The 56,060-nt window shown below is 72.7% G+C and carries 46 protein-coding genes and 6 pseudogenes (1 of these 52 only partly in view); 24 read left to right on the top strand and 28 right to left on the bottom strand.

What is annotated here, in order from left to right; genetic code table 11:
- Positions 1-271: 271 nt before the first annotated feature.
- A complete protein-coding gene (locus QQM72_RS07970; protein ID WP_199875952.1) occupies positions 272-652 on the top strand; it encodes a hypothetical protein in 381 nt (126 codons plus the stop codon).
- A 149-nt stretch (positions 653-801) separates the two neighbouring features.
- Complete coding sequence (locus QQM72_RS07965; RefSeq protein WP_314220156.1) at positions 802-3,135, top strand: SpoIIE family protein phosphatase; 2,334 nt, start codon at positions 802-804, stop codon at positions 3,133-3,135.
- A gap of 216 nt (positions 3,136-3,351) precedes the next feature.
- Here the strand turns inward: QQM72_RS07965 and QQM72_RS07960 are convergent, their stop codons facing one another.
- Positions 3,352-4,179 (bottom strand): peptidoglycan-binding domain-containing protein, encoded by an 828-nt coding sequence (locus QQM72_RS07960; RefSeq protein WP_314220061.1) that lies wholly within the window; start codon positions 4,177-4,179, stop codon positions 3,352-3,354.
- Positions 4,180-4,236: 57 nt separating this feature from the next.
- Positions 4,237-5,064, bottom strand: coding sequence for an ATP-grasp domain-containing protein (locus tag QQM72_RS07955; protein ID WP_314220060.1), 828 nt, complete (start codon positions 5,062-5,064; stop codon positions 4,237-4,239).
- A gap of 185 nt (positions 5,065-5,249) precedes the next feature.
- Here QQM72_RS07955 and QQM72_RS07950 point away from each other — a divergent pair, with 185 nt between their 5' ends.
- The 4 genes and pseudogenes from QQM72_RS07950 to QQM72_RS07935 form a co-directional block, all read left to right on the top strand.
- Complete coding sequence (locus QQM72_RS07950; protein WP_314220059.1) at positions 5,250-6,098, top strand: bifunctional methylenetetrahydrofolate dehydrogenase/methenyltetrahydrofolate cyclohydrolase; 849 nt, start codon at positions 5,250-5,252, stop codon at positions 6,096-6,098.
- A gap of 121 nt (positions 6,099-6,219) precedes the next feature.
- A complete protein-coding gene (locus QQM72_RS07945; protein ID WP_314220155.1) occupies positions 6,220-6,933 on the top strand; it encodes a TetR family transcriptional regulator in 714 nt (237 codons plus the stop codon).
- A gap of 245 nt (positions 6,934-7,178) precedes the next feature.
- Positions 7,179-7,592, top strand: a complete 414-nt coding sequence (locus QQM72_RS07940) for a Zn-ribbon domain-containing OB-fold protein (RefSeq protein WP_020129036.1) — start codon at positions 7,179-7,181, stop codon at positions 7,590-7,592.
- 45 nt (positions 7,593-7,637) lie between these two features.
- Positions 7,638-7,976: pseudogene (locus QQM72_RS07935) on the top strand (IS5 family transposase); the annotation flags it as partial.
- A 105-nt stretch (positions 7,977-8,081) separates the two neighbouring features.
- Here QQM72_RS07935 and QQM72_RS07930 read toward each other — a convergent pair.
- The 3 genes and pseudogenes from QQM72_RS07930 to QQM72_RS07920 all read right to left on the bottom strand — a co-directional run.
- The gene (locus tag QQM72_RS07930) at positions 8,082-8,633 is read right to left on the bottom strand and encodes a hypothetical protein (RefSeq protein WP_314220058.1); all 552 of its coding nucleotides are present in this window, start codon (positions 8,631-8,633) and stop codon (positions 8,082-8,084) included.
- 63 nt (positions 8,634-8,696) lie between these two features.
- Positions 8,697-9,809 (bottom strand): hypothetical protein, encoded by a 1,113-nt coding sequence (locus QQM72_RS07925; protein WP_314220057.1) that lies wholly within the window; start codon positions 9,807-9,809, stop codon positions 8,697-8,699.
- 726 nt (positions 9,810-10,535) lie between these two features.
- Positions 10,536-10,849: pseudogene (locus QQM72_RS07920) on the bottom strand (hypothetical protein); the annotation flags it as partial.
- A 215-nt stretch (positions 10,850-11,064) separates the two neighbouring features.
- On the opposite strand from QQM72_RS07920, the gene QQM72_RS07915 reads away from it, so the two are divergent.
- Entirely contained in the window at positions 11,065-13,872 is a 2,808-nt protein-coding gene (locus tag QQM72_RS07915) for an alpha/beta hydrolase (protein ID WP_314220056.1), read from the top strand.
- A gap of 66 nt (positions 13,873-13,938) precedes the next feature.
- On the opposite strand, the gene QQM72_RS07910 is transcribed toward QQM72_RS07915, so the two are convergent.
- Together QQM72_RS07910 and QQM72_RS07905 are read right to left on the bottom strand one after the other, a co-directional pair.
- Positions 13,939-14,319, bottom strand: coding sequence for a PPOX class F420-dependent oxidoreductase (locus tag QQM72_RS07910; RefSeq protein WP_314220055.1), 381 nt, complete (start codon positions 14,317-14,319; stop codon positions 13,939-13,941).
- Between the two features lie 221 nt (positions 14,320-14,540).
- Positions 14,541-15,719 carry a MalY/PatB family protein gene (locus QQM72_RS07905; protein WP_314220054.1) on the bottom strand — a complete coding sequence of 393 codons (1,179 nt, stop codon included), beginning with the start codon at positions 15,717-15,719 and terminating at the stop codon, positions 14,541-14,543.
- A 25-nt stretch (positions 15,720-15,744) separates the two neighbouring features.
- Between QQM72_RS07905 and QQM72_RS07900 the strand changes: the two genes are divergently transcribed.
- From QQM72_RS07900 to QQM72_RS07890, 3 genes and pseudogenes are all read left to right on the top strand, one after another.
- Positions 15,745-16,779, top strand: a complete 1,035-nt coding sequence (locus QQM72_RS07900; protein ID WP_314220053.1) for a hypothetical protein — start codon at positions 15,745-15,747, stop codon at positions 16,777-16,779.
- 8 nt (positions 16,780-16,787) lie between these two features.
- Positions 16,788-16,943, top strand: a pseudogene (locus QQM72_RS07895) (SAM-dependent methyltransferase); the annotation flags it as partial.
- A 119-nt stretch (positions 16,944-17,062) separates the two neighbouring features.
- Positions 17,063-18,454, top strand: coding sequence for a S1 family peptidase (locus tag QQM72_RS07890; RefSeq protein ID WP_314220052.1), 1,392 nt, complete (start codon positions 17,063-17,065; stop codon positions 18,452-18,454).
- A gap of 61 nt (positions 18,455-18,515) precedes the next feature.
- Here QQM72_RS07890 and QQM72_RS07885 read toward each other — a convergent pair whose 3' ends face one another.
- Together QQM72_RS07885 and QQM72_RS07880 are read right to left on the bottom strand one after the other, a co-directional pair.
- Complete coding sequence (locus QQM72_RS07885) at positions 18,516-18,683, bottom strand: hypothetical protein (protein WP_314220051.1); 168 nt, start codon at positions 18,681-18,683, stop codon at positions 18,516-18,518.
- A gap of 181 nt (positions 18,684-18,864) precedes the next feature.
- Positions 18,865-19,008: pseudogene (locus QQM72_RS07880) on the bottom strand (MarR family transcriptional regulator); the annotation flags it as partial.
- Between QQM72_RS07880 and QQM72_RS07875 the strand changes: the two are divergent.
- Positions 19,009-19,158, top strand: a pseudogene (locus QQM72_RS07875) (gfo/Idh/MocA family oxidoreductase); the annotation flags it as partial.
- 49 nt (positions 19,159-19,207) lie between these two features.
- On the opposite strand, the gene QQM72_RS07870 reads toward QQM72_RS07875, so the two are convergent.
- Positions 19,208-19,903, bottom strand: coding sequence for a L,D-transpeptidase family protein (locus QQM72_RS07870; protein ID WP_314220050.1), 696 nt, complete (start codon positions 19,901-19,903; stop codon positions 19,208-19,210).
- Between the two features lie 218 nt (positions 19,904-20,121).
- Complete coding sequence (locus tag QQM72_RS07865) at positions 20,122-21,402, bottom strand: MFS transporter (protein WP_314220049.1); 1,281 nt, start codon at positions 21,400-21,402, stop codon at positions 20,122-20,124.
- 100 nt (positions 21,403-21,502) lie between these two features.
- Between QQM72_RS07865 and QQM72_RS07860 the strand changes: the two genes are divergently transcribed.
- Positions 21,503-22,039: a hypothetical protein gene (locus QQM72_RS07860; RefSeq protein WP_314220048.1), complete on the top strand. Its 537-nt coding sequence runs from the start codon at positions 21,503-21,505 to the stop codon at positions 22,037-22,039.
- 4 nt (positions 22,040-22,043) lie between these two features.
- On the opposite strand, the gene QQM72_RS07855 is transcribed toward QQM72_RS07860, so the two are convergent.
- From QQM72_RS07855 to QQM72_RS07845, 3 genes are all read right to left on the bottom strand, one after another.
- On the bottom strand, positions 22,044-22,958 hold the full coding sequence (locus tag QQM72_RS07855) for an SDR family oxidoreductase (protein WP_314220047.1): 915 nt from the start codon (positions 22,956-22,958) through the stop codon (positions 22,044-22,046).
- A gap of 137 nt (positions 22,959-23,095) precedes the next feature.
- Positions 23,096-23,725: an MBL fold metallo-hydrolase gene (locus QQM72_RS07850; RefSeq protein ID WP_314220046.1), complete on the bottom strand. Its 630-nt coding sequence runs from the start codon at positions 23,723-23,725 to the stop codon at positions 23,096-23,098.
- Positions 23,725-24,810 (bottom strand): S-(hydroxymethyl)mycothiol dehydrogenase, encoded by a 1,086-nt coding sequence (locus tag QQM72_RS07845; RefSeq protein WP_142267472.1) that lies wholly within the window; start codon positions 24,808-24,810, stop codon positions 23,725-23,727. The genes QQM72_RS07850 and QQM72_RS07845 overlap by 1 nt, the downstream gene beginning before the upstream one ends.
- A 171-nt stretch (positions 24,811-24,981) precedes the next feature.
- Between QQM72_RS07845 and QQM72_RS07840 the strand changes: the two genes are divergently transcribed.
- Positions 24,982-26,736 carry an ABC transporter ATP-binding protein gene (locus tag QQM72_RS07840; RefSeq protein WP_314220045.1) on the top strand — a complete coding sequence of 585 codons (1,755 nt, stop codon included), beginning with the start codon at positions 24,982-24,984 and terminating at the stop codon, positions 26,734-26,736.
- A 67-nt stretch (positions 26,737-26,803) separates the two neighbouring features.
- Here the strand turns inward: QQM72_RS07840 and QQM72_RS07835 are convergent, their stop codons facing one another.
- On the bottom strand, positions 26,804-27,100 hold the full coding sequence (locus QQM72_RS07835) for a hypothetical protein (protein ID WP_314220044.1): 297 nt from the start codon (positions 27,098-27,100) through the stop codon (positions 26,804-26,806).
- A gap of 171 nt (positions 27,101-27,271) precedes the next feature.
- On the opposite strand from QQM72_RS07835, the gene QQM72_RS07830 reads away from it, so the two are divergent.
- On the top strand, positions 27,272-27,637 hold the full coding sequence (locus QQM72_RS07830) for a nuclear transport factor 2 family protein (protein ID WP_314220043.1): 366 nt from the start codon (positions 27,272-27,274) through the stop codon (positions 27,635-27,637).
- A gap of 106 nt (positions 27,638-27,743) precedes the next feature.
- On the opposite strand, the gene QQM72_RS07825 is transcribed toward QQM72_RS07830, so the two are convergent.
- Entirely contained in the window at positions 27,744-28,526 is a 783-nt protein-coding gene (locus tag QQM72_RS07825; RefSeq protein WP_314220042.1) for a hypothetical protein, read from the bottom strand.
- A 144-nt stretch (positions 28,527-28,670) separates the two neighbouring features.
- The gene (locus QQM72_RS07820; RefSeq protein WP_314220041.1) at positions 28,671-30,629 is read right to left on the bottom strand and encodes a ricin-type beta-trefoil lectin domain protein; all 1,959 of its coding nucleotides are present in this window, start codon (positions 30,627-30,629) and stop codon (positions 28,671-28,673) included.
- A 208-nt stretch (positions 30,630-30,837) separates the two neighbouring features.
- Here QQM72_RS07820 and QQM72_RS07815 point away from each other — a divergent pair, with 208 nt between their 5' ends.
- Complete coding sequence (locus QQM72_RS07815; RefSeq protein ID WP_314220154.1) at positions 30,838-32,106, top strand: glycosyltransferase; 1,269 nt, start codon at positions 30,838-30,840, stop codon at positions 32,104-32,106.
- 80 nt (positions 32,107-32,186) lie between these two features.
- On the opposite strand, the gene QQM72_RS07810 is transcribed toward QQM72_RS07815, so the two are convergent.
- Positions 32,187-32,849 carry a TetR/AcrR family transcriptional regulator gene (locus tag QQM72_RS07810; protein WP_314220040.1) on the bottom strand — a complete coding sequence of 221 codons (663 nt, stop codon included), beginning with the start codon at positions 32,847-32,849 and terminating at the stop codon, positions 32,187-32,189.
- A gap of 180 nt (positions 32,850-33,029) precedes the next feature.
- Between QQM72_RS07810 and QQM72_RS07805 the strand changes: the two genes are divergently transcribed.
- A complete protein-coding gene (locus QQM72_RS07805) occupies positions 33,030-34,289 on the top strand; it encodes a YncE family protein (protein WP_314220039.1) in 1,260 nt (419 codons plus the stop codon).
- Positions 34,290-34,374: 85 nt separating this feature from the next.
- Here the strand turns inward: QQM72_RS07805 and QQM72_RS07800 are convergent, their stop codons facing one another.
- Positions 34,375-36,237: a glycoside hydrolase family 5 protein gene (locus QQM72_RS07800; RefSeq protein WP_314220038.1), complete on the bottom strand. Its 1,863-nt coding sequence runs from the start codon at positions 36,235-36,237 to the stop codon at positions 34,375-34,377.
- Positions 36,238-36,440: 203 nt separating this feature from the next.
- Here QQM72_RS07800 and QQM72_RS07795 point away from each other — a divergent pair, with 203 nt between their 5' ends.
- Positions 36,441-37,541 (top strand): XdhC/CoxI family protein, encoded by a 1,101-nt coding sequence (locus QQM72_RS07795; protein WP_314220037.1) that lies wholly within the window; start codon positions 36,441-36,443, stop codon positions 37,539-37,541.
- A 197-nt stretch (positions 37,542-37,738) separates the two neighbouring features.
- On the opposite strand, the gene QQM72_RS07790 is transcribed toward QQM72_RS07795, so the two are convergent.
- Positions 37,739-38,242, bottom strand: coding sequence for a metallophosphoesterase family protein (locus tag QQM72_RS07790; protein WP_314220036.1), 504 nt, complete (start codon positions 38,240-38,242; stop codon positions 37,739-37,741).
- A 134-nt stretch (positions 38,243-38,376) separates the two neighbouring features.
- On the opposite strand from QQM72_RS07790, the gene QQM72_RS07785 reads away from it, so the two are divergent.
- Together QQM72_RS07785 and rfbC are read left to right on the top strand one after the other, a co-directional pair.
- Positions 38,377-40,308: a glycosyltransferase family 2 protein gene (locus tag QQM72_RS07785; protein WP_314220035.1), complete on the top strand. Its 1,932-nt coding sequence runs from the start codon at positions 38,377-38,379 to the stop codon at positions 40,306-40,308.
- Between the two features lie 4 nt (positions 40,309-40,312).
- On the top strand, positions 40,313-40,912 hold the full coding sequence (gene rfbC, locus QQM72_RS07780) for a dTDP-4-dehydrorhamnose 3,5-epimerase (protein WP_314220034.1): 600 nt from the start codon (positions 40,313-40,315) through the stop codon (positions 40,910-40,912).
- 17 nt (positions 40,913-40,929) lie between these two features.
- Here rfbC and QQM72_RS07775 read toward each other — a convergent pair whose 3' ends face one another.
- The 7 genes from QQM72_RS07775 to QQM72_RS07745 form a co-directional block, all read right to left on the bottom strand.
- Positions 40,930-41,733 carry a class I SAM-dependent methyltransferase gene (locus QQM72_RS07775; RefSeq protein WP_314220033.1) on the bottom strand — a complete coding sequence of 268 codons (804 nt, stop codon included), beginning with the start codon at positions 41,731-41,733 and terminating at the stop codon, positions 40,930-40,932.
- The gene (gene rfbD / locus QQM72_RS07770; RefSeq protein WP_314220032.1) at positions 41,720-42,628 is read right to left on the bottom strand and encodes a dTDP-4-dehydrorhamnose reductase; all 909 of its coding nucleotides are present in this window, start codon (positions 42,626-42,628) and stop codon (positions 41,720-41,722) included. The genes QQM72_RS07775 and rfbD overlap by 14 nt, the downstream gene beginning before the upstream one ends.
- Positions 42,625-43,593, bottom strand: a complete 969-nt coding sequence (rfbB, locus tag QQM72_RS07765) for a dTDP-glucose 4,6-dehydratase (protein ID WP_314220031.1) — start codon at positions 43,591-43,593, stop codon at positions 42,625-42,627. The genes rfbD and rfbB overlap by 4 nt, the downstream gene beginning before the upstream one ends.
- Entirely contained in the window at positions 43,590-44,657 is a 1,068-nt protein-coding gene (locus QQM72_RS07760; RefSeq protein WP_314220030.1) for a glucose-1-phosphate thymidylyltransferase, read from the bottom strand. The genes rfbB and QQM72_RS07760 overlap by 4 nt, the downstream gene beginning before the upstream one ends.
- A gap of 67 nt (positions 44,658-44,724) precedes the next feature.
- The gene (locus QQM72_RS07755) at positions 44,725-44,907 is read right to left on the bottom strand and encodes a hypothetical protein (protein ID WP_314220029.1); all 183 of its coding nucleotides are present in this window, start codon (positions 44,905-44,907) and stop codon (positions 44,725-44,727) included.
- A gap of 76 nt (positions 44,908-44,983) precedes the next feature.
- On the bottom strand, positions 44,984-45,358 hold the full coding sequence (locus tag QQM72_RS07750) for a DUF6479 family protein (RefSeq protein ID WP_314220028.1): 375 nt from the start codon (positions 45,356-45,358) through the stop codon (positions 44,984-44,986).
- Between the two features lie 100 nt (positions 45,359-45,458).
- A complete protein-coding gene (locus QQM72_RS07745) occupies positions 45,459-47,909 on the bottom strand; it encodes a SpoIIE family protein phosphatase (RefSeq protein WP_314220027.1) in 2,451 nt (816 codons plus the stop codon).
- Positions 47,910-48,119: 210 nt separating this feature from the next.
- On the opposite strand from QQM72_RS07745, the gene lanKC reads away from it, so the two are divergent.
- From lanKC to QQM72_RS07725, 4 genes are all read left to right on the top strand, one after another.
- The gene (lanKC, locus tag QQM72_RS07740) at positions 48,120-50,771 is read left to right on the top strand and encodes a class III lanthionine synthetase LanKC (protein ID WP_314220026.1); all 2,652 of its coding nucleotides are present in this window, start codon (positions 48,120-48,122) and stop codon (positions 50,769-50,771) included.
- An 88-nt stretch (positions 50,772-50,859) separates the two neighbouring features.
- On the top strand, positions 50,860-50,976 hold the full coding sequence (locus tag QQM72_RS07735) for a SapB/AmfS family lanthipeptide (RefSeq protein WP_020128989.1): 117 nt from the start codon (positions 50,860-50,862) through the stop codon (positions 50,974-50,976).
- Between the two features lie 111 nt (positions 50,977-51,087).
- Positions 51,088-52,878: an ABC transporter ATP-binding protein gene (locus tag QQM72_RS07730; RefSeq protein WP_314220025.1), complete on the top strand. Its 1,791-nt coding sequence runs from the start codon at positions 51,088-51,090 to the stop codon at positions 52,876-52,878.
- Positions 52,879-52,883: 5 nt separating this feature from the next.
- A complete protein-coding gene (locus tag QQM72_RS07725) occupies positions 52,884-55,127 on the top strand; it encodes an ATP-binding cassette domain-containing protein (protein WP_399076325.1) in 2,244 nt (747 codons plus the stop codon).
- Here QQM72_RS07725 and QQM72_RS07720 read toward each other — a convergent pair.
- Positions 55,050-55,667, bottom strand: a pseudogene (locus tag QQM72_RS07720) (LuxR C-terminal-related transcriptional regulator); the annotation flags it as partial. The gene QQM72_RS07725 and the pseudogene QQM72_RS07720 overlap by 78 nt on opposite strands.
- A 224-nt stretch (positions 55,668-55,891) precedes the next feature.
- Here QQM72_RS07720 and QQM72_RS07715 point away from each other — a divergent pair.
- On the top strand, positions 55,892-56,060 hold the 5' end (the start) of the coding sequence (locus tag QQM72_RS07715; RefSeq protein WP_314220152.1) for a SpoIIE family protein phosphatase. Its footprint extends 1,991 nt past the window's final position; only the first 169 of its 2,160 coding nucleotides appear in the window; it begins with the start codon at positions 55,892-55,894; its stop codon lies beyond the right edge, outside the window.

Raw genomic sequence — 56,060 nt, 5'->3', positions numbered from 1 at the left:
CACTGCACAGAGGGATCATTGCGGGCATTTCGCGCATGAATGTTTTCATACGTCTTGCAAAGCGGTCGGCATATATAAATACTGCTCACGGCCGCATCCGCCCGCCAAGGGCTCATGTACGGGCACCCGAAGCCGCCGTCCCCTACCCGCGTCGGCGCCCAGGGTGTTCGGGGCATCGCTTGCGCGAGCGCCCGTGGTGGCCCCGGTCTTCCCCTGGGCCGGGGCCACCCCCAACCGTCGGACCACCCTCACGACGCCAACACCGGAAGCGATGATCATGACCCTGACGACGACGCGCATCAGCTCGGACTGGCCGTGCCAGGTCAAGACTCCCGGCAGCTACGACTGGGAGCGCTCGGCGGCCAAGTGGCTTCGCGAGCTGGTGCCCGCGCGCTACGCGAGCTACCCGGCGCTGCTGCGCCACCCGGTGCTGCTCGCCCGCCATGCGCAGATCCAGGTCCAGAACGAGGTCCGGGTGGCCCGCACCGCCCTGCAGACCGCCCGCGCCGACCTGCCCCGGCTGGGCCTGCCCGAGTCCGTCATCGAGCACACGATCAAGATGTACGCGGCCGAGGTCATGCAGTTGCAGCACATCGCCCGCAGCGTCCGAGCGGTCACCCAGGCCTTGGCCGAGCAGACCCCCGGACGCTGAACGGGAGGATCCGTTCGCCTCTCCCGGACGGCCGTCACGCCTGGCGGGAGCGTCGCCGCGAGACCACGATCGAAGTCACCCCGATGTGCCATGCTCGAGGCGTGACCAGCGAACCCGCCCTGCCCGCAGCGTCCGGCGACGTGCCCGACATGGCGGCACTGACCCGGGTCGTGGCGCGCCAGCGGGCGGAGCTGGACCGGCTGCAGGACCTGGCCGCCACCGCGGCCGTGCTGGAGCGCGCCAAGGGCGCGGTGATGGCACAGCTCGGCTGCTCGCCGGACGCCGCTCAGGAGGAGCTCCAGCAGCGGGCCAAGGCCAGGGAGCGGACGCTGCTCGAGGAGTGCTGGATCAGCCTCGGCACGCTCTGCGCCCAGCCGCACGACGCCGCCGAGCCGGCTCCGGCCGAACCCCCCGCGGCGAGGACCACGGCCGGTCCGGCCCCCGACGAGATCGACGCCACGGCCCTCGGCCGCCTGAGCCGGGCCCTCGTCCGGGTCGGCACCCCGCACGATCTCGCCCGGTGTCTGCTGGACCGGCTCACCTCGGACGTGGGCGCAGGGGCGGTGATGATCTTCGCTCGGCGGCCGGGCGGCGGGCTGGAGCTCACCGGGCACGCCGGCATCGACAGGACGCTGGCCGAACAGTGGAGCCGGGTGCCGCCGGTCAGCGGGATCGCCGCGCTGGACGCTCTCACCGCCGGGCAGCCCCGCTGGCTGGAGGACCTGCGGGAGGACGGCGAGCGGTACCAGCTGATCGGGAACCCTCCCGAGCAGTGGCCGTCCCGGGCCTGGCTGCCGGTGGTGACCGGCGAGTCGGCCGACGTCGCGCTCGGGATCCTGCGCCGGCGCGGGGGCGCGTTCCCGCCCCCGGTGCGCGAACACCTGCTGGCCGTCGCCCAGTTGTGCGCGGGTCCGCTGCGCGCGTTCGGCACCCGGCCTGCCCCCGCCGCCGGCGAGGCCGCGGACGCCGTGCAGACGGTGCTCGACCGGCTGCCCGTCGCGGCCGTGCGCCTCGCCCCGCTGCGCTCCGCGTCGGGGGAAGTCGAGGACTTCCGCATCGACGCCGCGACCAGCGTGACGTCCGACGCCGTGGGCCGCAGCGGGCGCGAGCTGGTCGGCCTGCGCTTCCTGGAGTGCTGGCCGGAGGTCGCCCGCGATCCGCTGTGGGAGGGGTGCCTGCGGGTGCTGGCCGACGAACGGCCCTACGAGAGCGAGCCGTTCGCCCGGCAGCAGATGGTGTCCGGGGTCAGCGAGCTGGCCACCTACTCGGCGCGGGTGATGCCGTTGGGCGACGGGCTGGTCGTCAGCTGGGTCCGGCACGATCCGTCCGACCGGCAGGAGCAGCGGCTGGCGGACGTGCAGCGGCTGGGCAACCTCGGCTGGGTCACCTGGAACCTGGACACGGGCGAGGGGAACTGGTCCTCCCAGGTCTTCAGCATCTTCGAGCGCGATGCCGCACAGGGTGTCGTCCCGCTCTCCGGGCTGCCGCGCCTCGCCTGCCCCGAGGACCTGCCGACGCTCGCCCGCGCGGTCGGCGAGCTGGTGCGGCACGGACGGCCGTGCGACGTGCCGTTCCGGATCGCCACCCGGGCCGGCGTCCGGCATCTGCGAGTGGTCGCCGAGGCCGTCCCGGACGCCCACGGCACGCCCGTCGAGGTGCACGGCTTCGTGCAGGACCTCACCGCGCAGCGCAGCGCCGAACTCGCCCTCGTCGCGAGCGAGCGGGCGATGCTCACCCAGCTCGGAGTGCTCGAGGCGGAGCGCCTGGTGGCCGCCCGGCTGCAGGACGCGCTGCTGCCCCTGCCGAAGGAGCCCGCCCGGCTGGCCGGGCTGCGGGTGGACATCGCCTACCTGCCCGCGCAGTCGGGTCTCAGCGTCGGCGGCGACTGGTTCAGCGCCATCGAACTGCCCGACGGGGACGCCCTGTTCGTGGTGGGTGACGTGGCCGGGCACGGCATGGGCGCCGTGGCCTCGATGGCCCTGCTGCGGTTCACCGCCAAGGGCATGGTCATCACGGGTTCGACGCTGACCGGAGCCCTCAGCCGCCTCAACGCCCTGCTGCTGCACTCCCGCGACCCGCACGGCTCGGCCACCATGGTGCTGGCCCGCTACAGCCCGCGCGAACGGCGGCTGGAATGGGCGCAGGCCGGCCACCCGCCGCCGTTGCTGGTTCGCGCCGGTGAGGCGCACTACCTCGAGCGTCCCTTCGGGATGCTGCTCGGCGCCACCGACGCGCCCCGCTACGAGGCGGCGGAGATCCGCCTCGAGCCCGGCGACCAGATCCTGCTCTACACCGACGGTCTGGTGGAGCGGCCCTCGGAGAGCATCGACCGCGGCCTGGAACGACTGGCGAGGGCCGCCGCCCCCCGGTCCGGCGCCGCACCCGCCACGCTGGACCAGTTGCTCGGCACGACGCTGGAACCCGAGGGGCGGGACGACGTGTGCGTGCTCGACATCCGGGTGCCCGCGGACGCCGAGCGGTAGGACGGCTCAGTCGTCGCGGTGCCGCCAGTACCACAGGGCTCCGACGACGACGGCCAGCAGGAACACGACGGGCAGCACCAGACCCGGGATGCGGGACACGCTCATGCGGACGGCTTTCGGCTCGACGGGCCGGGGTGCCGAACGCGCGCCGACCGCCGTCCATGGTGACACGCGGCACACCGCCCGGCCGTGGCCCGTTCCCGAGGCTTTACCCGGTCATCCGCCGGCCGAGGCGGTACGGGCCTCCAGATCACGGCGGGTGTCGTCGCCGTAGACGCCGCTCTCGTCGCCGCGGATGCCGTACCAGAGCTGGAAGCGCGCCACGGCTTCGGTGAGAACGGTGCCATAACGGCCGTCGGTGGGGCCGTCGGCGTACACGTCCGGGATGCGCAGCAGGCGCTGCTGGAGGTCGGTCACCTCGGCCCCGCTGTCCCCCTCCCGCAGGGTGCCGGCCCCGTCCGGGTCGGCGGACTCGGTCGCGGTGGCGGCCGGGGAAGGCGTGGCCGCCGCCTGCGGGGGCGTCTGCGCGGCGGCCTCGCCGCCCCGGCCAGGCAGCAGCAGCGCGCAGGCGAAGCCGACGAGGGCTGCCGCGCACACCCCGACCGTGATGGCGCCGCGTCGCACACCCGCGCCGGACCCGGTGCGGGCCCGCGCACCGTCCGCCGCCGGCGCGGCCCGCGATCCGCTCCGCTCCCGCGCACCTCCGCGGCCGCCGGGGCCGTCGCCGCCGGGCAGGGGCCGGGGACCGCCGTGCTCACTCGCCCAGTCCCGGCCGCCGCGTGGCGTCGGTGTCGCCCTCCGCGCGGTCGTGGCCGTGGTCGCCGTGCGGAGAGGGTCCAGCGGCGGGAGCTCCTCCGTCTGCGCGTCGTCCCCGGCCGCCTGGGGCCGCAGGGGTATCGCGTCGTAGGCGTCCGGGTCCTGGGTCAGTTCGGCCATCTCGCGGAACAGCTCCGCGAGGGCGTCGGTGTTGCGCGGTCGCAGGACCCGGATGGGTTCCAGGACCGGGCGTTCGTGCGGCTTTCCGGGTTCGTCCGGTGTCGGCACGCTCGTCTCCCTCCCGTGGGTCCCCCGGGAGAGATACGGGCGGACGGGCGGACGGGTTCAGCCGGCGAGGAAACGGTGCAGGGAACGCTTCGTCGCGGCGACGAAGGAGTCCTGTCCGGCCTCGTCCAGGACGTCGAGGGAGAGGTACGGGTTGAGGTCCTCCAGCTCGACCAGCAGCAGTTCGCCGTCGGGGGCACGGCAGGCGTCGACGCGCTGGATGCCGTGCGCGAGGCCGTTCCAGTCGATGAAGCGCCGGGCGAACTCCAGGTCCCGCACGGTGGGCCGGTAGGGCTCCAGCTGCCAGCGGCGGTCGGGATGCGGTGCGTACAGGGCGTACTGGAAGTCGTGGTCGATGTAGGTGAAGGAGACCTCGTAGGCGAAGTCGACGCACGGCTGGACCAGCACCGAGCCGTCGGCCAGGGCGGGCAGCGCGTCGGGCGGGAGGATCCGCAGGCCTATGGAGTCGGCGCCGAGCTTGGGCTTGACGACGTACCGCTCGGCCTCGGGCAGCCGGTGCAGATCCTCGGGGCGGTCGACGGTGGGGATGACGGGGTGGCCCGCGGCGCTCAGGTCGAGGAGGTACTGCTTGCCGGCCATGTCGGCGCGGCCGGTGAGCGGGTTGTAGACGCGTACGCCGTCGTGGAGCGCGCGCTCCCGGAAGGCTTCGTACTCCTTCCGATAGCCGAGGACCGGGCCGCTGTTGCGGACGACGACGCCGTCGAAGGAGTGCATCAGGGCGGCCGCGTCCAGCGGGTGGCACAGGGCCAGGTCGAACTCCGCGCGCAGCCGGGAGGTGAGGAAGACGTCCTCGTCGCAGTACCGGCGCCCGCGCGCCTGGTAGGCCAGGTCCGTGACGTAGAGGAGACGGGGGCGGGCGGCGGACATGCGGTCTCCTGATGACGGTCGAACGGTGCGGAAAGGTTACGTCAGACGGCGTGCGGGCGGTCCGGGGCGGGACCGCCGCGGCCGGGGGAACGGCCGCGCCCCCCGGGACTCCCGGGGGACGGGGGGTGCGCGGGTCGTACGATGACAGGACCGTCGTTTTTCTCCCGAAGGGCTCGTCGACTCCCGTGACCACCGCAACACTGCTCGACGGCAAGGCCGCCGCGGCCGACATCAAGAACGAACTCGCCCTCCGCGTCCAGGCGTTGAAGGAGCGCGGCATCCATCCGGGGCTGGGCACGATCCTCGTCGGCGACGACGCGGGCAGCCGTTCCTACGTCGGCGGCAAGCACCGCGACTGCGCCCAGGTCGGCATCGCCTCGATCCGCGTGGAACTCCCCGCCGACGCCTCCCAGGCCGACGTCGAGGCCGCCGTGCTGCGGCTCAACGCCGATCCGACGTGCACCGGCTTCATCGTGCAGCTCCCGCTCCCGGCCCATATCGACACCCACGCCGTGCTGGAGCTGATCGACCCGGTCAAGGACGCCGACGGGCTCCACCCGACCAACCTCGGCCGACTGGTGCTGGGCATCCCGGCCCCGCTGCCCTGCACCCCGCGCGGCATCATCGACCTGCTGCGGCGCAACCGGGTGGAGATCACGGGCCAGCAGTTCTGCGTCATCGGCTGCGGTGTCACGGTGGGCAGGCCGCTGGGTCTGATGCTGACCCGCAGCACCGAGCACGCCACCGTGACCCTGTGCCACGAGGCCACCCAGGACACCGCCGCGCACGCCCGGGAGGCGGACGTGGTGGTGGCCGCGGCCGGAGTGGCCCACCTGGTCAGGCCCGACTGGATCAAGCCGGGCGCGACGGTGCTGTCCGTAGGCCTGACGCGCACGGTCGAGGGCATCCTCGGCGACGTCCACCCCGACGTGAGCGATGTCGCCGGGTCCTTCTCGCCGCCGGTCGGCGGGGTCGGGCCGATGACACGGGCGATGCTGCTGACCAACGTGGTCGAGGCCGCCGAGCGGATGTGACACCGGCACCCGACGCCGGGCACTCGGTTCCCCGACGGAGGGAACTGAGTGCCATCGGTGCCGATCAGGTGTTACGTTCGCGTCCATGAGCGCCACTCGCAAGGCGGAGGCCAAACCGCCCATGCGCGACGCCCTGGTCGCGGCGGCCTTCCGGCTGTTCCTGGAGCGGGGCTACGAGCAGACCACCGTCGACGACATCGTCGCCCTGGCGGGCGTCGGCCGACGGTCCTTCTTCCGCTACTTCCCCTCCAAGGAGGACGTGGTCTTCCCCGACCACGAGCGGTGCCTCGCCGACATGACGGCCTTCCTCGCCGCGAGCGGCAAGGAGCACGAGCCGGTGCGCCGCGTCTGTGACGCCGCCCGGCTCGTCCTGCTGATGTACGCCGAGAACCCCTCCTTCTCCGTCCAGCGCTACCGGCTCACCAAGCAGGTTCCCGGGCTGCGGGCGTACGAGCTGTCGGTCGTCTGGCGTTACGAGCGCGCCCTCGCCGAGTACCTCCGGGGCCGCTTCACCGGCCGGCCCGACGGCAACCTGCACGCCGACGTGATCGCGGCCGCCGTGGTCGCCGCGCACAACAACGCCCTGCGCTCCTGGCTGCGTTCGGCCGGACAGGGCGACGCGAGCACGACCGTGGACCACGCGCTGGGGTACGTGCAGTCCGCGTTCGGCGCACCCCCGGCCGCCCCGCCATCCACGGCACGCCCCGTGTTCCCGTCGCTCCCGATGCCGCCGGCCGACGAACTGCCGGACGACGTCGTCGTGGTGGTCTCCCGGCGCGGGGCACCGCTGTGGCGTGTGGTGCAGGAGATCGAGACGACCCTCGGACGGGACTGAACCCCTCCTCACAGCACCCTCGCCGGACCCCGGCAGCACCCCCGCCGAACCCTGGCCGGACCCTCGCCGGACCCCCGTCGGACCCTCGCCGAATCCCCCGCAATATTGTGGGTACGCAGTGCCTTTACGAGTGGCACTGAGTGCCATACGCTGTGGGCGTGCACGGTGGCACGACTGACCGGGCACGTGCGTGCACGGGTCGGCCGGGCACGTGGATTCCGGCCGAGTGCAGGGAGTTGACCCGCGTGTACCACTACTCAGGAAACGCCGTTCAGCAGGCCGCCGGCTCCGCGGCGGGCGTCCTCGACCGCGCGAGCACCGACGGCGACACGATCCTCTTCCAGCGCTGCACCTGGTGCGGCACCGCCATGTACCACCGGCTGCTGTGCCCGGTGTGTCAGGGCAGCGACCTGCGCACGGAGCGCAGCGAGGGCGCCGGTACCGTCCGCCACGCCACGGTGGTCAACCGCAACACCCCCGCCGCCCGCAATGTGTCCCTGGTCGAGATGGCCGAGGGGTTCGTCGTACGCGGCCGGGTCATGGGTCCGCTCATCGGCATCCACAGCGGCGACCGCGTCCGGCTGTCCACGGTCAAGGACCCGGTACGCGGCGAGCCGGTCTTCCAGCTCCTCGACGAGCCGTACCGGGCCTGGCACTAGGCCGTGTATCGAAACTCGATCTTGGGCTGTGAATGATCACGGTTCATGGGGCGGGGAGATCTCACGGACGAGCAGTGGGCGGTGCTGGAGCCGTTGTTGCCGAAGGGTGCCAGGGCGGGACGGCCGCCCGTCTGGCCTCGGCGGCAGTTGATCGACGGCATACGGTTCCGGGTCCGTACCGGTGTTCCGTGGCGGGACATGCCCGTCGAGTACGGGCCGTGGGGCCGGGTCTACGACCTGTTCCGCCGATGGCAGCGGAACGGCACTTGGCACCGGATCCTCACCCGGCTGCAGTCTCTGGCCGACGCGAAGGGCGAGATCACGTGGGACCTGAACGTCGACTCCACGGTCTGCCGCGCCCATCAGCATGCGGCCGGGGCCCGCAACCAGGGCGATCTGAGGATGCCGACGGGCTGATCGTCGAGCGGCGGTGACGTCGGGCGGCCCGTGAGCGTAACCGGACGCCCTATGACGGTGAGCTACCGTCGCTCAGCTCTCGCATCCTGTGATGTCGTCTGTGCAGTCCTGTACGTCCTCGGCTCCGATGGTGTTGAGCCGCCAGCTGATGATCCCCTCAGCCTGTCCGCCCGCGGGAGTGGTCCGAGCGGTGAAGGGGGTGCCGGCCGGGATGTTGAACTGGTCCGCTTCGCGGTCGCCGCACTCCACGTCCCACTCGTTCGCCGCGTCGCCCCGCATCAGGGTCAGCGTGAGAGTGTGCGCTGAGGGAGTCTGGCAGGAGATGTCGAAGGTATAGGGCTTCTGGCTCTGCGTCTTGAAGGTCCTGCTCAGTCCCTTGGCCAAGGTTGTCGTGCCCGAGTCCTCCCGGAAAGCGCTCTCGGATTCGACTGTGTTCAGAGCACGTGCCGCGCGCTGCATCGCCTCTTCCACATCTTCTTTGCCGTCCCATGTGAGAGGTGGAGATGTGGACTTGCTTCTTCCGTTTCCGGGCTGGTCCGGTTCCCGCCCCTGCTCCGCGCAGGCTCCTGTCAGTGCTGCAACGGAGAGGAGGAGGATGAAGATGAGGGGACGGCGTGCGCGCATGAGGCTCCAGTCGAGCAGGGCGAGGGTGGTGCCGCCCGAGGCGGCACCACCCGTAGAGGGACGCTAGCGGGTACTGCGTCGGTACAGTTCGGGACCGCAGACCCGGGCGCAGGGGTCGTCCGAGCGGGTCCTCGGGGCGGCGAAGCCAGCCGGCGGCGGGACAAGCCGGTACTCGCGGCCAAGTGCGTCGGCCTGCGTATTGCCGTACATGGACACTTCGCCGTCGGACCAGCGCACGAAGAGGTCGTCCTCCCAGTCGTTGGCACCGAACTCGCCGGCTGCGACCACGCGGGCATGGGTCCAGGTGCTGTTCGCTGCGAGTACCGTGGACCCGCTGTTCAGTCCTTGAGTGCCGACGTCCTGGTAGACCGTCAGTTTACCATCGGCCCACTTCACGAAGAGATCATAGTTCGGGTTGGCGTCACTGGTATCCCCATCGAAGTCGCCTCCGGTGATGAGATCGGCGCTGTCCGCCCACAGACTGTTCTTCGGCATGAGCTGCGTCTCTGCGTGGAATCCGTTGCCGTCGACGTTGGTGCACTTGGTTACCTCACCGTCAATCCAGCGCACGACCAGATCGTCGGACCACTTGTTGCCCCCGTACTTTCCCGTGGCGATACCCTTCGCATTCTTCCAGATTGATTTGGCTGGGGCCACCTTGATCTCATTTGCCGGATGCTGGTCCAGCGATGTGGGCAGTTTCGCCTTTTGATCGATGTCCTTATAGATGGTCACCTCCCCGTCCACCCATTTAACCATCAGATCGTAGGCATTTGATCCGGTACAGTCGCCGGCGGTGATAATATCGGCGTATTCGCTCCATAGATCATTGGGCTCAGCCAGTTGCACCTCGCAGGGCTGTCCGGCTTTGCAACCGGTGTAGAAACCCTGGTTCTGGTCACCCGGGTAGAGGAGGAATACGCCAGCGGTAGCCACGCCTTTCTTGTCGAAGGCGGAAGGTGCCCGCAGCGTCTTGCCAGGCGAAGCATCGCCACCCGCGACTGCGCTGCCATCTCCCGCTCCGTCCGCCGCCTTGCCTGACTCCACCGGGACGGCCTCGGCGATGCGCTCGGGCGTCCAGTAGGATTCCGCAGCCCTGGCCTCGGCGATCTCCTCAGGCGTCGCCTTCAATTCGTCGCCCGACGGTGGCAGTGGAGGATTCGTTGGCTTGGTCACCGAGGCCGGACCTGAAGGCGACGGGGTATCGCGAGTGGGCGTTGTAGGTTCCGTATCTTCGAAACCAGGCGGCAGCGGAGAAGGCAGAGGTGTGCTGGTGCCGGTCGACACAGGCGACTGAGTCACAGAGGGCGTGGGCGATGCTGCCGCCGCAGGCGCGGCTATCAGGATCGCAGCGGCTGCCAGAGCCGGTGCACCTACTCTCCACCGCGGGCGTAATGCGAACTTACTCAGGTTTCCCGCCAATCAGGTCGGGCCGTCAAGGGATGGCGCAGCGTCAAGGCACACTGCCGTCGCTACGCGGGTAGATCATCTGCACACTATGAGAAAACTGTGAATCGATCGATCACTAATCTCTACGATCCGGCATAAACGGCCAGAACCCGCCACCCCCGGAATTTACGATTCCGCCCTCGCTGCTTCCCTCGCGGACCCGCCCCCCGGCACGCAGGTCAATTCCATCACCTGGGTACCGCCCTTTAATCGCAGGAAGTGACACCCCCGGAAATCGGACTCTCCGGATATTCCCGACCCCTGCTGGCGGCGCGCGAACGCCGCTCTGGTCACGTTCTCGAGCCCAGGAGCCTTCACCGAATCTTGGCGACTATCAGCCCTCAGTAAAGGGCCGTGAACTGGCTCGTCCGTGCAGCAGATGAGACGAGCGATTGGTGACCCCACCCGACCGATGTGGACCCAAGCCGGAGGGCGGCCCGGCCGTCAGGTGTTCCCGGTGGACTGGTTGCTGACCTCGCTCACGGTCCACCGGTCTGCCTCGCGCATGAAGCTGATCTCGCCGGCACTCAGAACCATGTCTCCGCCGGCACAGGCCACGTGCTCACTTCGCCGTGGGGCCAGCCGAAGCACACCCTCCAATCGATCACGAAGGTGAACGGTTCGGTCAGTTCCGCCGCCGATTGCTCCACGATCCAGCCACCGAAGTCAGCCGCCGAGCCGATCCGACGGCCGCCGTCACCGGGCCGCACCGCAGCCTTCAGCTCAACCGGTCCGACATATCGGTAACTCCGCCCCCGCGCGTTCACGTCAGCCAACCTGGAGCACTTCCGACACACGCCCTGGAACCTTCGCGGCACCGGGCCGAGTCCGGACAGCGGGTCCCCGCTGTCCGGATCTTTGCGTTCCGCCGACCTGATTCCCGGTCACAGGCAACCCACAGAGGCGCTTTCGCTTCCTTCGGGGCGCGAGGGGCTCCCGATACGGACGGTGCCCCCGCGCTCCGAGTGTTGAGGAGTGGACCTTGATCCGTGCCCGGCGAATAGGTGTCACCGCCGTGGCCGCGCTCGCGGCCCTGGCGGGAACACCGGGACTGGCACAAGCCCGACAGCCTTCCGAGACAAGACCATCGACCACGACCACCGACCGCGCGCTGCCGCAGGGCTGGCAGGTCGACGGGGAGGGCACCGCGCGGGCGCTGGTCTGGCGCTCGCCCACGCCCGTGCCCTTCGGCGACGCCCGCGTGGAGTTCCGCTCCGGCGAGCGACTGCTCGGCGTGCCGAAGACGGAGAAGGACGGCCGCACGTTCCGGCTCTCCCTCGCCGACGCGGGGGACGCCCCCTTGAAGGACCTGCGGGTCCTGGCCGGCGGGCGCCGGCTGGACACCGCCGCCGGCAACTCCGCCCCAGGTGAACGGCGTTCCCTCGCCCCCGAGCAGCCCCCGGCCCAGGCCCCTGTTCCCGCTCCGGCTCCGGCTCCGGCTCCGGCGAACTCCGTCGACCCCGGCAAGCCGGGCGCGTACCGCACGGCCGGCGGCGAGTACGACCTCGCCCCGGTCAAGTTGCCGGGATTCGCCCAGCCGGTGGAGATGAAAGCCGTCGTGGTGGCGCCGAAGGGGGCCACCGGCAAGCGGCCCCTCGCGCTGTTCCTGCACGGCCGGCACACCACCTGCTACCAGCCGGGCAGCGACGACTTCGACATCTCCTGGCCCTGCCCGGCCGGCAAGAAGTCGATCCCGAGCCACCGGGGCTATCTCGAGGACCAGAAGCTCCTCGCCTCGCAGGGCTACGTCACGGTGTCGATCTCCGCGAACGGCATCAACGGCCAGGACGGCGAGGCCGAGGACGGCGGTGCGCAGGCGCGCTCCTCGCTGGTGCGCCGGCACCTCGCCACGTGGGCCGACTGGGCCGCGCACCCGGACCACGCCCCGGCGTCGGTGCCCGACGCGACGAAGGCAGACCTCTCCCGTGTCCTGCTCGTCGGCCACTCGCGCGGCGGCGAGGGCGTCAACCGCGCCGCCCTGGACAGCCTGTACCCGCCGCCCGCCGCGCAGGACGGCTACCGGGGCCCGGTCCGCTGGAAGATCCGCGGGACCGTGCTCATAGGACCGACGATCTTCGGCCAGAATCCGGTCGCCGATGTCCCCTCGGCGACCGTCCTGCCCGGCTGCGACGGCGACGTCGCCGATCTCGAGGGCGAGACGTACCTCGACGGGACGCGCGGCATCAGCAACGGCAAGGCCCTGCACAGCGCGGTCTACATGGTCGGCGCCAACCACAACTTCTTCAACACCGAGTGGACGCCGGGCAAGGCCGTGGCGCCCTCCTTCGACGACTTCTGGGAGGACCCGGACGCGCAGCAGCCCGACCCGGTCTGCTCCACCGGCGCCCCCACCCGGCTGACCGCCGACCAGCAGCACCGGGCCGGCTCGACCTACATCGCCGCCGCGGCCCGGCTGTTCGTCGCCGGTGACGACCGGGTGCGCCCGCTGCTCGACGGCACCGGCAAGCGCGCGCCCTCCGCCGACCCGGCCCGCGTCCTCACCCACGCGGTCGGCGCCCGCCGCACGGGCGGCTTCGTGCCCGACGGCGGCGTCGAGGTGACCGGCGGCCGGGTGTGCCAGGCGGATCCCGACCCGGCCGGGGCATGCCTGGACGCCGACGCCACGGGGAGGTCCCCGCACTTCGGCTGGTGGGATCTGGAGAAGGACTCCGGCAAGAGCGCGGTCGCGCTGAAGTGGTCCGCCCCGGGCACACCGACGACGATCCGTTCCCTCGCTCCCGTCTCCCTCTCCGGTGCGAAGAGCCTGGCGCTGCGGGTCTTCGTGCCGCCGAACACCACCGGTACCGAGCTGGACGTGTCCGTCACCGACACGGCCGGCCGCCGCGCCTCGCTCGGCCGGGTCACGGTCGACGGCCTGCCGGGCTCCGACCGCACCGCCTCGTACTGGGCCCGCGAGCTGCGGGTCCCGCTGACCGCCGCCACCCGCGCGGGCCTCGACCTCAGACACGTGAAGTCCCTTGCGCTGACTCCGCGTTCGGGGTCCGGACAGGCCTGGTTCATGGACGCCTGGGGCTGGGCCCCCGGCACGCCGGCGGTCCGGGCGGCGGCGCTGCCGAGGGTCGACATCGGCCGGCTCACGGCCAAGGAGGGCGACTCCGGCACCCGCACCTATCACGTCCCGGTCCAGGTGTCCGGGCACGGCAGCGGCCGGGTCCGCTTCTACGTCGTCGACCCGGAGACCCTCGAGGCCACGGAGAAGGTGGTCACGGTCCGGCCCGGCAGCACGCCGATCGACGTGCCGATCGAGGTGAAGGGCGACACCCGCTTCGCCTACGACGTGACACAGGACCTCCTGGTGAAGGCCGTGCGCGGCGCGGTCGTCGGTTCCTACCGGGGCGGGGTCACGGTGCGGAACGACGACCCTGCGCCGGAGGTGACCCTGGCTCCGGTCGCCGACAAGGTGGCCGAGGGCGAGTCGCTGAGCTGGCGGATCACCCTCTCCGAGACCGCCGACGTGGACTTCTGGCAGCCGGTCCGGGTGCTGCCGGTCACCGAGGGCGCCGAGCTGTCCACCAAGGACGTGGACCCGCAGTGGCTCCTCGACCACTCCGGTGACGTGCCCGACCCGGAGCGTCCCCTGTCGGACGCGAACCTGTGGGTCTGGCTGAACATCCGGGCCGGGACCACCGCGGTCGACTTCACCGTGCCCACGGTGAAGGACCAGGTGGCCGAGCCGACCGAGTCGATGCGCCTCGCGCTGACCGACGACGACGCCGAGCCGCTGCCGGACCGGCCGGTGCTGACGGGGACGGTCGTGGACGCGCCGTAGTACGGACGCGCAGACCGAAGGGGGCCCGGACCACGCGGTCCGGGCCCCCTTTCTCCGTTTCCGTGCTCACAGCGTGACGCGGATCCCGACGGTTCCGTCCGGACCCCTGCGCAGTCGGCTGCCGAGCAGGGTGAGGCGGCCCACCACGCCGTACTTGCGGGCGAGCAGGGTGCGATAGCGGGCGGTGGTCGGCGCGTCGCAGATCTCGGCGGTGGCCGGGATCTGCTCGCCGGTGGGGTTGCCGCGGATGTCACAGGGACCCACGAGGACCTCGCCGCGGGCCCGGATCCGCTTCACCTTCCAGGCGTCCGCGGCCGACCAGGCCCCGAGCGTGTCCCCGTCCCGCACCACCCACACGGGTGTGGCGACCCCGGTGCCGTTCTTGCGATAGCTGGTGATCAGCAGGTACTTGCCCGCTGCCAGCCGGTCGAGCGCGTCGTCAGCCATGCCCGCAGTCTAGGCATCCGTACGCCTCACCACCCCGGGGGCATCGGCTCGTGGTGGTGGGTGAGGAGTACCTGGATCGCTCTGCCCGACGGCCGGCCCGAGGTGTTCCCAGGCGATGACACCCGTGAGGGCGGCGAGCGGCAGCGGCGAGTCCCGCGCGGCCGCCGCCATGCCCTCGATGGTCGCGGTCGGTCCTCCAGGTACTCCGGTACGCCGTCGGGTCAGCGAAGAGCGGCCGCCATCCGCCCCACCCCTTCGGTGAGGATCTCCGGCGAAGTGGCGATGTTCAGCCGGACATGCCCGGCCCCGCCCGTGCCGAAGTCGGGCCCGCGGCTGAGGGCGACCCGCCCCCGCTCCAGGAAGACCGCGGCCGGATCGTCTCCGAGGCCCAGCGCCCGGCAGTCGAGCCAGGCGAGATAGGTGGCGTCCCCCGGCCGGTACCCGACGCCGGGCAGCTGCTCGGCCAGCAGCGCGGTGAGCAGGCGCCGGTTGTCGTCGAGGCCGGCCAGCAGGGCGTCCAGCCATGCCGTGCCCTCGAGCAGGGCCGCGGTGTGCGCCAGCACACCGACGTGGCTCGGTCCGTGGGACACCTCCTCCGGCAGCAGGGCCAGGTCGGCCGCCGCCTCGGGGCCCGCCACGGCCAGGGCCGCCTTGAGCCCGGCCAGATTCCACCCCTTGGATGCCGACATCAGCGACAGGCCGTTCTCCGCGCCGGGGACGGCGAGGTACGGCACGAAGTCGGCCCCCGGGGCGGTCAGCGGCGCGTGGATCTCGTCGGCGACCACCCGCACGCCGTACCGCCGGGCGAGCGCGGCCACGGCGGCGAGTTCCCGCGCGGTGTGCACGGTGCCGGTCGGGTTGTGCGGACTGCACAGCAGGTGCGCGGCGCGGCCACCGCCGGCGACGGCGCGCCGGTAGGCGTCCTCCAGCACGCCGAGGTCGAGCCGGCCGTCCGCGCCGAGGGGCGCCTCGGCGATCCGCCGGTCCATGTGCGCGACGAACTGGAAGAACGGCGGGTAGACCGGCGGATTGACGACCACCGGATCGCCGGGCCCCGTCACCAGCTTCAGCATCTCGACGACGCCCAGCATCACATCGGGCACGATCGCCGTCCGCTCGACCGCCAGACCGTCCCAGGCCCACCGCTTCGCGGCGAACAGGGCCAGCGCCTCGGCGTAGGCGGTGCCCGCCGGGTAGCCGGTGTCACCGAGCTCCAGGGCCCGCGTCACCGCGCCGACGACCGGCTCGGCGAGGGGCACGTCCATCTCCGCCACCCACAGCGGAAGGACGTCCGCCGGATGGGTACGCCACTTCATGCTCGTACGACATCGGAGCCGGTCGAGCGTGAGGGCCTGTAAAGGGTTCGGTTCACCGGGCGTCTCGTGCGGGATGCTGGTCATGGGGCACAAGATAGGGGGCTGTGGTGTGACCTGGGATCACCTGAACGGGACAGCTGTGGCGGACGCCGGCGGCATTCCGGAGATCGCCTGCGACGAGTCGGGTTCGGACGGCGAGAACCTCACCGGCGGGAACACGGACGTGTTCGCCCATGCGAGTGTGCTGCTGTCGGCCGATTCCGCCGCCGGACATGTACAGGAGATCCGGAACCGTATCCGTTCACCCGCCGAGGAGTACAAGGCGAACCATCTGCTCCGGGAGAAACACCGGGCGGTTCTGGAATGGCTGCTCTCGGCATCGGGCCCGCTGTACGGGCACGCCCACGTACACCTCGTCGAGAAGTCCTTCTTCGTCGTGGACCGGGCCGCCGACCTGCTGCTCGGCGACCCCGGCGCGGCCGTCCCGCTGTTCCGGCACGGGCGGCGGACGTTCACCGAGGCGGAATGGAAACAATTCCTGGAGGCGGCCAACCGATTGCTGTGGGTGCGCCACGAGGACGCGTCGGACGCGCCCGTCGGGCATTTCTTCCGCACGCTCGAAGAACTGCGGCAGCGGTATCCGGGGACCGCGGTGGCCGAGACGCTCTCGCGGCTCGCGGAGGAACGCTCCCGTGCGCTGGCCTACCGGGCCGGAATTCAGGACGGACCGTTCGTGCTGACCCCGGTCCTCAATCCCCTGCTGCCCTCGATCCTGCACACGGCCGCCCACTGGAGCGCCGGCGGGCGCCCGGTCCGGCTCGCGCACGACCGGCAGAACATGCTCACCCCGGAGCGGATCGCCTGGATCGAGGGGGCGGCCCGGGTGCGGGGCATCCGCCTGGCCGGACTCCGGCTCGTCGTCTCGCGGCTCGACGCGCGGGTGCAGCTCGCCGACTTCCTGGCCGGCATCGCCCGCCGGATCGCCTCCGACGAACTGGGCGGCCGCGGCGACCCGGCGCTGACCGCGCTGCTGCGCCCCTACACCGGCGCGGCGGCCGTGTGGGGCGACGAGCGGAGCTGGGCGCGGCTCGGGCCCGCGGCGGAATCAGGAGGACGCTCCGCGCCGCTCGACTCGCCCGTCTAGATCGCTGCCAGCGCACCCCGAAGGACGTGGCCCGTTTCTTCGACGGCCTGGAGCTGCTGGAGCCGGGCGTGGTGTCCTGCTCGCGCTGGCGTCCAAAGGACATCGCGGGCGGGGCCGAACCGGACGAGGTCGCGATGTTCAGCGGGGTGGCCCGCAGACCCTGAGGTGATCACCTCCGCACTGAACGCTGCGGGGTCCTCGCGCGTATGAAGGTGAGGGCACTCAACGACCGGAGCGCCCCGCGGTGTTGAGGCCGTGCGTTCGGGGTTTCGGGAGCCATGACATGAGGCATGTACGACGACGGACCGTCCGGCGAGTGACACGGCTGGCGGCCGTCGGCGGACTCCTCCTGGGAGGAGCCATGGTCACGCAGGCGGCCATGGCGAGCGAGCCGGGCGGCACGGCCGCGGCGCCGCGCAGTGCGGCGGAGTCCGTCGTCACGAATCCGGGGGCGACCCTCGTCAAGAAGCTCGGCACCTCGCGCACGGCGGGCACCTGGATCGGCGCCGACGGGCGCCCGGTCGTCGCCGTCACCGACGAGGAGACGGCCGAAACGGTCCGGGCGGCGGGCGCCGAGGCCAAGGTCGTCCCGCACAGCATGAACGAGCTCAAGTCGGCCACGGCCACCCTGCGTTCGGCGCCCAAGGTGCCCGGCACCGCATGGGTGCTGGACTACCGCACGAACCAGGTCGTCGTGCAGGCCGACAGCACCGTGTCGGCCGGCGACTGGTCACAGCTGACGCAGACGGCCGGCGGCATCGGCAGCTTCGTCCGCATGGAGCGCACCACCGGCGAGTTCACCACCCGGATCAACGGCGCCCAGCCGATCCTGTCGACCGGCGGACGCTGTTCGGCCGGCTTCAACGTGACCAACGGCACGAACGACTTCATCCTCACCGCCGGGCACTGCGGGCCCACCGGCTCCACCTGGTTCGCGGACAACCAGGCCAAGCAGCAGGTGGGCCGGACGGTGAACTCCAACTTCCCCGGCGGCGACTTCTCCCTGGTGCAGTACGCGAGCGGCAAGGCCGGCGCGGGCGCCGACGTGGTGGCCATCGGCAACGGCAACGGGGTGCGGATCACGGGCACCGGCGACGCGGCCGTCGGCCAGCGGGTCTTCCGCAGCGGCAGCACCAGCGGACTGCGTGACGGCGAGGTCACCGGTCTGGACGCGACGGTGAACTACCCGGAGGGCACGGTCAGCGGGCTCATCGAGACGAGCGTGTGCGCCGAACCGGGCGACAGCGGTGGTCCGATGTTCTCCGACGGCGTCGCCCTCGGTATCACCTCGGGCGGCAGCGGCGACTGCACCACCGGGGGGACGACGTTCTTCCAGCCGGTGACCAGGGCGCTGGCACAGCTCGGCGTACAGCTGATCGTGGCCGCTCCCTCCGACAACACCGGCGCGTCCACGTCGTCCGCCGATCCCGCGCCGTCGGCCTCCTCCACCCAGGCGGGGCTCTCCCCGGGCGCGGCGTCGCCGGGCACGACCACTCCCGTCACGGAGAGCGGAGTCAGCGAGACCCTGGCCGCCCGGCTGACCGACCCCAGGAACATCGGCCCGGGTCTGCTGGTCATCGCGGGCAGTATGGTCGCCCTTGTCGCGACCCGGTACTTCCGCGCCGAGCAGGACCGCAAGGCCTACCAGCGGTACTACTCGGCGACGTGGGGGTGACGGCTGGGGGGGTGCCCGGTGCGGGGCGCCGCTGTCGGGCGGCCCCGCGGCCGGGTGGTTGTCAGGCCGCTTCGACGGAGGACGGAGCGGCGGCCCACTCCAGGACGAGCCGCTGGTATTCCGCACGCTGCTCGACGCTCAGTGTCCCGCCCGACCGGAGCCACAGGGCCCGGATCTCCTCGTTGACCTCTGCGGCCGATCGCTCGGAGAGGGATTCAACAGTGGACATGGCGTGAAGCTTACGGCTTCGGAAGTGAAGACCACGTGAGTCATCACGAACGAACCGGACATAACGGACGTGTTACTGATCACGTCCATCTGTCAACCCCCAGCGCGCCGTTCACCCCTCCGCCGCCCCGAGGACCAGCACCTGAACGGCCGGCACGGCGGCCCCACGCCCAGTCGTGGGCGGCCAGGGCCAGGGCCAGGATCTCCTCGTACGTGTGCGCACGGCCGGTGGCGGCCCGGACCTGGTAGCGGATGCCGGGGACGGTCGGCAGCGAGACGGCGCCGCCGCGTTCCCCGTCGGGGGTGAGCGGGCCGCCGGGGTCGACGTGACCGCGGCCGGCACCCGTACGCTGCCGTCCGTCAACGCCTGGGGCGCGGCCCGCTACACCCTGCCGGGCATCGTCGCGCACGAGTCCGCGCGGCAGGGCGGGGCCAGGCTCGAGATCCCGGACTTCGGGGACGCGCCCGGGGCGTGACGCCCGGGACGGCCGGGCGCCCGCGCCGCCTCAGCGACGACAAGCGGACTCAGGTGCCCGGCTTGCGGCCGTACACGAAGACGTCGTCGCCGTTCTTCAGCAGGGACCAGTACTTCTTGGCGGTCGTGGTGGTCATGTTGACGCAGCCGTGGGAGCCCGGCGGGTTCCACATGCTCAGACCGACCGAGTGGAAGGCCTGGCCGCCGTCGAAGAACTGGCTGTAGGGCATCGGCACGTTGTAGATGCTCGACACGTGGTCGATGTGCCGCCAGTAGATCTTCTTCAGACCGGTGCGGGTCTCGTACCCGTCACGGCCGGTACGGACCGGGACGGGCCCGTAGACGAGCTTGCTGCCGTCCTGGATCCAGCTGATCTGGAGGGTGAGGTTGACGCAGGCGATGCGGCCCTTGTTGGTCGGGCACTTGCCGGCCTTGTTGGGCTTGTTGCCGACCGCCTTCTGCTTGTTCATGAGGTCCATCACGCCCCAGGTGACGGGCCCGGCGTAGCCGATGTTGGGGGTGATGCCGTGCTTGGTCTGGAAGGCCCGGATGGCCTTGCAGTCGGTGGTCGACTGCTTGCCGTCGACGGGCCGGCCGAGGAACTTCTCGACCTGCTTCTGGTACGGCCCGGCCTGCGTCGTACAGCTCGCGGCCTGCGCCGGCCCGGCGCCCAGCGCCAGCGTCAACGGCGCGACCAGGCCGGTGAGCCCGAGCACGACGGCCCCTCGTCTGCGTATGTCCCCCATGGCTGCCCTCTCCCTGGCACATCAGTGGCGATCTCTCCCTCCTAGACACCTCTCGGCGGCCCGCGGTTGTAGGGCGATCCGGGCTGTGACCAAACAGAGAACTTCCTGTCCGTTCGGTTCACCCGGTACACACCGTTCAACCTGATTTCTCCGTGCCGGCGGGCGCGGCGTCCAGTCCAGTCGCCGTGGACTGGATCGGGCGCCGACCGGTACGCAGCTCATCGCGGCACTTTCCGGCTGATCGGCGCCGTGCCCCGCTGGTGCGGGAGTTCGCGGCGGGAGCGGACCGGGGAGAGGAAGACGGGCAGGAAGTTCACCGCCAGCAGCGCGCCGCCCACCCAGAGGGCGGCCCGCACTCCGGCCAGTTCGCCGATGAGGCCGGAGACGGCGGCGCCCACGGCCAGCGCCCCGGTCAGGAGGAAACGGAAGGTGGCGTTCATCCGGCCCAGGAGCGCGTCCGGGGTCATCCGCTGGCGCAGGCTCACGCCGAGGACGTTGTCCACGCCGGTCTTGAGCAGGGTCAGCACCCAGGCCGCCCCCGCGATCCACAGCCAGGGCCCCCGGCCGACCAGGGGCACGAGCAGGGCCGCGGGTGCCAGGGCCGGCCCGGTGAGGCCGAGTGCCCGGCCGTGTCCGAGGCGGGCCGCCAGCGGGCGGGCGCACCACGCGCCGAGCAGCAGCCCGAGCCCGCCCGCTCCCCAGAACAGACCCAACGCGCCTGCGGAGAGGCCGAGTTCACGGACGAACAGGATCGGCAGCATGGTGGTGACGATCTGCGAGCCGAAGTTGCCGAGGGCGGCGGTGAGCGCGAGCGCCCGCAGCTCCCGGTCGCCGAGGACGTGCCGTACGCCCTCCGCGATCTGGGCGCCCAGCCTGCTCTCGGGCGCCGGGCGCGGCGGTTCGTCGCCCGGCCGCAGTGCGCAGAGCCGGAGCGCGGACACGAGGTAGGCGCCGGCCGCGCAGAGCACGGCCACGGGTGCGGTGAGCAGTTGGACGAGTCCGCCGCCCGCGCCGCGTCCCGCGATGTTGCCCACGGCCTGGAGGCTCACGACGGCCGTGTTGGCCCGCACCAGGGCGGCGCGGTCGACCAGCTTGGGCAGCACGCTCTGCGAGCCGACGTCGAAGAACACGGTCGCGCACCCGTTGAGCAGGACCACCGCGTACAGCTGGGCGAGGGTGAGCGTGCCGGACCACCAGGCGAGGGGCACGGAGGAGAACAGCACGGCCCGGCCCAGGTCCGCGCCGATCAGGATGCGGCCGTGCCGCATCCGGTCCACCCAGACCCCGGCCGGCAGCCCGATGAACAGGAACGCGACCGTGCTCAGCGCGGCCAGGGCGCCGACCTGTCCGGGACTCGCGTCGAGCGCGGTCACCGCGACGAGGGGTACGGCGACGTAGCTCACGTTCGTGCCGAGTTGGCTCAGCGCGGTGGCCGAGAACAGGACGCGGAAGTCGCGGACGCGCCAGGGTGAGGCGGTCGGCTCGGTGGGGGTGTGCACGGTTGCACGCTGCCCGACGTGCTCCGGGCGGACAAGTGAAAAGATCTGCACGGGCCGTTAAGCGCCCCTACCACGTCAACAGGACGGAGACCGTGCGGAGATGTCCGCTTTCCTCCAGCAACTCCCCGCTCTCATAGGTGTCGTGGTCGGCGCCCTCGGCTCGTATCTGGCGATCGTGCGCAGCGACGGGGCCAGGTTCCGGCGCGAGACGGCGGCCCGGTGGGAGGAGCGGCGGCTGAGCGTGTACGGCGAGTACGCGCGGGCGCTGAAGAAGTCGGTGAACCTGACCTACCGCGTCGCCTCCCACCTCGGCAACGACCCGCACCCGCACCCCCTGTCCCCCGCCCAGGCCGAGCCGCTGCTCGCGGAGGCGACCGACGGACGCGACCCGGCCGGAGAGGCGCTGATCATGCTGGGCAGCCGGGAGGTGGTGGAGCGGGCGCGGGTGTGGGTGACCACGGTGATGGAGATGGAACGGTTCATGCGCGAGGGGACGCTCGACCCGCAGGCCTGGCAGGCGCTGCTGGAGCGGCAGCGGGCCGGCCGTGAGGGCTACTACGCGGCCGTACGCGAGGATCTCGCCCTGCCACCGGGTCACCCGGCGCGCTGGGCGACCGTTCCGCTCGCCGGCGCCTGAGTGCTCAGCGGTAGCCGGTGGTGTCCGCCGCCTTCCCGGGGTCCTGCACCTCGACCATGTAGCGCCAGGCGTCCGGTCGGCTGCCGTCGAGGTCGGTGAAGCCGTACACCGGGGCGAGGCCCCCGCTCGACAGGGACCGCCCGTTGAAGCGGGCCACGTCGGGGTCGGCGGCCAGGGCGGCGACCGCCCGGCCGACGTAACGGGGTGTCTCCGAGATGGCGAAGTGGGGGACGCGGTCCAGGGCGTCGCGCCAGTTGTCCTCGCGTACACCGAAGTTCTCGAGCATCAGCTCCGACCGCAGCCAGCCGGGGGTGAGCGCGAGGGCGGTGGCGCCGCGCGGCCCGAGTTCGTGGCCGAGGGCGAAGGCCATGCGCAGGACGGATGTCTTGGCGAGGTCGTAGAAGAAGTTCACGCGATAGGTGTCGCGGTTGTACTCGGTGGTGCCGTCGGTCATCTCGACGACCAGTCCGCCGGGCCGGCGCAGCAGCAGCGGCAGCGCGTGGTGGCTGGTGATCGCGTGGGTCTCGACGGCGAGCCGGAGCAGCCGCAGCCCGTTGTCCAGGTCGTGCTCCCAGAGCGGGGTGTCCCAGGCGAAGAGGTGCTCGGCGCCCCAGATGTCGTTGACGAGGACGTCGAGGCGGCCCTGCTCGTCCGCGACCCGGTCGACGAGGGCGCGGACCTGGGCCGCGTCGAGGTGGTCGGTGGGCACGGCGATGCCGTGGCCGCCCGCCTCGGTGACCAGGTCGGCGGTGTCCTCGATCGTCTCGGGGCGGTCGCTCTCGGAGCGCCGGGCACGGGTGGTGCGTCCCGTCACGTAGACGGTGGCGCCGGCCGCCCCCAGTTCCACGGCGATGCCGCGTCCCGCACCCCGTGTCGCCCCGGCGACCAGGGCGACCTTGTCTTCCAGCGGACCGGACATGTCCGACCTCCTGCGCGTGTTCCGTCGGTGTCGTCATCGAGGATCGATGGCGTGAACGAGGATCGCGCGGAAGCCGGACATCTCCTGTCGGCTTTTCCGCGCCGGGTCACCCGGTCGGGCGCGGGCCGCGGTGGCTCTCAGTGCCCGCGGGCGATCCACTCCTGCAGATGGGGGGCCTCCGCGCCGATGGTCGTCGTGTCCCCGTGACCGGTCAGCACCTTCGTCTCGGGCGGCAGGGCGAGCAGCCGGTCCCTGATGGAGTTGATGATCGTCGGGAAGTGGGAGTAGGAGCGACCGGTGGCGCCCGGTCCGCCCTGGAAGAGGGTGTCGCCGGTGAAGAGCACCCCGAGGCCGGGGTCGTGGAGGCAGACCGCGCCGGGCGCGTGCCCGGGGGTGTGCAGGACGGTGAGGTCGGTGCCGGCGGCCTCGATGACCTGGCCGTCGGCCAGGTGGGCGTCGGGCTCGCGGTCCGGGTGGGTGAGCTTCCACAGCGGCAGGTCGTCGGGGTGCAGCCAGATCGTGGCGCCGGTCGCGTCGGCGAGGGCGGGCGCGGCGTCGATGTGGTCGTTGTGGGCGTGGGTGCAGACGATGGCCGTCAGCCGGCGGTCGCCCACGGCGGCCAGGATGGCGTCGGCGTCGTGCGCGGCGTCGATGACGATCGCCTCGTGGTCGTCGCCGACGATCCACACGTTGTTGTCGACGTCCCAGGTGCCGCCGTCCAGGCTGAACCGGCCCGAGGTGACGAGGCGTTCGATGCGCGCGGCCATCACAGCACCACCACCGAGCGAAGGACGTCTCCGTGGTGCATCCGCTCGAACGCCTGCTCCACCTCGTCGAGTCGGATGGTCTCGGTCACGAACGCCCCCAGGTCCAGGCGGCCCTGCAGATGCAGGTCGATCAGCATGGGGAAGTCACGGGAGGGCAGACAGTCGCCGTACCAGGACGACTTCAGTGCCCCGCCGCGCCCGAAGACGTCCAGCAGGGGCAGCTCGAGCTTCATCTCCGGCGTCGGTACGCCGACCAGGACGACCGTGCCGGCGAGGTCACGGCCGTAGAAGGCCTGCTTGTAGGTCTCCGGACGGCCGACGGCCTCGATCACCACGTCCGCGCCGAAGCCGCCGGTCAGCTCGCGGATCGCCTCGACGGGGTCGGTCTCCTTGGAGTTGACCGTGTGCGTGGCGCCCATCTTGCGGGCCGTCTCGAGTTTGCGGTCGTCGATGTCGACGGCGATGATCTTCGCCGCGCCGGCCAGGTTCGACCCGGCGATCGCCGCGTCGCCGACACCGCCGCAGCCGATCACGGCGACCGTGTCGCCGCGGCCCACGTTGCCGGTGTTGATCGCCGCGCCGATACCGGCCATCACCCCGCAGCCCAGGAGCCCCGCCACCGCGGCCGACACCGACGCGTCGACCTTCGTGCACTGCCCGGCCGCCACCAGGGTCTTCTCCGCGAACGCCCCGATGCCCAGCGCCGGGGAGAGCTCGGTGCCGTCGGTCAGGGTCATCCGCTGCTTGGCGTTGTGGGTGTCGAAGCAGTACCAGGGCCTGCCGCGCAGACACGCCCGGCACTGCCCGCACACCGCACGCCAGTTCAGGATCACGAAGTCGCCGGGAGCGACGTCGGTGACGCCCTCGCCGACCGACTCCACCACACCCGCCGCCTCATGACCGAGCAGGAAGGGGAACTCGTCGTTGATCCCGCCCTGCTTGTAGTGCAGGTCGGTATGGCAGACCCCACAGGCCTGCACCTGCACCACGGCCTCGCCGGGACCGGGGTCGGGGATCACGATCGTCTCCACCCGTACCGGCTCGTTCTTCCCCGGCGCGATCACTGCGCGCACTTCCTGCGGCATGGTGCTGCCCCTTTCGTAGGCGGTCGTCCGTCCCGCTGCCGACCCTACGCGTGACTGATCGGTAAGGGCACGGGCGGCAGGGCCGACGCCCGCCCTGAACACGTCCTTCCCGGCCGCACCGCGCTGCGGCCGACGTAACCTGAGGCCTGACCCGACCTCCCGAGGAGCCCCGTGACCATCGCAGAGACCGCCGGCGAGCGGCCCCCGTGGCGACTGTTGCTCGACTACGTACGGCCACACCGCCGGTCCCTGCTGGCGGGTGCGGCGCTGTCCCTCGTCACCGGCGCCACCGGGCTGCTCCTGCCCCTGGTGGCAAGGAAGTTGATCGACGATCTGGGCCAGGACCGTTCGATATCCGGCGCGTTGCTCGCGCTCACGGCACTGGTCGTCGCCAACTCGGCGGTGGGCGCGCTGGGTTCGTTCGTGCTGCGGCGCACCGCCGAGTCGGTGGTGCTCGGCGCGCGGCGGGCACTCTCCTCGTATCTGCTGCGGCTGCGGATCACGGCGGTCGACCAAAGCGAGCCCGGCGATCTCATGGCCCGGATCACCTCCGACACGACGCTGCTGCGCGAGGTGACCACCGACTCGCTGGTGGGCCTCGGCACCGGCGGGCTCACCCTGGCCGCCACGGTCGTGATGATGGGTCTGGTGGACCCGGTGCTGCTGGGGGTCACGCTGGCCGTGATCGCCTGTGCGGGGACGGTCCTGGGCGTGATCGTGCCGCGGATCAACCGGGCGAGCCGCCGGGCGCAGGACGCGGTCGGCGTGATGGGCGCCTCGCTGGAGCGGGTGCTGGGCGCCCTGCGCACGGTGAAGGCGTCGGGCGCCGAGCACCGCGAGGAGGAGACGCTGCACGCGGCGGCCGAGGAGTCCTGGCGGCAGAGCGTGCGGGCCGCCAAGTGGTCGGCGGCCGCGGGCAACACGGCAGGCCTGGCGATGCAGACGGCCTTCATCACCGTCCTCGCGGTGGGCGGGGCGCGGGTCGCGACGGGCGCCATCCAGATCGGCACGCTGGTGGCGTTCCTGCTGTACGTCTTCTACCTCATGTCCCCGATCCAGCAGGTCGTCGGCGCGATCACCCAGTACCAGACGGGTTCGGCGGCCCTGAGCCGCATCCAGGAGGCCCTGCGGCTGCCCGCCGAGCCGGCGTCCCGGCCCGAGCCGCTGCCCTCGCCCGCCGCCGAACCGGCCTCGCTGGACTTCACCGACGTCCGGTTCCGGTACGCCGACGACCTGCCGTACGTCCACCACGGGGTGACGTTCAGCGTGCCGGCCCGGGGCATGACCGCGTTCGTCGGCCCTTCGGGCGCGGGCAAGACCACGGTGTTCTCGCTCATCGAGCGGTTCTACGACCCGGAGTCCGGCACGATCGCCCTCGACGGACGCGACCTCGCGCACTGGGACCTGTCCCGGCTGCGCTCCCGCATCGGCTACGTCGAGCAGGACGCCCCGGTGCTGTCGGGCTCGCTGCGCGACAACCTGCTGCTGGGGAACCCGTCGGCGGACGAGGACGCCGTGCGGGGCGTGCTGAAGACGACCCGGCTGGAGGGCCTGGTCGACCGGCTGCCGCAGGGGCTGGACACCCTGGTCGGGCATCGCGGGACGAAGCTGTCCGGCGGCGAGCGGCAGCGGGTGGCCATCGCCCGCGCACTGCTGCGCCGCCCGAGGCTGCTCCTGCTGGACGAGGCGACCTCCCAGTTGGACGCGGTGAACGAGGCGGCGCTGCGCGACACCGTCGCCGATGTCGCCCGGACCACCACCGTCCTCGTCGTCGCGCACCGGTTGTCGACGGTCACCATGGCCGACCGGATCGTGGTCATGGACGCGGGCCGGGTCCGCGCGGTGGGGACGCACCGTGAGCTGGTGGCGGCAGACCCGCTCTACGCGGAACTGGCGGCCACGCAGTTCCTGGCGACGGTCGAGTGAGCGGGCCCGCACGCGAGTGGGGGCCGCCCGGTCGTCCGGACGGCCCCCACGGGGCGAGCTGAGAGGCTCAGCCGACAGCGGGCAGCAGCCCGGTGACGGGCGCGACGAGGTCGGTGACCTGGTGCAGCTCGTTCAGCTTCTCGAGCTGGCCGACCTTGTTGAGCTCGCCCAGCTGCCGGGAGACCGGCGGAAGGTCGGCCCGGTGTTGCGCGGGAATCTGGCTCGTGGCGAGCGAGTCCAGCGCGGTCATCGGGTTGATTCGGCCGGTGGCCGGGGCTTCGGCCGCGCTCGCCATGGGCGCCGCGAGGCCCGTGACCCCGGCGGCGAGAGCGGCGAGAGCGGCGATGCGTCGAGTGGAGATCATGCCTACAGCAACGCCACCGGTGCCCTCGCGGACACGGGTGGGCGGCGGCGCTCACCCGACAGGCGGAGGTGACCGGCTGCGCTTGCCGAGCCCGGCCTGCCGGAGGAGCCTCGAAGGTGAGGGTCGGGCGGCCCGACCTCCCCTCGGCCGCGGCCCTCGGAGGAGGTCACCATGGGCACCGCGGCAGGCTCCGCTTTCGACACCGAGACCCTGCGCAGAGGCGTGGAGGGCAACACCGCGACGGCTTTGCTGTCGCTCTACGCCGACGACGCGGAGATACGCGTCATCGACCACAACTCCCAGCCCAGCCAGCCCAAAGTGCTGCACGGCCGGGACGAGATCGGCCGGATGCTCGAGGACGTCTACAGCCGGGACATGACCCACAAGCTCGAGGAGTGCATCGTCCAGGGCGACCGTGCCGCCTACAGCGAGTCGTGTCGGTACTCGGACGGCGTGCGCGTCCTCGCCGAGTCGATGATCACGTTGCGGGACGGCAAGATCGTCGAGCAGACCATGATCCAGGCATGGGACGAGTAGGAAGGAAGACCGCAGGGGTCCAGGTCGACTCCCGGCTGACCTGGACCTTCTCGGTGCGGGCGGTACGGGGGCGGACACGCGCCGACCCGCCGCGGGACAGCCGGCCTCAGGCCGGCGCGGACGCGCTCCCCGTGCCGGCCGAAGTGTCCTCGGCGGCGGCGATCCGCCCGAGGCGCCGGATCACCGCGCCCAGCCTCGCCAGTGCCACCGCCGTGCCGGCGCAGACGGGAACGGCGGGCCAGTACGCGAGGACGTTCCCGAAGACCGCTTCGACGAGGAGCGCGAGCAGCGCCGCCATGCCGACGGCGGCCCCGAGCGCGCACGGCCCGAAGCGGTCGTCGCGGCTCGCCCGGACCCGGCCCGTCCGGGCCGCCAGGAAGGCGGCGGCGGACACGGCGAGCGAGATCAGATAGGCAGTCGTCAGCGGGGTCGTGACGATCAGCGTCACGTCCAGCGTCCCGAAGTGCCAGCCGGGCCAGACGTCCTGGCCGTCGATCTCCACGACCCGGCCGTGCCACAGGCCGAGCACGACCCGCTTGCCCTCCCAGAGGTCCTGCCCGACCTGGTCCGCGACCCTGTCGACCCGCTTGCGCCCTTCGCCCAGGGCGAGGCGGACGGTGTACTCGGTGTGGGTGAAGTACGCGCCGTTGCCGCCGTCCTGGCCGCCGCCCGCGTGTCCGGACACCGTGTGCGAGGTCAGCTCCGTCACGCTCGCCTCGGCGGTGTGCAGGGATCCGTCCGACCGGGCGAGCGCCACGGCCGTCTCCTGGTAGGTGCGGCCGGCGAGCAGCAGGATCAGGACAGCCATGACGAGGCGGAACACCGCGCGCCGGACGCGCCCGCCCCCGCCCCCGCCCCTGACCGGCTCGGCCTCGCTGGTGTCCGACATGGTCCCCCCTGGTCCCGCACGTCGACTGGTCCGGCATGTCGACAGACACGGGAAACGCCCGGCCGGTTCCCCGACACCGGCGCTCGGACGCCTCCGCCCGGGGGCGGGGCCCCGGTCCGTGGGTCGGGGCCCCGGTCCGCTGGGTCAGGTCAGCGTCCACTTCTGGTTGTCGGCGGTGCCGCAGGTCCAGAGCACGATCGGGGTGCGGTTGGCCGTGCCCGCCCCGTTGGCGTCGAGGCACAGCCCCGCGTTGACGTTGGTGAGGGTGCCGTCGCTGTTGACGTTCCACTTCTGGTTGTTCTGGCCGTTGCAGTCCCAGATGACGACCTTGGTGCCGTTGGTGGTGCCCAGGTTGTAGGCGTCCAGGCACTTGTTCCCGTACACCACGAGTTCCTTGCGGGAGGTGTACGTCCAGGCCTGGTTGGAGCCGCCGTTGCAGTCCCACAGCTCGGCCTGGGTGCCGTTGGTGATCGTGCTGTTGTACAGGTCCAGGCAGCGGCCGGACTGTTTGCCGACGACGAGGGTGCCGTTCGCGCCGGCGAGGGGCTTGACCGTGATGTCGGCGAGGGTCGGGGCGCCGGTGAAGGCGAGCGTGTTGGACGAGCCCTTCGACAGGGACACCTGGAGGGAGACGGTGCCCTGCGCGGACCCCGTCGGCGGGAAGGAGACCGTCGTCGCGGTCTGGCCGTTGACCTTCAGCGTCGCGGTACGGGCGGTGGACGCCGTGTTGGTGTAGGCGACGTCGACCACCTTCAGGCCGGTGTTCCCGGCGACCACACCGGAGAAGCTCGACGTGCCGGTGTACGTGCTGCCCGACGCCTCCGTGCCGCCGGTGACGGTGAGCATCACCGAGCCGCCCGCCGGGACGCTCGCCGTGTAACTCGTGGCGTACGAGCCGACGTCGGCGCGGGCCCACAGGTCACGGACGGTGGCGGAGGCGTTGGTCAGACCCAGGTCGGACCAGCGGACGGTGATGTTCTGGGCCGCGGAGGTGCGGTTGAGCAGGACGACGGCCCGCTTGCCGCTGCCCGCGAGGACCTTGCCGTACACCTGCGCCCCGGAGGTGTCCTCGGCGACCTTGACGCCCTGGAGGCCGCGTGCGTCCTGGTCGACGGCGATGACCTCGGGGTTCTTGAGGATGTTCGCCGTCTCCGTGGTCATCGTGGTCAGGTCGTTGCCGGCGAGGAGCGGGGCGCCGGAGACCGCCCACAGGTTCATGTGGGTGCGGTTCTGGGCCGCGGTGAAGCCGGTCATGCCGACCATCAGCATGTCCGGGTCGTTGTAGTAGCCGGTGTGCTGGGAGGTGGGGTGCAGGCCCTGGTCGAAGTTGGACAGCAGGTTCGTCATCGACGGGTTGTTGCCGTAGTAGATGATGTCGGTGCTGGTCCGGAACATCGGGGCGAGGCCGGGGGCCCAGTTCCAGGTGTTCTGGTAGCCCCAGTTGCAGATGGAGAGGGTGAGCGGGCGGCCGGTGGCGGCCGTCGCCTTCGTGACGGCGCCGCTGATCGCGGTGTACGCCGTCGCCGCGTCGAGGCCCTCGGCGTCGCCGCCGCACCAGTCGACCTTCACGAAGTCGAAGCCCCACTGCGAGAACTGGAGCATGTCCTGGTCGTAGTGGCCCTCGCTGCCGCTGCCCGGGGCGGCGGGCCGGCCGGTCGGGTAGTAGTAGCCGCAGCCGTCCTTGCCGGCGTCCGTGTAGATGCCGGCCTTGAGGCCCTTGCCGTGGATGTAGTCGGCGATGGCGCTCATGCCGCCGGGCCACTCGGACTCGTCGACGGTGATGTTGCCCCCGCTGTCGCGGGTGCCCTGCCACCAGCCCTCGTCGATGTTGATGTACTTGTATCCGGCCGCCGGCAGGCCCGCGGCGACGAACGCGTCGACCTGCTGTTTGATGACGTTGTAGTCGATCTTCGCGGCGAAGCTGTTCCAGGAGGCCCAGCCCATCGGGGCGGTGGGCACGGCGATCTGCCGCGAGGTCGCGGCCTGGGCCGGGCCGGGCTGGGCGAACACCAGGGCGGCGGTCACCGTCAGCAGCAGGGCGAGCACCCGGGCGGCGGCGGATCTCCGGCGCCGGACCGGGTGCGCGGGGGGTGGGGGAAACATACGGGCGGCTCCAAGCTTCGAAATATCGAACATGGGTCGGTGAACCGAACGCGTTGCGCGCCGAAAGTAGAGCCGCCGGAGAGTGAAGTCAACGGCTGCGACAGAAGTGATGTGACCGGTCTCAACGACGAAGTGGCCACTTTCGCAGGGTCGTTCACCCCGGACCACGCACCCCGGACCCATACTGTCCGTCGTGCGAGTGGCGATCATGACAGCGGGCTCCCGGGGTGACGTGGCCCCCTTCACCGGGCTCGGCCAGGGGCTGGTACGGGCGGGACACGAGGTCACCCTGGTCACCCACGCGCGGTTCGCGCCGTTGGTGGCCGGCTCGGGGGTGGGCTTCCACGCGCTGCCGGTGGATCCGCGGGCGGAGCTGGAGTCCGAGCGGGGCCGGGGGCTGCACCGCAGCACCACCGGTCCGGGCAAGCTGCTGCGGGTGGCCCGGATGGCGCGGTCACTGGTGGGGCGGATGACCGACGACCTCCTGACCGCCGCGCACGCGAGCGACGTCCTGCTGCTGTCCGCCTCGGTGGCGCCACTGGGGCACACCATCGCCGCGGGACTGTCCCTGCCGAGCCTCGGCCTCTACCTCCAACCCGTCGCCCCCACCAGGGAGTTCGCGCCGCCGATGCTGGGCGGCGGCTCATGGGGCACGGTCGGCAACCGGCTCGCCGGGCACGGGGTCGGAGTGGCCGTCGAGCAGATCTTCGCGCCGGTCGTGCCGGCGGTACGGGCCCGGCTGGGGCTGCCCGCCGTACGCCGCCCCGGCACCGGTCTGCGCGGCCGGGCCCGGCACGGCTGGCCGGTCCTGCACGGCTTCAGCCCGCTGGTGGTGCCCCGGCCCCGCGACTGGCGGGCGGAGCTGGACGTCACCGGGTACTGGTGGCCGTACGACCGGGACACCCGACTCCCGCCCGCCCTGCGGGAGTTCCTCGACGCCGGGCCGCCGCCGGTCTTCGTCGGGCTGGGCAGCGCGACCGTGCCCGACCCGCGGCGGCTGAGCGCCGAGATCGTCCGGGCACTGCGGCGGGCGGGGCTGCGCGGGGTGATCCAGCGCGGCTGGGCGGGCCTCGCGGCCGACGGCGACGACATGCTGACCGTCGACGACGTCCCGCACTCGCTGCTGTTCCCGGAGACGGCCGCGGTGGTCCACCACTGCGGGGCGGGGACGACGGCGGCGGGCGTAAGGGCCGGGGTCCCCGCCGTACCGGTGCCGATCCAGTTCGACGAGACCTTCTGGGCCGACCGCCTGGTCCACCTCGGTGTGGCGCCGCGCTCGGTGCCACTGCGCCGCCTGACGGCCGAGACCCTGACCGCCGCGCTCCTGCGGGTCACCCGGGAGCCCGGCTTCCGCGAGCGGGCCGGGGAGCTGGGGACCCGGGTACGCGCGGAGGACGGGGTGGGACGGGTGGTGGAGGCCGTGGGGCGGCTGTCACCCGGCCCGCCCGGCCGGCCGGGCGGAAGCGGCCGTGGCTGAAGCGGCCAAGGCAGGAGTGGTCGGGGCGGGAGCGGCCGGGGCGAAAGCGGCCAAGGCCGGGGCGCCCGGGGCGGGAGCGGTTAGGACGGCTCGGGCGTCCACCCCGGCGGCCGCAGGATCCCCAGTAGTTGGCGCACCAGTTCGTCGACCACCTCGTCCAGGGTCGCGTCCACCCAGCCGGCGCTCCAGTCGTGGAGGAGGCCGTTGACACTGCCGATGAAGGCCGTCGCCGCGAGGCGGTAGTCGCGGGGTGCCGCCTCGCCGCGGGCGGCGGCCGCCGACGCCTCGGCGCAGATGAGGTCGACCCAGCGGGCGCGGCGGGCCAGTCGCTGTTCCTCCAGCCGGGGGCTGACCCCGACGATCTCCACGAAGGTGATCCGGATGCGACACGGGTCGGAGGTCACGTCGGCCGCGTAGGCGCGGAAGATCGCGGTGACCCGGTCCAGGAGCGGCATGTCCCGGGCGGCGGCGAAGGCGGCCAGGACCGCCTCCTCGGCCCAGTCGTTGACCTGGAGGTGCAGTGCGGCCAGGACGTCCTCGAGGGTGCGGAACTCCTCGTAGAACTGTCGGGTCGACAGACCGGCCGTCTCGCTGAGCGACGCGACCGTGGTGCCGCGGTAGCCGGGAACGTCCCCGAACAGCCGCAACGCCGCCGCCAGGAATCTCCCGCGCCGCTCGGCCTGCCGCTGCTCGGCGGTCTTGCCGCCGTAACGGCCGGTCGGCGCCCTGAGCCTGCCCGTCACTGGCCCTCCCTCGTCGTTCCGTGCTCCCCCGCCGCCGATTTTGTCGTGCACGAAGTCTTGTGGCGAAGGGCCCCCCTTCCTTACTTTCCAGTAAGTAAAGTCTGAATGCCTCTGTGTTCAGATTGGGCGGCCCTGTTCCGCCCTGCCCCCACACCTCCACCCCAAGAGGAGAGAGCAGCCATGCCTGCCTTCAGATCCAGGCACCTTTGCTCCGTAGCCGCCGCCCTCGTCCTGACCGTCACCGCCCCCGCCACGGCCGCCACAGCCGTCTCCGACGCCCCGACCGCCGCCGCACTGCGCGAGGTGCTCTTCGTCGGCAACAACTGGGAGGGCACCGCGGACGTCATCAAGTCCAGCGGTGACTTCGCCAAGGTCGGCCGTATCAACGTGATCCCCGACAAGGCCGCCCGGATGGCGGAGATCAACGCCGACCCGATCAAGTGGATCTACTTCATGGCCATCCGCAACGGGGTCGGCGAGGGCCACGACCAGTTCGTCGACGACATGTACACCACGCCGGACGGCGCCTCGGTGGTCGTCTCCCGGCCCAGCTTCGCCGACGTCGTCTCCATCGACCTGGCCACGGGGAACATCAACTGGCGCTTCCCGGTGTCCGGTTACCGCTCCGACCACATGGCCGTCTCGCCCGACGGCAAGCGGGTCGCGGTCTCCGCGTCGATCTCGAACACCGTGCACGTCCTGGACATCGGCACCGGCAGGCAGCTGGGCTCGTTCAAGACCGGCGACAAGCCGCACGAGAACATCTTCACCAAGGACGGCAAGTACATCTACAACATGTCGATCGGTGACGTGAACACCTCGCAGGACGCCCCGTGGCAGGACTTCACGAAGGGCGACCGGCGCATCACCGTCGTGGACGCGACCACGTACCAGCAGGTCAGGGTCATCGACATGCGGCAGCGACTGGACGCGATCGGCCTCACGGACTACTCGGACGCGGTGCGTCCGGCGGTCTTCTCACCGGACGAGTCCAAGCTGTACTTCCAGGTCTCGTTCTTCAACGGCTTCTTCGAGTACGACCTCGCCACGGACCGCATCACCCGGACGAAGACCCTGCCGAAGAACCCGGCGACCAGCGACGACCGCACCACCTTCGTCAACGACTCGCGCCACCACGGCATCTCGATGAGCCCGGACGGCGGCAAGCTGTGCGTGGCGGGCACGATGGACGACTACGCGACGGTCGTCGACCGCGCGACCCTCCAGGAGGGCCCGCTGGTCACCGCCTCCAAGCCCTACTGGGCCACGGTAAGCGGCGACGGCAGGAGCTGCGTCATCTCCGAGAGCGGCGCCGACCAGGTCACGGCGATCGACTTCGCCACCGGGCAGAAGGTCGTGTCGGTGCCGGTGGGCGACCATCCGCAGCGGGTCCGGATCGGCCATGTCGCGGCGAACTGGACCGGAACGAACTCCGGCTGACGGCTTCTCGGACAGCAGGGGTGGGTGGCGGTGACCGCCACCCACCCCTGCTGCCGTGCTGCCGTGCTGCCGCGTCCGGTGGGGGCTACCCCACCTTCTGGGTCACCCACGCCGACAGCTCCGTGCGGGCGGCGGCCAGCAGGGTCGCGGACGGTGCGGTCGCCCCGTTGGTGACCAGGGCGTAGTGCACGGTGCCCGAGTCCGGCGCGCTGAGCAGCAGGCGGCGGCTGCCCGTGCCGCCCGGTTCGGCGGCCGCGGCGATCTTCGTGGTCGTCGTGTACGGCGGCGGGGCGTACACCGTGCCGAGGTCGGAGACGACGGTCGTCGTGGCGGTCGGGAAGGAGGCCGGCAGGTGCAGGTCGGTGGGGGCCGTGCCGCCGTTCGAACGCCACACCAGCAGCCCGTACTGGCCGGAGCCGACGAGCTGCTTCGTGCTGGGCAGGGAGCTGGGGACCGGATTCCAGGTGAGGGTGGTGGAGCCGTCGCGGGAGCGGTCCTCGTAGGTGAAGGCGACGGTGGTGCCGGAGGTGGCGCTCGGGTAGATCCGGTCGAGCAGCCGGGCGTCCTGGCGGAGGGTCGCCGTGCCGCTGTCGTCCAGGCGTACGGCGGAGAGGTCCTCGTCGTTCCAGGCGTCACCGGTCGTGAGCACCTTGTCGGCGTTGGCGTTCATCAGCTCGTGGTGACGGCCGTTGTAGATGTCCCACTGCCACTGCGAACCGGACAGGACCGGACCCGAGGTCGCCGGGGTGGTCCACCAGCCGGAGCCCTTCACCCGGGAGTCGAGCGCCTGGTACATCGCCTTCAGGACGGTCGGCGCCTTGCCGGCGGTCGTGCCGTTCAGGGGATGGCCGAACTCGCTGACGATCGCCGTCGTCCCGGCCGCCGACGCCCGGTCGCGGACCGTGCCGAAGTCGGTCACGTACTGGCCGTCCTCCGCGTTGCCCCACATCAGCACGCCGGAGATGGCCTTCTGGTCGTAGAAGTGGGTGTTGAAGACATAGCGGGAGCCGAGCGTGCCCGCGTCCAGGAGCCCGCCCTCCTCCTTGCTGACGTTGCCGTTCCAGAAGAGGTTCGGCTCGACGAGGGCGGGCTTGTCGGTCCAGCCGGCCGCGTCCATCCGGGCCCGGAACCTCACGTAGAAGGGCCACAGCAGGTCGCGTTCCCAGGTGCGGCTGTTCTGGCCGGAGTCGTAGGTACCGGCGTAGGGCTCGTTGCAGGGGTCGAAGCCCAGGACGCCGTTGAACTGCTCGGTGGTGAGATTCACCTTGAGGTACGCCATGGTCTTCTGGGCGGTGGCCAGGAAGAAGTCCTGCAGGCCGTGGTTGTTGTGCCAGAAGTCGTACTGGGCGGCCTTCACCGCGCCGTTCTGGGTGATGTTCTGCCCCCAGAGGAAGCAGATGCCGCAGGATTCGGCGGGGTAGCCGCCGAGTGCCACCGCCCACGCGGGGGCGCCGTCGCCGGTGTACCAGCTGCCCGAGTTGAACAGGTAGCGGGAGTAGAGGTCCTGGTGGAAGTCGGGGTAGACCCGGATGCCCGCGTCCAGGAAGGCGCCCATCTGTGCGGTGGCGGCGGCCAGATAGGTGGTGTCGACCTGGCCGCGCACCGGTTCGGCGTAGGCCCAGGAGAGCAGGAAGCGGACGGAGTTGCCGCCGCCGAGGGCGCGCAGGGCCGTGGCGGACTTCTTGGCGTCGGCGACGGAGGCGAAGGGCAGGCCCTTGTTCTCCGCGAGCTTGGTCTCGCCGGAGACGTTGTAGCCGCGCAGTACGACCTCGCGGCCGTTCGCGTCGAGGAAGCGGCCGCCCGACACGGTGAGCGCCGTGCCGTCGAAGGAGAGGGAGTCGGGGAGCGTGGCCGCGCCGGCGGTCGGGGAGCCCGCCACCGTCAGGAAGCCACAGAGTCCGCAGAGGACGACCAGAACAGCGAGCAGACGTGCCCGAATATTCGGCATGTCCACTACAGTCCGGTGATTTCCGGACACCGTCAATACCTTCTGACCCGCGAGTAAGTTCATTCCCCGTCAACCCAGTTGGCAACCGGCTCCGCCGGTTCACCAGGTGTCCCGCGCGGCGCGGACCGGCGGGCGACACGGCCGCGGACTACCGTTCAGGGGAAACGGCCGATTCGGCCGTCGCGGCCGGAAGGAAACCGATCGTGCGCGAGATTCTCCCGGTGCTGAACGGGTGGTACGCGGCCGGTGCGCCGTTCGGGCTCGCCACCGTGGTCGCCGTCAGCCGCAGCACGCCTCGCGATCCGGGCGCGGCGATGGCGGTGGGGCCGGACGACGAGGTCGTGGGCAGTGTGTCCGGGGGCTGCGTGGAAGGCGCGGTGTTCGAGCTGGCCCGGGAGGTCGTCGCCGACGGGGCGGCCCGGCTGGAGACCTTCGGCTACAGCGACGCGGACGCCTTCGCCGTGGGGCTGACCTGCGGCGGCGAGATCACACTGCTCGTCCGTCCCGTCACGCCCGGCCTCGACCCGTCGTTCGGCGCCGTCGCGGAGTCGGTCGCCGCGGGCGAGCCGGTGACGGTGGCCACGGTGACCGACGGCCCCGCGCCACGCGGGGCCACCCTCGCCGTCTGGCCGGACCGGGCCTCCGGCACGCTGGGCACGGAGGGTCTGGACGCGGCCGTCACGTCCGACGCGCGCGGCGAGCTCGCCCTGGGCGTCACCGGTGTCCGGCACTACGGACCGCGCGGCCGGCGCCGGGAGGACGCCGTCGCGGTCTTCCTGCACTCCTTCGCGCCGCCGCCGCGCATGCTGGTGTTCGGCGCGATCGACTACGCGGCCGCCGTGGCCCGGATCGGCGACTTCCTGGGCTACCGGGTCACGGTGTGCGACGCCCGGCCGGTCTTCGCCACCCCGAAGCGCTTCCCGCCGGGCGTCGAGGTGGTGGTGGAGTGGCCGCACCGGTATCTGCGCGACACGGACACCGACGGCCGCACGGCCCTCTGCGTGCTGACCCACGACCCGAAGTTCGACGTGCCGCTGCTGGAGGTCGCGCTGCGCCGCCCGGCCGCGTACATCGGGGCGATGGGCAGCCGCCGCACCCACGACGAACGCCGGGCGCGACTGGTCGAGGCCGGCCTCACGGACGCCGAGCTGGCCCGGCTGCGCTCACCGGTCGGGCTGGACCTCGGGGCCCGTACCCCCGAGGAGGTGGCGGTGTCGGTGGCCGCCGAGATCGTCGCGCTGCGCTGGGGCGGCAGCGGGGCTCCGCTGACCGCGACGGCCGGGGCCGTCCACCGCGCGAGGTGAGGCGGGCCGCCGGCCCTCCGTCCCGGATTTCCGCGAGGAGGTGTGAGGCGCGCGCGAACCGGGTACCCGCCCATAACGGACAGGCATGCATGTCCGCCGTCCTTCGTCTCGCGAAGAGGAGGTCCGTTGAAGCAACGCACACTCGCAAGTTCCGGGCCGCCCCCGACCCTCTCGGCCGGGCGCGGCCCGGTTCTGTGTCATCGGCGCGGTGGCAGCCGGTGCAGGACGAGGTCCGTGAGCCGTCCTTCGGCCGCGGTGGCGGTCAGGTAGGTGCAGTGCGGCTGACGCCGTCGGTCGGTCGGGGAACCCGGGTTGAGCAGGCGGGGTCCGCCGGGGGCCGTGGTGTCCCAGGGGATGTGGCTGTGGCCGAAGACCAGCACGTCCAGGTCGGGGAAGCGGGCGGCGCAGCGGGCCTCCCGGCCCTGGGCGGGACCCGTCTCGTGGACGACCCCGAAGCGCAGTCCGCCCAGTTCGGCGAAGGCGACCTCGGGCAGCCGGGCGCGCAGGTCGGGCCCGTCGTTGTTGCCGTACACGCCGACGACCCGGCGGCTGCGGCGCTCCAGCAGGTCGAGGGTTTCCGTGTCGACCCAGTCCCCGGCGTGGATCACCACGTCCGCGAGCGGGAGCTCGTCGAGCAGCGGGGCGGGCAGCGCCTTGGCGCGCTTGGGCAGGTGGGTGTCGGACATCATCAGCAGGCGCACGGCGCCAGACTACAAAGTCCCCTACTCGGACCAATCAGGACAGGTGGCGCGTCGGCGCCGGGGTTAGCATCGGGCCACGCGCACCCTCCGTCCCGCGCACGGCAGAGCGATCCAGCAAGGGGGCCAGGAGCCCGATGCCGGTCAAGGTCAGCGTCATCGTCCCCGTCTACAACCCCGGTCCCTACATCGAGGACTGTCTCGCCTCGCTGCTGAGGCAGTCCCTCCCGCCGGACGAGTACGAGGTGATCTTCGTCGACGACGGCTCCACCGACGCCACCCCCGCGCTCCTCGACGCGGCCGCCGCCGAGGACCCCCGGATCCGGGTCGTCCACCAGGAGAACTCCGGCTGGGCGGGCAAGCCCCGCAACGTCGGCATCGACGTCTCCCGGGGCGAGTACGTGATGTTCGTCGACGACGACGACCACCTCGGCGACGAGGCCCTGGAGCGGATGTACGCCTACGGGGTCGCGAACGACGCCGACGTCGTCGTGGGCAAGATGGCCGGCAAGGGGCGCTCGGTGCCGGTGGAGCTGTTCCGCACCAACCGCCCGCACGCCACCGTAGAGAACGCACCCCTCATCGACAGCCTCACCCCGCACAAGATGTTCCGCCGGGCGTTCCTGGACCGCACCGGCCTGCGCTTTCCCGAGGGGCGGCGCCGGCTGGAGGACCACGTCTTCGTCACCGAGGCCTATCTGCGCGCGGACAACGTCTCGGTGCTCGGCGACTACGTCTGCTACTACCACGTCAGGCGCGACGACGCCGCGAACGCGGGCTTCCAGCGGTTCGACCCGGTGGGGTACTTCAAGAACCTCCGGGAGGCCCTGGACGTCGTCGAGCGGTACACCGAGCCGGGTCCGCTGCGCGACAGGCTGTTCCGGCGGTGGCTGCGCGTGGAGATGGTCGAGCGGCTGCGCGGCACCCGCTTCCTCGGCCTGCCCGAGGACTACCGCAGGGAGCTGTTCGAGGAGATCCACGGGGTCGTCGTCGAGCGGTTCGGGCCGGGTGTGGCGGCCCCGCTCCAGCCCACCCAGCGGGTCGTCGCCGCGCTGGCCGCCGACGGCCGCTACGACGACGTCGTCGCCTTCGCGGAGTGGGAGTCGGGCGTCGCGCTCGCCGTCGACCCGGAGGACGTCACCTGGCAGGGCGGCGTGCTGCGGATCGCCTTCGCCGCCGAGCTGACGCACGACGGCGGGCCGATGACCTTCCCGTCCGCCGGGGGTTCCCCGCAGTGGCCGCCGCACGACGTGGCCGAGGCGGTCCGGTGGCTGGGCACCGACACCGTGGGCCGGTTCGACCGGGCCGCGCCCGACCTGCTGCTCCGGGAGCGGGCCAGCTCGGCGCAGTACTTCCAGCCGGTGGAGGTGGTCCGCGAGACGGTCCCGGCCGGCGACGGCAGCCAGGTGCGGCTCGTCCTGCGGGCGACCGCCACCATCGATCCCGCCACCGCGCTCAGCGGCGGGCCGGCGGGTGAGGGGCTCTGGGACGTGTTCGTGCGCGTCGGCCTGGGCGGCTGGACGAAGGAGCTGCGGCTGGGCCCGGCGCCCCGGCACGGCCGTCCCGTCCCGCCCGCCGGGGTGGTCGCGGGGCGCGTGGTCCTGCCGTACTGGACCGACCGGTACGCGAGCCTGGCGCTGGACGTCGGGCACGCGGGCCGCCGGCTGGGCCTGGGCCGCGTGGCGGCCGAGGACGTCGCCGTCGCGGAGGACCGCCTCCATGTGGTCCTGCCGCTGCACGTGCCCGAGGCCGCCGACGTGCTGCTGCGGCTGACGGGGGCGAGGTCCGGCGGCTCGCGCGAGGTCTTCGGGACGCTCTCGCCGGGCGGCCGGCTGGCGGCCGTCCTGCCGGTCGGTGATCTGCTGGGCAGGACCTGGCTGACGACGGTCTGCCTCACGCCGGATGCGGAGGGGGCGCGCTTCCACCCGCTGCCCTTCGCCCTGCACGTCGCGCCGGACGGCGTCCTCGTGGTACCGGCGCCCCAGCCGGCCGGTGCCCGACGGCTGGCCCGCAGGGTGCGACGGGCGCTGTACCGGGCACTCCAGAGCATCACGCCCCGCAGGAGGTGACGACATGCGGCCACTGGACATCGAGGGGGCCTGGGTGCTGGAACCCAAGGTCTTCCCGGACGGGCGGGGCAGCTTCCACGAGTGGTACCGGACGCCGGAGTTCCGCGAGGCCACCGGCTACGACCTGGGGATCGCCCAGGCCAACTGCTCCGTCTCCCGCCGGGGCGTGCTGCGCGGGGTGCACTTCTCGGACGTGCCGCCGGGGCAGGCCAAGTACGTCACCTGTGTCCGCGGGGCGGTGCTCGACGTGGTGGTCGACCTGCGGGTGGGCTCCCCCCGGTTCGGGCGGTGGGAGGCGGTCCGGCTGGACGACGACACCCGGCACGCGGTGTTCCTCGCCGAGGGCCTCGGCCACGCCTTCCTGGCCCTCACCGACGAGGCCACCGTGGTCTACCTCTGCTCGACCGGATACGCGCCCGAACGCGAGCACGGGGTGCACCCGCTCGACCCGGCCCTGGGCATCGACTGGCCGCGGGGCGTGGAGCCGGTGCTGTCGCCGAAGGACGCGCGGGCGCCGTCGCTGGCCCGGGCAGAGGCGTCGGGGCTGCTGCCGTCGTACGCCTCCTGCCGGGCCCGCTACCGGGAACTGAGGGTCAGCGGCTGAGGGTCACCGGCCGACCGTCATCGGCCGACGGTCACCCGCTCCAGCGCTCCGCGCAGCGGTTCCCAGCCCCGGGAGCGGTCGAGACCGCGGTTGCGGGCCCGTACGAGGGGCTTCCAGAAGCCCGCCCGCAGCAGGGCCTCGGGTCGCACCGCGCGCACCCGTTCCAGGACCGCCTCGGGGACCTTCTGCGGGTCGGGGACGTCGAACTCGGCGATGATCTCGTGGTACTTCTCGCGCAGCACCGGGTTGCGGGGGTCGGCGCCGAAGACGACGAGCTGTCCGGTCGGCTGGGTGTCGACGGGGACGGCCACCAGGTCGGGGCGGTAGCGGGACAGGATCTCGACGATCTTGTAGACGTCACCGGTCCAGGCGGTGGTGTGCCGGTCGCGGGCGGCCTCCTCGACACCGCGGGGCAGCATGTCGTCGAGGACGATCACGCTCGACCAGTCGGAGTGCCGCTCGACGTTGACGAAGTCGCGCAGCGCGTACTCGAACAGGTGCATGCCGTCGATGAAGGACAGGTCGAGGGTGGTGCGGCGCCAGTGCCCGAGGGGGTGGCGGGCGCGGGCGAGGTTGCGCAGCGGGTGGCGGCCGCCCTTGAGGTGGGCGAGGGGGTCGCGGCGCGCGAAGAAGTCGTCGCTGGTCGCCTTCACCAGGTGGACGTCGCAGCGGATCTCCGAGGTCACCTTGAACGCGGGGTCGACCGCGATGCTCGGCACCCGGGACAGCCGCAGGCTGCGGCCGTCGTTGACGCCGATCTCCAGGTAGTTGCGGTTGGCGGTGGCCTTGTGCAGTTCCCGCAGGAACTCATGGCGTTTCACGAAGGGACTCCTTGGGGGACACCGTGTCGAAGGACGCCTTGCGGATCAGGGGAAGTGCCTGCCCCAGGGCGGCGCGCCAGTCGCGTGGCGGCGACAGACCCACCTCCTGCCACCGGCCGTGCGCGAGGACGCTGTAGGCCGGCCGGGGCGCGGGCCGGGGAAAGGCGTCGCCGGTGGTGGGGCGCACCCGGTCCGGATCGGCGCCGACCGAGCGGAACACCTCCCGGGCCAGGTCGTACCAGGTGGCCTCGCCGGCCGCGGTGGCGTGGAAGACGCCCGTCGCGCCGCGGCCGGCCTTCGGCCCCAGGTCGGCGACACGGGCGGCGACGTCCGCGCTCCAGGTGGGCTGGCCGCGCTGGTCGTCGACGACGTCGACGGTGTCGCGGCGGGCCTCCAGCTCCAGCATGGTGCGCACGAAACTGCGGCCGTGGACGCCGTAGAGCCAGGCGGTGCGCACGATCACGCCGGCGTCGGGGAGCACGGTGCGGACGGCCCGCTCGCCGGCCAGCTTGGTGCGGCCGTAGGCGGTGCGGGGGGCCGGCGGACCGTCTTCCCGGTAGGGCGCGCGGGCCTCGCCGTCGAAGACGTAGTCGGTGGAGACGTGGACCAGGCGGGCGCCGTGCGCGGCGCAGGCGGCGGCCAGCAGCCGGGGTCCCTCGGCGTTGACCAGCAGAGCGCGGGCCTCGTCGGCCTCGGCGTCGTCGACGGCCGTGTAGGCCGCGCAGTTGACCACCAGGTCGGGCCGGTACGCGGCGAACGCCCGGGCCACGGATCCGGGCCGGGTGATGTCCAGGCCGGTGCGGTCGAGGCCGGTCACGTCCTCGCCGCGCCGGGCCAGTTCCTCCACCGTGTCCCGGCCGAGCATGCCGCCCGCGCCGGTGACCAGCCATCTCATGGCATCCGCGCGGTGCGTTTGAGGGGTTCCCACCAGTCGCGGTGCTCCCGGTACCAGGCGACGGTCTCGGCGAGAGAGGTGGCGAAGTCGTGGCGGGGCCGGTAGCCGAGCTCGGTGCGGGCCTTCGTCCAGTCCACGCAGTAGCGCAGGTCGTGGCCCTTGCGGTCCTCGACGTGCCGGACCCGGTCCCAGTCGGCACCGCAGGCGTCGAGGAGCAGACCGGTCAGCTCACGGTTGCTCAGCTGGGTGCCGCCGCCGATGTTGTGGACCTCGCCGGGGCGGCCCTTGGTACGGACGAGGTCGACGGCCTCGCAGTGGTCCTCGACGTGCAGCCAGTCGCGGACGTTGCGTCCGTCGCCGTAGAGGGGGACCTGCTCGCCGTCCAGGAGGTTCGTGACGAAGAGCGGGATCAGCTTCTCGGGGAACTGGTACGGGCCGTAGTTGTTGGAGCAGCGGGTGACGCGGACGTCCAGGCCGTGGGTGCGGTGGTAGGAGAGGGCGATCAGGTCGGAGGAGGCCTTCGAGGCGGCGTACGGGGAGTTGGGGCGCAGCGGCTCCTCCTCGGTCCAGGCGCCGGTCTCGATGGAGCCGTACACCTCGTCGGTGGAGACGTGCACGAACGGGCCGACGCCGTGCCGCAGGGCCGCGTCCAGCAGCGTCTGGGTGCCGAGGACGTTGGTGCGGACGAAGGCGCCCGCGCCGTCGATGGACCGGTCGACGTGCGACTCGGCGGCGAAGTGGACGACCTGGTCGGCGGCGGCCGTCAGCTTGTCGACGAGGTCGGCGTCGCAGATGTCGCCGTGCTCGAACTCCAGCCGGGGATGCCCGGCGGGCAGGTTGGTGCGGCTGCCGGCGTAGGTGAGCTTGTCCAGGACCGTGACGCGCACGGCGGGGTCGCGGGCCAGCAGGCCGCGCACGTACGTGGAGCCGATGAATCCGGCTGCCCCGGTGACGAGGAGGTTCATGTGTGGATCTGTACCTTGCTGTGGTCGCCGAGAACCAGCCGGTGGGCGCTGGACACACCGGCCGCCGGGGTGACCTCGACATGCCGGCCGATCAGGGAGTTCTCGATGCGGCCCACCCCGTCGATGGAGGAGTCGCGCAGCACGATGGAGAACTCCAGCTCGCTGTCGGTGATCCGGCAGTTCTCGCCGACCGAGGTGAAGGGGCCGATGTAGGAGTCGCGGACCTCGCTGCCCGCGCCGAGCACGACGGGCCCGACCACACGTGAGTTCACCACCCGGGCACCGGCCTCCACGACGACCCGGCCGACCGTCTCGGAGGCCTCGTCGACCTCGCCGTCGATCCGGCGCTCGACGCCCTCCAGCACGGTCCGGTTGACCTCCAGCATGTCGACGACGTTGCCGGTGTCCTTCCAGTAGCCCTTGATGATCGTGGACCGCACCCTGGCGCCGGTGTCGATGAGCCGCTGGACGGCGTCGGTGATCTCCAGTTCGCCGCGCCGGGACGGCCCGATGGCGCTCACGGCGTCGTGGATCGCGGAGGTGAAGAGGTACACGCCGACCAGGGCGAGGTCGCTCTTGGGGTGCGCGGGCTTCTCCTCGAGGCCGACGACCTGTCCCGCGGGGCCGAGCTCGGCGACGCCGAAGGCACGGGGGTCGGGGACCCGGGTGAGCAGGATCTGGGCGTCGGGCCGGGTCCTGCGGAACTCGTCGACGAGGTCGGTGATGCCGCCGACGATGAAGTTGTCGCCGAGGTACATCACGAAGTCGTCCTCGCCGAGGAAGTCACGGGCGACGATCACCGCGTGGGCCAGGCCGAGGGGCCTGTCCTGCGGGATGTAGGTGATGTCGAGGCCGAACCGGGAGCCGTCGCCGACGGCCTCCCGGATCTCCTGCGCGGTGTCACCGACGATCACACCGACCTCGGTGACACCGGCGGCGGCGATGGACTCCAGGCCGTAGAAGAGCACGGCCTTGTTGGCGACCGGTACGAGTTGCTTGGCGGAGGTGTGGGTGATCGGCCGAAGGCGTGTCCCGGCCCCGCCGGACAGCACGAGAGCCTTCATCAGCCTCACTCCAGCCCCGGCCGCCCGGCGGCAACCGATTCATTCGCTCACGCCGACCGTCTGCCGGTCAGTCCTCACCCCTGACAATGTTCCATTCCGGGCCGGACTGCATCCCGGCGACCGCCCCGGGGACGGCGACGGCCGCCAGGCAGGTGCGCGGCGCGGCCGCCGTGCGGCGCAGCCGGCGGGCCCTGGCCCAGCCGGTCTCGGCCCGGCGGGTCGCCGGATTCTCCTGGACGTACGCGGTCACGACGGTTCATCACCCTTCTCGGTCACCGGGCTCTCGGCCCGATGACCCTTCTCGGTCATGAGGCTCTCGCCCCGGGTCAGGGGGCACCCTGGCCGCCGCTGCCGAACGAGCCGCCTGAGCCCTCGTTCCAGCGGGGGCGGCGCTGGTCGGCGCTGTCCCGGCTGCCGGTGGGCCGCAGCTCGTGCGGGGTGAGGCGTTCGCTCTCGTCCGTCGCCCGCGGCATCTCGTTGGGCTCGCGGGCGCGGCGCGTCTCGTGGGCCGGGCCGGAGCCGGGCCTGCGGGGCTGTTCGTGCGGCTGCGGAGGCGCGGGCTCGCGGGCCCGGACCTTGATGCCGAGCCGGAAGGCCCAGATCAGACCGCCGACCAGAACAATCCCGACGCCGATGAAGACGACGGTGGCCAGCACGGACTTTCCGGATGCCGCGAGGACGGCGGAGGCGAAGGTGTCCATGGCCGGCGGGTACCCCGTCCGTGCTCCGGGACACGTGACCGCGTCGTGCTCCGGGACACGTGACCGCGTCGTGCTCCGGGACACGTGACCGCGCGGCGGCTCAGTGGTCCAGCGCCAGTTCGCTCCACACCTGCTTGCCCCCGCTGACCGGTACCGTCCCCCAGGCCTCGGACATGGCCTCGACGAGGAGGATGCCCCGGCCCCCGGTGGCCTCCCAGCTCAGACGGGTCGGCTTGACGGGGGTGCGGGGCGAGGCGTCGGTGACGGCGACGCGCAGCCGGTGGCCGATCAGGACGAGGTCGAGGCGGACCCGGCCGTCGGTGTGCACCAGGGCGTTGGTCACCAGTTCGGAGACGACGAGCAGGGCGGTGTCCATGGCCTCGGCGGGCACGCCCCAGGTGCGCAGGGTGCGCCGGGTGAAGCGGCGGGCCTGCCGGGCCGCCTCGGGCACACGCCACACCGTCCAGCCCTCGCGCAGGGGTTTGACGGCCATGCCGTCGTAGCGCATGAGGAGCAGGGCGACGTCGTCGCCGCGGTGGGCGTTGCCGAGCAGGGCGTCGGCGACGAGGCCCAGGTGGGCCGGGTCGGACACGGCCAGTTCGTGGGCGAGGCGGTCCAGGCCGGTGTCGATGTCCAGGTCGGCGGACTCCACGAGCCCGTCCGTGGTCAGGGCGATGACGGTGCCGGGCAGCAGGCGCAGCGGGGTCATCGGGAACTCGGCCCGGGTCACCACGCCGAGGGGCGGGCCGCCGTCCGTCTCGGCGATGTCGGTCGAGCCGTCCGGGTAGCGCAGGACGGGTGGCGGGTGTCCGGCCCGCACGCACCAGGCGGTGCCCTCCTCCATGTCGACGTCGACATAGCAGCAGGTGGCGAAGAGGTCGGTCTCCAGCTCCATCAGGAGCCGGTTGGAGTGGGAGACCACGACGTCCGGCGGGTGGCCCTCGGCCGCGTAGGCGCGCAGCGCCGTGCGCATCTGGCCCATGAGGGTCGCGGCGCCCGCGCTGTGTCCCTGGACGTCACCGATGACGAGGGCGACGTGGTGGTCGGACAGCGGGATCACGTCGTACCAGTCGCCGCCCACCTCGAGGCCCGCGGTGGCCGGCAGGTAGCGGGCGACGGCGACGGCGCCGGGGAGTTCCGGCAGGCGGCGCGGGAGCAGCTGGCGCTGGAGCATGCCGACGAGTTCGTGTTCGGCGTCGAAGGCGCGGGCGCGCGTCAGGGCCTGGCCCGCGAGGCCGGCGGAGGCGGTGAGCAGGGCGCGTTCGTCGGGGCCGAAGTCGTGCGGCTCGTCCCAGCCGATCAGGCAGACGCCCGCCATCCGTCCCCCGGCGGACAGCGGCAGGACGGCGAGGCCGCCGGGGCCGACCTCGGCGAGGGCCGGTTCCAGGGCGGTTCCGGCGGGCCAGATCCGGGCGCGGCCCTCGCGCAGGGCGGCGGCGAGGGTGGGCATGGCGCGCACGGGCGCGTCGGGCCACTCGGCGCGCCACTCCAGCTGCCACAGGTCGGGCCAGGACTCGGGTTCGGGCGGGTCGAGGACGGTGACCACGAGCCGGTCGTTCTCCAGCTCGGCGAGCGCGATCCGGTCGGCCCGCAGCGGCTTGCGCAGTGCGGCGACGACGGCCCGGCCGACGTCGCTGACGGTGCCCGCGGTGGCGAGCGCGGCGGCCAGCCGCTGGACGCGGGCGACGTCGGTGACCTCGCCTCCCAGGGTGGAGGCGTCCGTGACGGTGCCGACGAGCCGCGCCGGCCTGCCGTCGGCGGGCAGCAGCCGGCCGCGCAGCCTGAGCCACCTCGGCGGCCCGGCGGGCTGGAGGACGCGGAACTCCAGCTCGCGCTCGCCGATCGACATGTGGCCGGCCTCGACGACGGACATCAGCGAGGGCAGGTCCTCGGGGACGGTGAGCCCGAGCAGCGTCTCCACCCGGCCGTCGAACCGGTCCCGGCTCAGCCCGAACAGTTCCAGGAGCGCGTCGCCGACCTCGACCCGGCCGGTGTCCATGGCCAGGCTGAAGGCGTTGGGGCGCAGTTCCTCGTCCTCGGCGGGGACGGCCGGGGCGGGGAGGGCGACGGCTTCGGCGACGAGTTCCAGGCAGGCACGTTCGTCGGCGCCGAAGCCGTCGGGGCGCTCGCTCACCGCGATCAGGCAGCCGCCCGTGCCGCCGTGCACGGGCAGGACGGCGAGGTGGACGTCGCGGGCGGGCATCCGGCGCGCCTCCGCGCAGTCGGCGAGCTCCGCCGGGCCCAGCCACATCGGCCGCCCGGCGCGGTGGGCTTCGGCGGCGGGCGAGTGGCCGTCGAGCGGGTAGCTCTCGCGCAGTCCGTACAGCGTCCTCGGGACGCCGGCCGAATCGACCAGCCGGAGCGGGGCGCCGTCCCCGCCGGGTGCGTAGACCGCGGCGAGGACCGCGCCCGCGAAGACGAGTGCCTGTTCGAGCGTGCGCCTGACCCGTTCGGGCGAGACGGGATCGGCGGTGATCGTTTTGAGCGCGATTTCGGCACGCAGGGGCCCCGTTCTGCGCTCCGCGGCACCCTCATCGACCACGTCCGCCATTACAGCGCCAAAGGTGCCCCCGCGCAGCCCCTGCGGCTGTTCCCTGGGGGCGATCCGGGGTGCGGGCGCGGGCCGTGCTCGAAACCGACCGAACATGTCTTTACGCGTGCGTTCCGCACAGGGATGTCGTGACAGGCGTGACTGTCCACGACCTCCGTCCGCTTGCGAGTCTCTTGGCCTGGCCACGGAACGGGCCACGGAAGGGGACGCATGGACAAGCGGTACGAGGTGTACGCGCTGGCGGACGCGCACTTCTACGAGACACCCGACCGGCTCACCGGCGACGGTCCCGCGCCGCAGTTCGACACGGCGTGCCGCCCGGTCCCCGAGGGCTGGACCTCGGCGCGGACCGGCGACTGGCTGACCCTGACGCCGCTCGACGCGGACGGCTCCCCGGCACCGGGCCCCGCCCAGGGCTGGAAGATCCACGCCTCGGCCACCCGGGCGAACGCGGAGCGGATCGCGGCGATCGTCTGGGACTACTGCGTCCCGCGCCGCGTCCCGTTCAAGTTCGTGCCGGGCCCGCACCTGCTGCACCTGCGCAACACCAAGTACGCGGGCCGCGACACCAGCGGCAAGTTCGTCACCGTCTACCCGTCCGACGAGGAGCGGCTGCACACCGTGCTGCGCGAGCTGGGCGCGCTGCTGGAAGGCTTCGAGGGACCGTACATCCTGACCGACCTGCGCTGGTCCGACGGCCCGCTCTACGTCCGCTACGGGGCGTTCGCCCGCAGTTACGTCGTCGACGACCGGGGCTCGCTGGTGCCGGCGGTGCGCGACGGCGCGGGAACCCTGGTCCCGGACCGGCGGGCGCCCTCCTTCCAGGTGCCGGAGTGGGTGACGCTGCCCCCGTTCCTGGAGCCGCACCTGGCGGCCCGCAACACCACGACCGTGGGCGAACTGCCCTACCGCATCGAGAAGGCGCTGCACTTCTCCAACGGCGGCGGGGTCTACGCGGGCACCGACACCCGCACCGGGCGCAAGGTGGTCCTCAAGGAGGGCCGGCCGCACGCGGGGCTGGCCTCGGACGGGGCCGACGCGATCACCCGGCTGGAGCGGGAGAAGCGGGCGCTGGAGGCGGTGGCCGGGACCGGCGTGGTGCCCGAGGTACGGGACTGGTTCACCCTCGGCGACCACCGCTTCCTGGTCATGGACCTCGTCGAGGGGCGTCCGCTCAACTCCTTCTTCGCGGAGCGGCACCCGCTGCTCTCCCCCGACCCCGATCCGCGGGCCGTCGCCGCCTACACGGCGTGGGCGGTACGGATCCACGGGGCGGTGGAGCGTGCGGTGCGCGAGGTGCACGCGCGCGGGATCGTCTTCAACGACCTGCACGTCTTCAACATCATGGTCGCGCCGGACGAGGAGTCGGTGTACCTGATCGACTTCGAGGCGGCGGCCCCCGCCGGGGAGAACGGCCGCCAGGTCGTGGCGCACCCCGGCTTCTTCGCACCGCCCGACCGCCGGGGCGCCGACGTCGACCGGTACGCGCTGGCCTGCCTGCGACTGGCCCTGTTCCTGCCCGTCACCACGCTGTTCGTGGTGGACCGGGGCAAGGCGGCCCATCTGGCCGAGGTGATCGCCGAGCAGTTCCCGGACGTCCCCCGGGAGTTCCTGGACGAGGCGGTCGCGGAGATCACCCGCGACGTCCGCGCGGACGGGCCCGCCCCGGACGGCGGCGGGTCCGGCGCGCAGGTGCGGGCCGCCGCCCGGGTGCCGTCGGCGCCGGCCTTCCGGGTGGAGCCCGGTGACTGGCCGCACAGCCGCGACTCGATGGTCAAGGCGATCCTCGCGTCGGCGACTCCGGAACGCGACGACCGGCTCTTCCCCGGGGACGTCGCCCAGTTCTCCGACGGCGGCGGTCTCGGACTGGCGCACGGCGCGGCCGGCGTGCTGTACGCGCTGGCGGTGACCGGCGCCGAACGCCACGACGACGGCGAGCGCTGGCTCCTCGACCACACCGACCCGGCCCCGACGGGCACCCCGCTCGGCCTGTACGACGGCCTCGCGGGCGTCGCCCACGTGCTGGACCTGCTGGGTCACCGGCAGCGGGCACTGGACCTGGTCGACGGCATCCTGCGCGAGCGGTGGCAGAACCTCTCCTTCGACCTGCACGGCGGGCTGGCGGGACTGGGGCTCGTCCTCGGCGACCTCGCGCGCCGCACGGGTGAGCCGGGCCTTCGCGAACGGGCCGCCGAGGCCGCGGACATCGTCGTCACACGACTCGCCGAACCGGTGCCGGACACGCCCCGCCGACGCCGGGCCGGGCTGCTGCGGGGCGCGAGCGGACCCGCGCTGTTCCTGCTCAGGCAGTACGAGCAGAGCGGCGAGCGCCGGTTGCTGGAGGCGGCAGGCGTCGCCCTGCGCCGGGACCTGGCGGCATGCAGCGAGCGCGAGGGCGGTGCGCTGGAGGTCGACGAGGGGTGGCGGACCCTGCCGTATCTCGGGGACGGGAGCGTGGGGGTGGGGGCGGTGCTCGACGACCACGCGGCCCATGCCGGGGACCCCACGGGGGAGTTCGACCGCGCCCGCGCCGGCATCCTCACCGCGGCCACCTCACGCTTCTACGCGCAGCCCGGCCTCTTCCAGGGCCGCGCCGGGATGATCCTGCACCTCGCCCGCACCAGCACCCCCGGCGCGACCCGGAGCCGGCTCGCCGAGCAGATCGCCGCGCTGGGCTGGTTCGCGATGCCCTACCAGGGCCAACTCGCCTTCCCCGGGCACCAGATGATGCGGCTCTCCATGGACCTCGGCACCGGAACGGCGGGCTGTCTGCTCGCCCTCGCCGCCGCCCTCGACCCGGACGGCACCGGCGCCACCGCGCACCTGCCGTTCCTCCCGCCGCCGCACCGGCGGCCCTCATGACGCGGCTCCGCGCAACCGACGGAGTCGTGACGCAACCCGTCCCCACGGGACGTGACATCCCACCGATGAACCGATGAGAGGACACACCATGGCCCTGCTCGACCTTCAGACGATGGAATCCGACGAGCACACCAGCGGCGGCGGCAACAGCACCGTGAGCCTGCTGTCCTGCATCAGCGCGGCCAGCGTTCTGCTCTGTCTCTGACACCCTCGGCGCGCACGACACGCTGACGGCTCCGGGCGGTCCGCTCCCCAGGGAGGGGCCGCCCGGGTCCCGATTTCCCTTGTCCAACCTCCGAGGAAGCGCGGGAGCAGGATGCCGATGGACCGGACGACCGGTGAGCTGCTCGGCGCGGCCACCCGGCACAGCGGAGCCCGCTGCGTGGCCCTCGCTCTGGTGAGCGTGGCGGCGACCGGCGCCCAACTGCTGTTGCCCGCCGCCCTCGGCCGGGCCCTGGACCTGCTGCTCACCCACTCCCCCGCGACCCGCTGGGTGCTGTGCTGCGCGGCCCTCGCCCTGCTGCTCACCCTGCTCGACGCCTGCGAGACCGTCCTGACCGGCACACTCGACGCCCGGAGCACCGCGTTCCTGCGCCGCCGGGTCACCGGCCACGTCCTGGCCGTGGGCCCGCGCGCCACGGCCCGTTTCGGCGCCGGGGACCTCGTCGCAAGGGTCGTCGGCAGCGCCGCCCAGGCCGGTACCGCGCCCGGCGCCCGCGCCGCCCTGCTGGCCGCGCCGGCCGGCCCGGTCGGCGCCGTGGCGGCGCTGGCCCTCCTCGACCCGTGGCTCGCGGTCGTCTTCCTGACCGGTGCGCCGGTCCTGACCCTCGTGCTGCGGTCCCTCGCCCGGGGCACCTCGGCGTGCGTGGCGGACTACCAGCGGGCGCAGGGGCGGATCGCGGACGCGCTCACGGAGGCGGTCGGCGGGGCCCGCACGATCCGCGCGGCGGGCACGGCGGACCGGGACGCCGCACGGATCCTGCGGCCGCTGCCCGAACTGTCCCGGGCGGGCCGGCGCATGTGGCGTGTGCAGGGCCGGGCCGCCGCGCAGGCGACCGCGGTGGCGCCCCTGCTGCACCTCGCGGTCGTCGCCGTCGCGGGCCTGCTGCTCACCCGGCACCGGCTCTCCCCGGGCGACCTCCTCGCCGCGTCGCGCTACGCGGTGCTCGCCACCGGCGTGGGCGTACTGGTCGGACAGCTCTCCGGCCTGGTCAGGTCCCGCACGGCGGCCGCCCGCCTCGGCGAGGTCCTGGCCGAACCCGCTCCCCCGTACGGCGACCGCCGCCTGCCGCCGGGCGGCCCGGGCCGGCTCGAACTGCGCGGCGTGACCGCCCGCCGCGGTGACCGTACGGTGCTGGCCGGCGTCGACCTGGTGGTACCGGGCGGGACGACCCTGGCCCTGGTGGGCCGCTCGGGGGCCGGCAAGTCACTCCTGGCCGCGCTGGCGGGCAGGCTCGCCGACCCCGACGCCGGCGAGGTCCTGCTGGACGGCGTGCCGCTGCCCGCGCTCCCCCGGGCGGAACTGCGGGCCGCGATCGCCCAGGCCTTCGACCGCCCGGCCCTGCTGGGCGCGACGATCGAGGACACCGTCTCCCTCGGCCTCGCCTCCCCGGCCCGGGTCCGGGAGGCCGCCCGCACGGCCTGCGCCGACGACTTCGTCCGCCGGCTGCCCGACGGCTGGGCCACGCCCTGCGCGGACGCCCCGCACTCCGGCGGCGAGGCCCAACGTCTCGGCCTGGCCCGCGCGTTCGCCCACGGCGGCCGGCTCCTCATCCTCGACGACGCCCTCTCCAGCCTCGACACGATCACCGAACGCCAGGTCACCAGGTCCGTGTTCGGCCGGACCACGACCGCCACCCGCCTCGTGGTCGCCCACCGCGCCTCCACGGCCGCCCGCGCCGACATGGTGGCCTGGCTGGACGGGGGCCGGGTGCGGGCGGTGGGGACGCATGAACGGCTGTGGCGGACGGCGGGGTACCGGGCGGTGTTCGGGACGGCCGAGGAAGCCGGCGCCGGTGCGCGGACGGGTGCGACGGCGGATGCGACGGCGGGTGCGTGGACGCAGGCGCGGACGGCGGCCGAGTCCGGCCCGCAGGCACGGAGGTGAGCCGGGTGGCCGGCGCGGACGGGCTGGGAGCCAGGGGACTGCGCTTTCTGCTGGACCGTCGGCGGGCCCTGGGCCGGCTGACGGGCTGGTCGGTGCTGGAGACCGGGCAGACCTTCCTGCTCGGCTACGCCCTGGCGCGGGCGTTGGACGACGGGTTCCTGGCCGGGCGGGCCGAGGTGGGGCTGCGGTGGCTCGCGGTGGCCGGGCTCGGGGTGCTCGTGGGCGCGTACGGGACCGGGCGGGTGTACGGGGCGGTCGCCGCGCTGGTGGAACCGCTGCGGGACCGGCTGGTCACCCGGGTGGTGCGGCGCGGCGTGCGGGAGGCGGACGGCGGGGCGCTGTCCGGGCTCACCCAGCAGGTGGAGATCGCCCGGGACAGCTTCGCGGGACTGGTGATGGTCTCGCGCTCGTTCGTGTTCACGTCCGCCGGCGCGATGGTCGGCCTGTGCGCGCTCGCGCCGCAGCTCCTGCCGGTCGTCGCGGTGCCGCTCGCCGTCGGCGTGGGCCTGTTCGCGGTGACCCTGCGTCCGCTGGCCCGACGGCAGGAGGCCTTCCTCGCCGCCGACGAGGCTCTGGCGGGGCACCTGGGCGTCGTCTGCCCGGGGCTCAGGGACGTCACGGCGGCCGGCGCGGAGGACCGGATCGCCCTGGACACCGGCGCGCTCGTCGACGCCGAGCTGCACGCGGCCCGCGCCCTGGCCCACTGGGGCGTGGCCCGGGTGGCGTGCCTGGCGCTCGGCGGCCATCTGCCACTGGTCCTGCTGCTGGCCGGCGCCCCCTGGCTGCTCGACCACGGCGTGACCCCCGGCGCCCTCGTCGGCGCCCTCGCCTATGTCACCCAGTCCCTGCTCCCGGCCCTGACCGCCCTGGTCCACGGCCTGGGCACGAGCGGCTCCCGCCTGACGGTCGTCCTGCGGCGACTGGCACCGCGCGGCGAGACACCGGTACTCCCGGCCGACGGCGAGGACCGGACGACGCCCCGGCACCGCCTGCCGCCCGGCCCCCACCGACCGCCCGACCTCCGCCAACCGGCCGTCGCACGGCGACCGGAGGGCACCGGCCCGTCCCTGGCCCGGCCCCGCGAAGCGCCGGGCCACCCGTCCGCCGACCACAGCCCGTACATCGGCCACAGCCCGTACACCGACCACAGCCCGCGCACCGGCCCCACCCCGTCCACCCACCGTCCCCGGCCGAGCGCGACGCCGCAGGGCCCTCCCCTTCGGCCCGCCCCTCAGGCGGTCCCGCCGGTGGTCCCGCCGGGCCCCGCACCCCCCGCGCTCTCGCTGACCTCCCTCACCTTCGCCTACGGTCCCGCCTCCGCGCCGGTCGTCGACGGCCTCACGCTCACCCTGCCGACCGGGGCGTGGCTGGCCGTCGTGGGCCCGAGCGGGGTCGGGAAGTCCACGCTGACCGGGCTGGTCGCCGGGCTGCTGGAGCCGGTGCGCGGGGAGATGAGGATCTGCGGTCGGCCGGTGCCGGGTGGCGACGCCGCCGCTCGACGCGTGCTCATCCCGCAGGAGGCGTACGTGTTCAGCGACACCCTCGGCGCGAACCTGACGCACCTGCGGCCGGACCACGTGCCCGAGGAGGAGCTGCTCGCGGCGGCCGAGGCGGTCGGTTCGACCCCGCTGCTCGACGCGCTGGGCGGACCGGCGGCGAGGGTTGATCCCGCGGCCCTGTCGGGCGGCGAACGCCAGTTGATCGCCCTCACCCGCGCCTACCTGTCGCACGCCCCGCTCGCCCTCCTCGACGAGGCGACCAGCCACCTGGACCAGGAGGCGGAGGCCCGGGCCGAGCGCGCCTTCGCCGCCCGGCCGGGCGGCACCCTGGTCGTCGTCGCCCACCGCATCAGCTCGGCCAGACGCGCCGGCCGGGTGCTGGTCATGGACGGGCCGCGGACCACGTACGGCACCCACGACGAGGTGGTGCGGCGCTCCCCCCTGTACCGCGACCTCGTCGGCGGCTGGGAGGAGGCGGGAGAAGGAGCCGGGGGAGGCGGGAAAGCAAGGGACGCGAACGAACCGGCGAAATCGGGGGAAGCGGGGGAAGCGGGGGAAGCGGGGGAAGCGGGACGAACGGGGGGCCGCTCAAAGCCAGCCCTGCCCCTGGGAGATACGGATGGCGTCGACCCGGTTGCGGGCGCCGGTCTTGCGGGTGATCGCCGCCATGTAGTTGCGCACGGTCCCGTGGGACAGATGCAGGTTCCCGGCGATCTCCGCGACGGAGGCGCCCTCGGCGGCGAGCGTTAACACGCTCAGCTCCCGCCGGGTCAGCGGCATCTCGGCGGCCTTGAGGAAGCCGAAGCCCAGCGAATCATTGACGAAACGTTCCCCCTGGGCGACCTTCCGGATGCCGCGCAGCAACTGCTCCGGCGTGCCCGCCTTGTCGACATAGCCGAGCGCCCCCGCCTCCAGAGCCCGTTTCAGCAGGCCAGGACGGTTGGCACTGGCGAGGACCAGCAAGCGGGGCGGCACCGGACCGCCGCCCCGCGGGCATAAGTCGCCCAGGGGCGGGAGCCCGTAGGCGTCGGAGCAGTCGAGATCCGCCGCGCACACGTCCGGGCGCACCGCCCCGACGCGGCCCGCCGCGCTGCGCCAGGGGACGTCCTCCACCCGAAGATCGGGTTCCCGGGACAGCCACTGTGCGAGGACCGATCTGACCAGACACGCGTCGTGCACCAGTAGTACGCGGATCACTGCCGCCCCTTCAGCTCTCGCCGTACGCCTGTTCCGTGGTGTCGTTCGTGGTGTCGTCCGTGGTGTCGTTCGTGGTGTTGAACGCGTGCCCATTCTTCGGCTCCGGGACCTTTTCTCAGCGCGAAGATCCGGCCATCGGGATGCGCGGGGGCGCACGCGGGGCGCCCGTACGCCGTCGCGCGCTTCGACCGAGGGGGCATGCGGGTGGTCCGACGGGGTATGGGGCCGGCCCCCGGCGGGCGGGTCGCTCGCCGTGCGCGCCGGGCCGCCAGGGGGCAGATTTGGACCCTGAGGCTCGCGCGGCGCCGGGCGAGGAGGTGGTCGCCGTGTCGGACGGGCAGATGTCGTCCGGTCAGGCACCTGCGACCGCCTGGGCGCCGGTCGGCCAGCCGCTGCTCTCCCTGGCGCTGACGTCGATGATGGACGCCGTCGGCGCGCACTCGGGTGCCGTGTACCTGCGTCCGGGCGACGAGCCGCTGCTGGAGA

Source organism: Streptomyces zaehneri, assembly GCF_032248645.1.
Classification (GTDB): Bacteria; Actinomycetota; Actinomycetes; order Streptomycetales; family Streptomycetaceae; genus Streptomyces; species Streptomyces coriariae.
The sequence above is the reverse complement of the archived record's forward strand: the minus strand, read 5'-3'. Positions and strand labels throughout refer to the sequence as shown.

What these genes read in the sequence shown, in the direction of transcription:
- QQM72_RS07970 (WP_199875952.1), top strand. Translation starts at nt 272, where the DNA reads ATGATCATGACCCTGACGACGACGCGCATCAGCTCGGACTGGCCGTGC.
- QQM72_RS07965 (WP_314220156.1), top strand. Translation starts at nt 802, where the DNA reads ATGGCGGCACTGACCCGGGTCGTGGCGCGCCAGCGGGCGGAGCTGGAC.
- QQM72_RS07955 (WP_314220060.1), bottom strand. Translation starts at nt 5,064, where the DNA reads ATGTCCGCCGCCCGCCCCCGTCTCCTCTACGTCACGGACCTGGCCTAC.
- QQM72_RS07945 (WP_314220155.1), top strand. Translation starts at nt 6,220, where the DNA reads ATGCGCGACGCCCTGGTCGCGGCGGCCTTCCGGCTGTTCCTGGAGCGG.
- QQM72_RS07930 (WP_314220058.1), bottom strand. Translation starts at nt 8,633, where the DNA reads ATGCGCGCACGCCGTCCCCTCATCTTCATCCTCCTCCTCTCCGTTGCA.
- QQM72_RS07910 (WP_314220055.1), bottom strand. Translation starts at nt 14,319, where the DNA reads ATGGCTGACGACGCGCTCGACCGGCTGGCAGCGGGCAAGTACCTGCTG.
- QQM72_RS07905 (WP_314220054.1), bottom strand. Translation starts at nt 15,719, where the DNA reads ATGACCAGCATCCCGCACGAGACGCCCGGTGAACCGAACCCTTTACAG.
- QQM72_RS07890 (WP_314220052.1), top strand. Translation starts at nt 17,063, where the DNA reads ATGAGGCATGTACGACGACGGACCGTCCGGCGAGTGACACGGCTGGCG.
- QQM72_RS07885 (WP_314220051.1), bottom strand. Translation starts at nt 18,683, where the DNA reads ATGTCCACTGTTGAATCCCTCTCCGAGCGATCGGCCGCAGAGGTCAAC.
- QQM72_RS07870 (WP_314220050.1), bottom strand. Translation starts at nt 19,903, where the DNA reads ATGGGGGACATACGCAGACGAGGGGCCGTCGTGCTCGGGCTCACCGGC.
- QQM72_RS07860 (WP_314220048.1), top strand. Translation starts at nt 21,503, where the DNA reads ATGTCCGCTTTCCTCCAGCAACTCCCCGCTCTCATAGGTGTCGTGGTC.
- QQM72_RS07855 (WP_314220047.1), bottom strand. Translation starts at nt 22,958, where the DNA reads ATGTCCGGTCCGCTGGAAGACAAGGTCGCCCTGGTCGCCGGGGCGACA.
- QQM72_RS07850 (WP_314220046.1), bottom strand. Translation starts at nt 23,725, where the DNA reads ATGGCCGCGCGCATCGAACGCCTCGTCACCTCGGGCCGGTTCAGCCTG.
- QQM72_RS07845 (WP_142267472.1), bottom strand. Translation starts at nt 24,810, where the DNA reads ATGCCGCAGGAAGTGCGCGCAGTGATCGCGCCGGGGAAGAACGAGCCG.
- QQM72_RS07835 (WP_314220044.1), bottom strand. Translation starts at nt 27,100, where the DNA reads ATGATCTCCACTCGACGCATCGCCGCTCTCGCCGCTCTCGCCGCCGGG.
- QQM72_RS07830 (WP_314220043.1), top strand. Translation starts at nt 27,272, where the DNA reads ATGGGCACCGCGGCAGGCTCCGCTTTCGACACCGAGACCCTGCGCAGA.
- QQM72_RS07825 (WP_314220042.1), bottom strand. Translation starts at nt 28,526, where the DNA reads ATGTCGGACACCAGCGAGGCCGAGCCGGTCAGGGGCGGGGGCGGGGGC.
- QQM72_RS07820 (WP_314220041.1), bottom strand. Translation starts at nt 30,629, where the DNA reads ATGTTTCCCCCACCCCCCGCGCACCCGGTCCGGCGCCGGAGATCCGCC.
- QQM72_RS07815 (WP_314220154.1), top strand. Translation starts at nt 30,838, where the DNA reads ATGACAGCGGGCTCCCGGGGTGACGTGGCCCCCTTCACCGGGCTCGGC.
- QQM72_RS07805 (WP_314220039.1), top strand. Translation starts at nt 33,030, where the DNA reads ATGCCTGCCTTCAGATCCAGGCACCTTTGCTCCGTAGCCGCCGCCCTC.
- QQM72_RS07800 (WP_314220038.1), bottom strand. Translation starts at nt 36,237, where the DNA reads ATGCCGAATATTCGGGCACGTCTGCTCGCTGTTCTGGTCGTCCTCTGC.
- QQM72_RS07785 (WP_314220035.1), top strand. Translation starts at nt 38,377, where the DNA reads ATGCCGGTCAAGGTCAGCGTCATCGTCCCCGTCTACAACCCCGGTCCC.
- rfbC (WP_314220034.1), top strand. Translation starts at nt 40,313, where the DNA reads ATGCGGCCACTGGACATCGAGGGGGCCTGGGTGCTGGAACCCAAGGTC.
- rfbD (WP_314220032.1), bottom strand. Translation starts at nt 42,628, where the DNA reads ATGAGATGGCTGGTCACCGGCGCGGGCGGCATGCTCGGCCGGGACACG.
- rfbB (WP_314220031.1), bottom strand. Translation starts at nt 43,593, where the DNA reads ATGAACCTCCTCGTCACCGGGGCAGCCGGATTCATCGGCTCCACGTAC.
- QQM72_RS07760 (WP_314220030.1), bottom strand. Translation starts at nt 44,657, where the DNA reads ATGAAGGCTCTCGTGCTGTCCGGCGGGGCCGGGACACGCCTTCGGCCG.
- QQM72_RS07750 (WP_314220028.1), bottom strand. Translation starts at nt 45,358, where the DNA reads ATGGACACCTTCGCCTCCGCCGTCCTCGCGGCATCCGGAAAGTCCGTG.
- QQM72_RS07745 (WP_314220027.1), bottom strand. Translation starts at nt 47,909, where the DNA reads ATGGCGGACGTGGTCGATGAGGGTGCCGCGGAGCGCAGAACGGGGCCC.
- lanKC (WP_314220026.1), top strand. Translation starts at nt 48,120, where the DNA reads ATGGACAAGCGGTACGAGGTGTACGCGCTGGCGGACGCGCACTTCTAC.
- QQM72_RS07735 (WP_020128989.1), top strand. Translation starts at nt 50,860, where the DNA reads ATGGCCCTGCTCGACCTTCAGACGATGGAATCCGACGAGCACACCAGC.
- QQM72_RS07730 (WP_314220025.1), top strand. Translation starts at nt 51,088, where the DNA reads ATGCCGATGGACCGGACGACCGGTGAGCTGCTCGGCGCGGCCACCCGG.